Below are 56301 nucleotides of genomic sequence, written 5' to 3'. Positions count from 1 at the left end.
GATCGGCGCGTGCAACAACATCCGCATCCGAGGTCACCACGACCTCGCCCGCGTTCTGTTCCTGTGCCATGCGTTGAAACGCCTTCTCGGCCGAGTGCAGATTACCGCTCTCGTAGTCGATAATGGCAGTCAGCATCTACAAGGCACCTTTGGTCGACGGAATCGCATCTGCCTTGCGCGGGTCGGTTTCGACCGCATCGCGTAGCGCCCGCGCAACCGCTTTGAATGTGGCTTCGGCAATGTGATGGCTGTTAAAGCCGTGCAACTGGTCGATATGAAGGGTGATGCCCCCATGGGTGCTGAGCGCCTGAAAGAACTCACGCACCAACTCGGTGTCGAACGTGCCGATCTTCTGGGTTGGCAGGTCCACGTTCCAAACTAGGAACGGACGGCCAGACAGGTCCAGTGCACAACGCACTTGCGCATCATCCATGGGCAGGTGGCATTCACCATAGCGGCGAATCCCCTTTTTATCGCCCAAAGCCTGAGTCAGCGCCTGACCCAGCGCAATGCCGGTATCCTCGACCGTATGGTGGTCGTCGATGTGGTAGTCGCCCTTGGCCCGGATCGTCATGTCGATCAGCGAATGACGCGCCAACTGATCCAGCATGTGGTCAAAGAAACCAACACCGGTCTGGTTGTCATACTGGCCGGTCCCATCCAGATTGACCTGGACCGAAATCTCGGTCTCGGCGGTCTGACGACTGATCTTAGCGCTGCGCATGGGCGAATTCCTTTTGCTACAGGGGCGCTTATAGACGCGGACGGGCTGCCTATCCAGACCGCTTGAGGCCTTCGCTGCAAACTGTTGCAGGGGATTGCACCCGGGCGCGGCCCGTGCCAGCCTGCGCGCAACACGAACCAACAAGGCCCGGCCCATGTCCACCTGCGTTTTCATCCAGATCCGCTGTAAACCCGGCACCACTTATAAAGTGGCGGAAGAGATCGCGCTGCGCGAAATCCACTCCGAGCTCTATTCTACCAGCGGTGAATATGACCTGATGCTCAAGCTCTATATTCCCGAATCCGAAGATGTGGGCCATTTCATCAATGAAAACCTGCTGGTGATTCCCGGTATCGAACGCTCATTGACGACAATGACGTTCAAGGCGTTCTAGCCCAGCTCAAACGTCGTCACGCCGAAAATCCGGTTCAGGTCGATATCGGGTTCATGGTCCGAATACATTCGTGCGGTCTCAAAGACCTTCTCAAGTCCCAACGCATCGGCCAGCGCGAAGGCGGCGGCGTTGGGTTGGGGCATGTCGATAAACACCTCATGCGTTGCGTGATCCTCGGGGATAGTGTTGAGGACCGAGACCAGCAGCGCCTGTGCGATGTCAGGGCTGTCCGCAAACAAAGGCCCGATCTTATATCCGATCTGGCAGGGGCGCAGGGTCACGTAGCCCCTGATCGTCCCGTTTTCGATAAAGGCACGTGAGGCATGGCTAGGCGCGCGCAGCCATTCACGCACGAAAACGCTACGCGGGGCAGGGAATAGGGCCCGGTCATAGGCCAGCAAATCCTCGGATATCTCAGTCAAGACGGATATATGCGCAGTCGCTTGCGACCCAAGAGAGGCCAATATCCCGGTCTTTGTTCCGGTAAAACGGTGGTTGTTATAGGCGAAGGTAAAACCGGATTTGCGATAGTTGTCCTGTTGCTCGACCACACCATCCAGACCCATATTACGCCTTTTGCAATGGGCCAGCGCGTGCTGGGCGATCTCCAGCCCATGGCCCGATCCGCGAAATTCGGGACGGACGATGTAAAAGCCCAGAAAAGAAAACGCATCGTCATAGTTCACCGCGGATACTGACGCGATCATTTCACCATCAAGAAACCCGCCCAGAAAGCCATCCGGGTCAGTAGGGCGAAAACACGCGGCATCGTGCTGACCGGGGTTCCACCCTTCGCGCCCGGCCCAGTCAACGGCGTGTTGAAGTTCTGCTGCAGTCAAGGGGCGGATGACGAAGTCAGACATGACAAATGATCCTGCAATTCATATTGTCGCCAGAATGGCGCAACGCTTTGCAAAGGACCAGCATGTTCGAGAAAGGTTGGTATCTGGAGCGGGCGAGGCGATTCGAACGCCCGACCCTAACCTTGGCAAGGTTATGCTCTACCCCTGAGCTACGCCCGCATCAGATACTTGTATGGTCCAAAGACCTCTCAATGGAGCGGGCGAGGCGATTCGAACGCCCGACCCTAACCTTGGCAAGGTTATGCTCTACCCCTGAGCTACGCCCGCGCCGTTGAGTGAGGAGGGATGTATAAAGTCCCACGCGAGGCTGCAAGCGGAAAAACACAAAATTCTGCAAAAATCTTTCGACGGAAACCGGTGTTTGGTGCGTTGAAGAACCAGAGGAATTGAGAACGAAAATGGCGGAGGTGGACAGATGGTACAGATTGCAGACCTGAAAATGGCGGCGCTTGCGGTGATGATTGTGATAGGATTTTGGATCATCAAAGCCGAGCCGGATCGCGTAGGCAATGCACATCCAGTGGGTATGGCGTCGTCCGTGGTCGAGTTCAGCGTGCTGCCGGGGTAAGCCCGGCCGAGGGACCTATAGAGCCAGTACAAGATTTGCGATAGCGCTGACCAGAATGGCAGCGAAAGTCAAAACCATTCCGATCTGCCGCAGAACAACAACCTGAGGGTTGCGGCCAAAGCCATAGGCATGCATCAGCCGTCCAGCCAGGATCAACAAACCCAACAGATTCACTAACAGACCTGGTGCGCCCTGCAACTCGACCATTGCAATCAAGAGCAGCGCAAAAGGTGCATATTCCGCGCAATTTGAGTGTGTGCGCATCGCTTTGATAAGCGCTTTGTCATCTCCATCTCCGACCGAGACCTTCCCGCTGCGGCGCGCCGAGATGACCTTTGCACTGAGCCAGACGTAAAGAATTGCGATCAATGCGGCATAGATCGGGGTAATAGTCAGCATTCTTGGGGCCTCCGTCTGGGTCATGCAAAATGGCCGCGCAGTTACCCGCGCGGCCATTCAAAGCTTAGCTGATTTTACAGCTTATTCCAGTTCCACAAGCAGGTCCTTGGCGTCAATCTGGCCGCCAGGCTGAACATGAACCGCTTTGACCACCGCATCGCGTTCGGCGTGAATGCCGGTTTCCATCTTCATGGCTTCGATGGTTAGCAGCAGATCACCTTCTTTGACCTGTTGTCCGACACTGGCCGCAACCGTTGCCACAACACCCGGCATCGGGGCACCAATATGGTTCGGATTGCCCGCTTCGGCTTTGGGTCGCGCCTGCGTGGATGACGTGACCATGCGGTTCGGCACCCGGATCACCCGAGGCTGCCCGTTGAGTTCAAAGAAGACTTTCACCTCACCCTTTTCATCGGTCTCTCCGATGGCCTGACAGCGGATTTCCAGCGTCTTGCCCGGGTCGATCTCGGCGGTGATCTCGTCACCTGGTTCCATTCCATAAAAGAAGGTGCGGGTCGGCAGGGTGCGGACGGGGCCATAGGTGCGGTGACGGCCCATATAATCCAGGAAAACCTTGGGATACATCAGGTAACCATTGAGGTCCTCGTCATCAACCTCCTTGCCCTCCAATTGCTTGGACAGTTCGGCGCGGGTGGCTTCCAGATCGACCGGAGGCACGTCCTTTCCGGGGCGTTGCGTGTTCGGTGCTTCGTCCTTCAACACTTTCTGGATGATGGTGTTCGGGAATCCACCCGGAGGCTGACCCAGATTGCCACGCATCATGTCGATGACCGAGTCTGGAAAGGCCACATCTGTGTCCGGGCTCTCCACCTCGTCCCGTGTCAGGCCTTGGCTGACCATCATCAGCGCCATGTCGCCAACCACTTTCGATGACGGTGTCACCTTGACGATATCGCCGAACATCTGGTTCACATCGGCATACATCTGGGCAACTTCATGCCAACGCTCTTCCAATCCCAAGGACCGGGCCTGTGCTTTGAGGTTGGTGAATTGACCGCCAGGCATCTCATGCAGATAGACCTCGGACGCGGGCGCCTGAAGGCTGGATTCAAAAGCGGCATATTGGCCGCGCACGGCTTCGAAGTAGTCGCTGATTTCGCGGATCGCTTTGATGTCCAGACCGGTGTCGCGGTCAGTGTGGCGCAAGGCTTCGACCACGGTGCCCAAAGTCGCCTGGCTGGTGTTGCCCGAGAAGCTGTCCATCGCGCAATCCACAGCATCCACGCCCGCCTCAGAGGCAGCCAGAATGGTGGCGCTGGCGATACCGGCGGTGTCGTGCGTGTGGAAGTGGATCGGCAAACCAACCTCTTCCTTCAAAGCACGGATCAGGATCTTGGCTGAGGCGGGTTTCAGCAGGCCGGCCATGTCCTTCAAACCCAGGATATGAGCCCCAGCATCGCGCAGCTCTTTCGCCATGCCGACGTAGTATTTCAGGTCATATTTGGCCCGGTCGGGGTCGAGGATATCACCGGTGTAACACACCGTGCCTTCACAGATCTTGCCATTCTCAACCACCGCATCCATGGCGACGCGCATGTTTTCGACCCAGTTGAGCGAGTCGAACACACGGAACACATCGATATTCTGTGAGGCCTGCCGGACGAATTCCTGCACCACGTTGTCGGGGTAGTTGGTATAGCCAACACCATTCGCACCACGCAGCAGCATCTGGGTCATCAGGTTCGGCATTGCCTCGCGCAGATCACGCAGACGCTGCCATGGGCATTCCTGCAAAAAGCGGTAAGCCACATCGAAGGTCGCGCCGCCCCAGCATTCGACCGAGAACAGTTGCGGCAGGTTGGCCGCATAGGTCGGCGCCACCCTGATCATGTCGATCGACCGCATCCGCGTGGCCAGCAGCGACTGATGCCCGTCGCGCATGGTGGTGTCAGTGATCAGCAGCTGACGCTGGGCTTTCATCCAGTCGGCAACCGCCTGCGGTCCTTTTTGTTCCAACAGATTGCGGGTGCCCATCTGCGGTTCACCCCGCAGTGTCGGAGGTTTGGCCTCTTTCAGGTCAGCACGCGGCTCGGGGCGGTCCTTGGTTTCGGGATGCCCGTTCACTGTGATATCTGCGATATAGGTCAGCACTTTTGTGCCGCGGTCACGGCGGCGTTTGAAGGCAAACAGGTCCGGCGTCGTGTCGATGAACTTTGTGGTGTATTCGTTTGACAGGAAGGTCGGGTGTTTCAGCAGGTTGATGACAAAGTCGATATTGGTGCTGACACCGCGAATCCGGAATTCACGTAGTGCGCGATCCATCCGCGCAATCGCAGCCTCAGGAGTCGGTGCCTTCGCGGTCACTTTGGTCAGCAGCGAATCATAGTATCGCGTGATCACCCCACCAGCATAGGCCGTGCCACCATCCAGACGAATGCCCATGCCCGTGGCCGAGCGATAGGCAGCGATGCGGCCATAATCGGGGATGAAGTTGTTCTGCGGGTCTTCGGTGGTGATCCGGGTCTGCAATGCGTGGCCGGTCAGATGCACGTCGGCCTGGCTGGCTGCACCAGTGGCTTCGGCCAGAGTTTTGCCCTCGGCGATCAGGATCTGGGCCTGAACGATGTCGATACCTGTGACCTCTTCGGTAACAGTATGTTCAACCTGCACACGTGGGTTCACTTCGATGAAGTAGAACTTGCCAGTTTCCATATCCATTAGGAATTCGACAGTGCCCGCGCATTCATAGTTCACATGGGCGCAGATTTTGCGGCCAAGTTCACAAATCTCGGCGCGTTGGTCTTCGGACAGATACGGGGCAGGGGCGCGTTCAACCACTTTCTGGTTGCGGCGCTGGACCGAGCAATCGCGTTCATAAAGGTGATAGATATCACCATGCTTGTCACCCAGTATCTGCACTTCGACATGGCGGGCGCGGGTGATCATCTTTTCCAGATAGCCCTCGCCATTGCCAAAGGCGGCTTCGGCTTCACGGCGTCCCTCTAGAACCTTCTCTTCCAACTCGTCCTCGGATTCGATCGGGCGCATGCCGCGCCCGCCACCACCCCAGGAGGCCTTGAGCATCAGGGGATAGCCGATTTCTTTGGCTTCGGCCCGGATCGCATCCATGTCATCGCCCAGAACCTCGGTTGCGGGGATCACGGGCACGCCTGCTTCGATGGCGACCCGTCGCGCGCTGGCCTTGTCCCCCAAGGCGCGCATGGTTTCCGCTTTGGGCCCGATGAACGTGATCCCGTTGTTCACACAGGCATCCACAAAGCTGGGGTTTTCCGACAACAAGCCATATCCGGGGTGGATCGCATCTGCGCCGCATTCCTTGGCGACGCGAATGATCTCATCAATCGACAGATAAGCGGCAACCGGGCCCATCCCTTCGCCAATGCGATAGGCTTCATCCGCCTTAAAGCGATGCAGACCCAGCTTATCCTCTTCTGCATAGACTGCGACTGTACGTTTGCCCATCTCATTGGCGGCGCGCATCACGCGAATGGCAATCTCGCCGCGATTGGCGATGAGGATCTTTTTGAAGTCAGTCATAGCAGGTCCCGGTGTTGATGGTTTGGGCGTGTTCTTAGCCGGACACTACGCGCAGATACATCAGTCTTTCTGGGTAGAACCGGCATGTTAACGCTCGCAAACGCCTTTTATTTGTGCGCTTTTCTTAACGTCGCTGCGTTGCAGCATCAATTCCTTAATTTACTTTGGGTCAGTTGATCCAAGGAAAAGGTGCCCATCTGTCCCATATTGGACAGCATATCCTGCTTGAGAATATCGATCACATGCGCCGGACCTCGAGGACCCAAGGTTGCCATCCCGTACAAAAACGCACGCCCCAACATCACAAAATTCGCCCCGCAAGCCAGGGCGCGCAGGATGTCCAAGCCACCTTTGATGCCGCTGTCAAAGATCAGGGGCAGCTTGGTTGCCGCGCGCAGCTCTGGCAAAACCTCGATACTGGCGGGGGCTGCATCGAACTGGCGCCCGCCGTGGTTTGACACCCATAGCGCATCAACGCCCGCGCGCTCCAACGGCTCGGCGTCTTCTGCACGCATTACTCCTTTGATGATCAATGGCCCGTCCCAGTGATCGCGCAGCCAATTGACGTAGTCCATATCTGGCGAGGTGCGCAGCAGATACCCCACATGGGCGGTTGGCGGCAGGTTTTGTCCGCTGTCTATGTACTTGTCCAACGTGCGCATTCTGGGAGACCCCTGCCGCAACATCCCCAACGCCCAGGCGGGTCGCAACGCGATCTGGGCCAACAATCGTGGCGTCAGCCTTGGGGGTTGCGTGAGGCCAGAGCGTGTCTGACGCTCGCGCCGAGAGGCCACAGGAACATCGACAGTCAGCACCAGAGTCATAAAACCCGCGTTGCGTGCGCGAGATAGCAAATCAGCGCGTATTTCAGGGTCTTTGGGCGGATAGAGTTGGAACCATGCATTCTCGCCAATACTGGGTGCTAAATCTTCGGGGCTTTGTGCCGCGACCGTAGAGAGCGTGTAGGGCAGCCGGGCCTTGGCGGCGGTCCGGGCCAGCAGACCTTCGGCATCCGGCCAGACCAGTCCCGACATACCGATCGGGGCAATACCAAATGGCATCGGGTAGTTCTGGCCCAAAAACTGCGTGCGGGTGTCAAAATCTCTCTCACCTCGCAGGATTGCGGGATAAAGCTGTACACGGTCGAGGGCATCCCGGTTGCGCTGCAGGGCAGTTTCCATGCCCGTGCCACTTTCCACATAATCCCAGACAAAGCGCGGCAACCGCCGTCGCGCGCGGCGCTTCAGGTCCGAAATACCAGGGTAAGTGCTATGCAAATCCATGCGGATTGATCCGCCTTGTGCTGCGATTCGGCAAGCATCTGAGGTTGTTTTACGGGTCTGCGCCTACATCGGGGTGAGGTTCGTGCGTAATTTGTAGGTGTTCGGCTCCAAAAAAAATGAGTGAACAAGCCGTGAACAAACTCTTCCCCTCGACAAGCAACCCGCGTAGTTTAAGGGGATGAGCAGTTACGACGAAATGGACGCCTTCGAGGGCGCATCGCTTTCGGCGCGGGCGATGCCTGCAGCCTCGGCAGAGTATCTTAATGATCTCAACCCGGCGCAGCGCGAAGCGGTTGAACATCTGGACGGGCCGGTTTTGATGCTGGCTGGGGCTGGAACGGGCAAAACCAAGGCTCTGACGGCGCGGATCACCCATCTGCTCAGAACCCACCGGGTGCGCGAAAACGAAATTTTGGCGGTGACCTTCACCAACAAAGCTGCGCGCGAGATGAAAGAGCGTGTTGGGCGGATGCTGGGTCGTCCCGCCGAGGGGATGCCGTGGCTTGGCACCTTCCATGCGATTTGCGTCAAACTACTGCGGCGTCACGCCGAGCTTGTCGATCTAAAGTCGAACTTCACCATTCTGGACAGCGATGATCAGCTGCGTTTGCTCAAGCAGTTGGTGCAGGCGGCCAACATAGACGACAAACGTTGGCCTGCCCGGATGCTGGCTAGCATTATCGACGACTGGAAGAACCGTGCGTTGACGCCTGACAAGGTGCCCGCTGCGGATGCTGGCGCGTACAATAAAAAAGGTGTTGAGCTTTATGCCCAATACCAGACCCGATTGCGTGAGCTGAACGCAGTAGATTTCGGCGACTTGCTTTTGCACATGGTCACGATTTTTCAGACCCATGCGGACGTGCTGGAGCAATACCAACGCTGGTTCCGCTACATCCTCGTGGATGAGTATCAGGACACCAACGTCGCCCAATACCTCTGGCTGCGTCTGTTGGCTGGGGGGCACAAAAACATTTGCTGTGTGGGGGACGATGACCAGTCGATCTATGGCTGGCGCGGTGCCGAAGTGGGCAACATCCTGCGGTTCGAAAAGGACTTCCCCGGCGCGTTTGTGGTGCGGCTGGAACAGAACTACCGCTCGACCCCACATATTCTGGCGGCAGCCTCGAATGTCATACGGGGCAATGAAGGCCGGTTGGGCAAGGAGCTTTGGACCGATCGCGAAGACGGCGAAAAGGTTCGCCTGATTGGCCATTGGGATGGCGAGGAAGAGGCGCGTTGGATCGGCGAGGAAATTGACGCGATGCAGGGCGGCACGCGGGGTGTGCGGCCCATGAACCTGGATGAGATCGCCATTCTGGTCCGCGCCTCGCACCAGATGCGGGCGTTTGAGGATCGGTTCCTGACCATCGGTCTGCCTTACAAGGTGATCGGCGGTCCCCGGTTCTACGAGCGGATGGAGATCCGCGATGCCATGGCCTATTTCCGGCTGGTGGTCAGCCCCGAGGATGATCTGGCGTTTGAGCGGATCGTAAACACACCCAAACGCGGTTTGGGCGATAAGGCGCAGCAGACGATTCAGTTGGTGGCCCGTGAAAATGGGGTGTCTCTGGTCGAAGGCGCACGGTTTGCGGTCGATAACGGGTTGATCAAAGGCAAGGGCGGCACCGCGCTGCGCGAATTGATCGACGGTCTGGCGCGCTGGAATGCGCTGACGCGGGGGCCTCGGATCGAGGTCGATGACGACTCGGTCACTGATGATGGCGTTTCGCCCATTCGCTATGGTGCACCCGAGCATACGCATATCGAGCTGGCGCAGATCGTTTTGGACGAGTCTGGCTATACCGGCCACTGGCAGAACGACAAAACCCCAGAAGCGCCCGGGCGGTTGGAAAACCTTAAGGAACTGGTGAACCAACTGGACAATTTCGAGAACCTGCAAGGGTTTTTAGAGCATGTCAGTCTGGTCATGGACAATGAGCAGGATTCGGATGGCGCCAAGGTCTCGATCATGACCCTGCATGCAGCCAAGGGGTTGGAGTTCCCCGCCGTGTTCCTGCCGGGGTGGGAGGATGGTCTGTTCCCTTCACAACGGTCGATGGACGAATCGGGCCTCAAGGGGCTCGAAGAAGAACGGCGCCTGGCTTACGTAGGCATCACCCGTGCGGAAGAGGTCTGTACGATATCTTTTGCGGCCAATCGGCGGGTGTTTGGGCAGTGGCAGAACTCCATGCCCTCGCGATTCATTGATGAATTGCCCGAGGATCATGTGGAGGTGCTGACCCCTCCGGGGTTGTATGGCGGCGGGCAGGTGTCGGCGGGAATTGAAACCCGCGCAGCCGAGGCGAATGTCTACAACTCGCCGGGCTGGAAACGGATGCAGGCGCGGCAGGGGCATTATGGGATGTCGCAGCCCAAGGAAAGCCGGAATACGGTGATCGACGCAACAGCGGTGGCCAGTTTCACACTGGGAGAGCGGGTGTTTCACCAGAAATTCGGCTATGGCGGTGTGGTTGGCATTGAAGGCGACAAGGTTGAGGTCGAATTCGACAAGGCCGGGACCAAGAAAGTTGTCTCTCGGTTCCTATCCGCCAAGGACGACGTGCCGTTTTGATCTTTTGCGAGGCTCTGCCTCGCGCTCCGAAGTATTTTTGAACAGAAGAAGGTGGGGGCGTTCGCGCCCCTTTTTTGCTGTTTGCAAAAGAAAAGCGGCGGTTCCCAGGGAGGAGGAGAGGAAACCGCCGCTCTTTGCAACATCAGAGCAGGGAGGAGGAGAGCCCTGATGTATCAGCACCCGGGTTTGAGCCCGGTATGGGGAAGACGCGGCGACGTCAGGGAGGAGGTAGACGTCACCGCGCGCTTTCAACATCAGAGCAGGGAGGAGGAGAGCCCCGATGTATCAGTTTCCGGCTATTTGGGCCGGTATAAGGTGCGGCAGCATCAGGGAGGAGGTAGATGCTGCCGCTGATTACAGACCCTAAAGGGAGGAGGAAGGGCCTGATCTCGGTTGTTCTGGGCGCTTAGCGCGCTGTGTGTTCGTCGGCGGCTTGCTTGGCCAGACGTCGGATCATCGAGCGATGCAGGCCGAGATCGGCCAATTCCCGATCCGAGAGGTTGGACAGCTCATTGACTGTCTGACGGTACATACGGTAGCTGGCGAAGCGTGTTTTGGCGGCTTCGATCCATGCGTTCAGCCCGTTGCTGTGTGCGCCTTTCAGCGCGGAAGTGTTGGTTGCGACTGCCATGTGCTCACTCGCTTTCATCTCTCTGTGCTGGTCATTTCCAGCGTTTGCTTGAGACTGAAGATAAGCCAATGCTGCAATTGCACAATAGGTTGCGATAACAATGCTGCTATGCAGCAAATGCATAGATATCAAAAACTTGATGCCCTGCACCTCGATCGCCCCTAAAAACATGAGTTCTGGGCAGATCATTCGCAAAATCGTTACATGGAAAAAAAATCGATGCACGGACCGAGTGCGCGATGATTGAGCGACAAATCACAAAATTTAGGCGTTCACGGACCGGGTATCGAACGGTGTTGGGGTCCTTTAGAGCCGTCCTATGACCTTGCTGGGAATTCGTGGGATGCGGTGAACTCGGGCGATATCTCTGAGTTTTTTGAGAGGTGATTCGACTTCACGAGCAAGAAAATCGGTGAAAACACCCGGTTCTCTGAAAAAATCTGAGAATGTATGGGAAATCATGGGGTCAAATGGGTCGACGAGATTTGCATATATATAGTGCCTTGCTTGACGAGAGGCACTACAGGAGGTGCCTGAGGTTTTCTACAGAAAGATTTGAGGGCCATTGTTTGGCCACTGAGCTAGTATTGGGCCTAAATTTCCTGTTGATTTCCATGAATTCCCATGGCATCCCTATATGCATCCGATGAGGACGAGGCAGCAGGGGCACAAAACGACCCCAAACCAAATAACAAACAGGTTTCATACAGGCACTTCGCTTTCATCACTCTGAAGATCCGGCGCGCGAGCGAGCAGACATCCCCCCAGGTGGCGCGCGCAGCTGGACATCCCGCACAGCGGGTCAATGCGGCGGGTTGATCAGTGGCAGCAGATCAACTCGCCGTTTTTCATCCGGGGGACGTGAATTTTGAGGTGGGGCGCAAGCGAAAGGGACAGTCGTCTTGGCGCGCAGGTTTAGAGGTGAAAGCCACCATAAGGTGGACACGAAGGGCAGGGTGTCGATCCCGGCCTTGTTTCGCCGTGTGCTTGAATCCTCTGATCCCAATTGGCAGCCCGGTGACACTCCTGAGCTTGTGATTGTCTATGGCGACCACCGTCGCAAATACCTCGAATGCTATACGATGCAGGCAATTGATGAGGTCGATGACAAGATCGATGCCTTGCCGCGCGGCTCGATGGAGCGGCGGATGCTCCAGCGCATGTTCCACGGTCAGTCCTTCCCTACGACCGTAGATGAGACCGGGCGTCTGGTCCTGCCTGCCAAGCTGCGCAACAAGATCGACCTTGGAAATGAGGCATTCTTTATTGCTGCCGGTGACACCTTCCAGATCTGGAAGCCCGAAACCTATGAGGTCGAAGAACTGGCCAAGACCGAAGAGTGGATGGACGATCTGCCAGATGATTTCGACCCGATGGTCTATCTCGATGGCGTTGGGGACGCGTAACGGCATGTCCGGCGCGGTCTCCTCATCTTCGAACCCACATATTCCTGTCCTGCTACGCCCTTTGCTGGCGGCGGTGTCTCCGGTGTCGGGTGTATGGTTGGACGGAACCTTCGGCGCAGGCGGCTATACGCGGGGTCTGCTTGAGGTCGGCGCCGACAAAGTGATCGGCGTGGACCGCGATCCGCTTGCGTTTGAGATGGCAGCAGATTGGGCGCGTGACTATGGTGACCGGCTGGTGATGCAGCCGGGTGTGTTTTCGCGGTTGGATGAATATGCGCAGGATTTGGACGGAGTCGTTCTGGACCTTGGCGTGTCGTCGATGCAATTGGATCAGGCCGAGCGCGGGTTTTCGTTCATGAAAGACGGGCCGCTTGATATGCGCATGAGCCAAGAGGGCGAAAGCGCCGCTGATCTGGTAAACGGCGCGACCGAAGCTCAGCTGGCCGATATTCTGTTCCATTTTGGCGAAGAACGGGCCAGTCGGCGTATTGCCAAAGCGATCATCAAAGCGCGGACTGAGGCACCGATCACAACGACGTTGCGATTGGTCGAGATCATCGAATCTTGCCTGCCGCGTCCGAAACCCGGTCAATCTCACCCGGCGACGCGCAGTTTTCAGGGGCTGCGGATTGCTGTGAATGCTGAATATGAGGAGCTATTTCAAGGGCTTATGGCGGCTGAACGGGCCTTGAAACCTGGCGGACAACTGGCCGTTGTGACCTTTCATTCCATCGAGGATCGGATGGTTAAGCGGTTCTACCAATCGCGCGCGGGCAAGACCGGTCGGGCCAATCGCTATGCGCCCGAAATCGAACAGGAACTGCCGCAATTTACCCTGAAGACCCGCAAGGCCGTGGGGCCGGATGAGCAGGAGTTGCAGGAAAATCCACGCGCGCGTTCTGCCAAGCTGCGCGTTGCGGTTCGGACAGAGGCTCCGGCAGGGGAAATCGATGCGCGGGCCATTGGCATGCCGCAGCTGGGGGAGAAGGCAAGATGAAGAGTATTCTGTATGTGTTGACTGCCATGTCCGTATTCGGTTTGGCGCTTTGGGCGTATCAAGAGAACTACCGCACCCAGCAGGTGTTGAAAGAAACCCAGTCGTTGCAGCGTCAGATTGGCACAGCGCAGGTGCGTTTGGCTGTCCTTAACGCCGAGTGGGCCTATCTGAACCGTCCGGATCGCTTGCGCGAGCTTGCGGATCTCAATTTTGAGCGTCTGGGCCTGTTGCCACTGCGTGCCGAACAGTTCGGGCGTGCGGATCAGATCGCCTATGCCGAGGATCCTGATCTGCCAATTGTTGATCCGATTGAATTGCAGGCCATTACGGATCTGCAGGCTCTGGGCGAGGTTCAGCTGCCATGACACGTACCCCACTTCGTCCTCTGGCCCGTGTTCTTGAGGCGCGTGCGAAAGGGGAAAACCCCAAGGCCATCGAGCGCGAGAATATCCGGCAACGCCACGAGCAGATGAAAGATCGCGCGCGTGCCCGCGCTGAGGGGCGTTTGCTTGTGCTGGGCCTGTTCTTTTTCTGCGCGTTTTCGGTTGTTGGGGTCCGTATGGGCATGCTTGCGACCTCTGAGGCGCAAGAGCCGCTGGCAAGCGCGCCTGGGGCTTCGATTGCTATGCAACGTGCCAATATTGTGGATCGTGAAGGCCGTATTCTGGCGACCAATCTGGACACCTATTCCGTCTATGCCCAGCCGCCCTTGATGATCGACCCAATTGCGGCGGCAGACCAGTTGGTAGCGATCTTCCCCGATCTGGAAAAAGAACGCCTGGTCAAGGACTTCACTGGCAATCGCAAGTTCCTTTGGATCAAGAAACGTATCTCACCCGAGCAGAAACAGGCTGTTCACGATATCGGCGATCCGGGCATTCTGTTTGGCCCGCGCGAAATGCGCCTGTACCCCAATGGCAAACTGGCTGCGCATATTCTGGGGGGGTCCGGTTTTGGACGTGAGGGCGTAAGTGCCGCCGAAGTGATTGGCGTCGCTGGCGTCGAAAAGAAGTTTGATAACTATCTGCGCGACCCGGCCAATGGTAACAAACCGCTACAACTGTCACTGGACCTGACCATTCAAGCCGCAGTTGAGCAAGTTTTGTATGGCGGCATGAAGATTATGAATGCCAAAGGGGCCTCGGCGGTTCTGATGGATGCGCATACGGGCGAGGTGATCTCAGCCGCGTCTCTGCCTTCGTTCGATCCCAATGATCGCCCGCGCCCGCCGACCTCGGGTTTTGATCCCTCCGACAGCCCGTTGTTCAACCGCTATGTGCAGGGCGTGTACGAGCTGGGCTCGGTGTTCAAGATTTTCACCGCAGCACAGGCGGTGCAGCTTGGGTTGGTGAATTCTGAGACTATCATCGATACTTCAGGCCCAATGAAGATCGGTCGTTTTCCGATTGGTGAGTTCAACGGCAAGAACTACGGCAAGATCAGTGTTGCGGATGTGATCGTCCATAGCTCGAACCGGGGAACCGGGCGGTTGGCCTTGCAGATCGGTTCCAAACGACAGCAGGAGTTTCTGCAGACTCTGGGCATGTTTAAACCCACACCGTTCGAGATTGTCGAGGCCTCCGGGGGCGCGCCGCTGAAGCCCAAGAAATGGGGTGAGTTGAGCACGGTGACCATTTCCTATGGCCACGGCCTGTCGACCAGCCCGATGCACCTGGCGGCGGGCTATGCGGCGATTGCCAATGGTGGGCATTATGTCAGCCCGACGATCCTGAAGAAAAACAGCCCGCAATACGGCCCGCGTGTCCTGACGGACAGCGCTGCGTCGCAGGCGCAGAAGATGCTGCGCAAGGTGGTGACCGACGGCACCGCCAGCTTTGGCGATGTCAAAGGCTATGACGTCGCGGGCAAGACCGGAACGGCGGATAAACCCAAACCGCGTGGCGGGTATTACGATGACAAGGTCATCGCGACCTTTGCCACAATCTTTCCGGCCTATGATCCGAAATACGTGCTGATCGTCACGCTGGATGAACCGTCAATTGTGGCCTATGGCGAAAAGCGCCGGACAGCCGGGTGGACGGCGGTGCCGGTCGCTGCTGAATTGATCGGACGTGTGGCGCCACTGTTGGGGTTGCGTCCGCGTCTTGAGCCCGAGGCGGGCGCTGCTATAACCCTGACCTCGAATTAGGGTGCCAGAGAACAGGTGGGTCATGGGCGCAAGAACAAAAAAACTCAGCCAACTGGCCCTAACCGCACGCGGTGGCGCAAATCCGGATATCACCGGGCTGGCCGTTGACAGCCGCGAGGTCAAAGACGGTTTTCTGTTTGCAGCCCTCCCCGGCACTCGGGTTCATGGTGGCGAGTTCATCCAATACGCCTTGCGCATGGGGGCCTCCGCCATTCTGACCGACGCCGAAGGCGCGAAGATCGCCGAGGCCGAACTGGCCGCATCCGACGCTGCCTTGGTTGTAGTTGAAGACCCGCGCCAAGCATTGGCCGGGTCCGCTGCACTTTGGTTCGGTGCGCAACCGCAGACGATTGTTGCGGTCACCGGAACCAATGGCAAAACCTCGGTTGCCACATTCGTCCGCCAGATCTGGGCTGAGCTTGGCCATGCCGCCGTCAATCTTGGCACCACCGGAGTCGAGGGCGCTTGGACCGCACCGCTGGCTCACACAACGCCCGAACCGATCACCCTGCATCGATGCCTGTCCGAGGCGGCTGAGAACGGCGTGACCCATGCGGCGATGGAGGCTTCTTCGCACGGGCTGGAGCAACGGCGTCTGGACGGAGTACATCTGGCTGCTGCCGGGTTCTCGAACTTCACGCAGGATCATCTGGACTATCACGAAACCTTCGAGGCCTATTTTGCAGCGAAGATGGGCTTGTTCGACCGGGTTTTGCCTGAGGACGGCACCGCAGTGATCAACCTGAGCGACCCTAAGGGAGCGCAGGTGCGCAAGATTGCCGAGGCGCGGGGGCAGTCGGTGCTGACAGTCGGATTGGGCGAGGCCGATCTTTGCCTTATGAACCAACGCTTTGACTCAACTGGGCAGGATTTGCGGTTTTCCTGGCAGGGCAAGACCTTCCAGACGCGCCTGAACCTGATCGGTGGGTTTCAAGCTGAAAACATCCTGCTAGCCTGTGGGCTGGTCATCGCAGCAGGCGACGACCCTGAGAGAGTGTTCGAGACCCTATCGCATCTGACAACGGTCCGAGGCCGCATGCAACTGGCCGCCACCCGCGACAATGGCGCGGCGGTGTTTGTAGACTATGCTCACACGCCCGACGCTGTTGCGACAGCTTTGAAAGCGCTGCGCCCGCATGTGATGGGACGTCTGATCGCTATCGTCGGCGCGGGCGGAGATCGCGATGCCACCAAGCGCCCGTTGATGGGCAAGGCCGCAACCAATCACGCCGATATCGTCTTCGTCACCGATGACAACCCTCGCAGCGAAGATCCCGCCGCCATCCGCGCGGCCGTGATGGAGGGTGCGCCAGGCGCAACCGAAGTGGGTGATCGGGCCGAAGCGATCTTGCGCGGCATTGACGCTTTGCAACCCGGTGACGCGCTGTTGATTGCAGGCAAAGGCCATGAAACCGGCCAAATCGTCGGCGATCAGGTTTTGCCCTTCGATGATGTTGAACAGGCGAGCATCTCCGTGGCCGCCCTGGATGGGAGGGTCGCATGACGCTCTGGACAGCGGCAGAGGCCGCCGAAGCGACCGGTGGTCGCGCGACGACTGATTGGATGGTAAACGGTGTGTCGATTGACACGCGCACCTTGCAGCCGGGCGACCTGTTTGTTGCGTTGAAAGCTGCGCGAGACGGGCACGACTTTGTGGCTCAGGCGCTTGAGAAAGGCGCGGGTGCAGCCTTGGTCTCGCATGTACCGGAGGGCGTGCGCGAAGATGCGCCGCTGTTGATTGTTGAGGATGTTCAGGCCGGTTTGGAGGCACTGGGCCAAGCCGCGCGTGCGCGCACTGAGGCACGTATCGTCGGGGTGACAGGCAGTGTCGGCAAAACCTCGACCAAGGAAATGCTGGCGAACATTCTGGAAAGACAGGGTAGGACCCATGCCAGCGTTGCCAGCTACAACAACCATTGGGGCGTGCCTCTGACACTGGCGCGGATGCCGCAGGACACGGAATATGCTGTGATCGAGATTGGGATGAACCACCCCGGCGAGATTGCTCCACTCGCGTGTCAGGCCCGCCCGCATGTGGCTTTGTTGACAACGGTAGCCGCGGTGCATCTTGAGGCGTTTGAGTCGGTTGCAGGAATCGCCCATGAAAAGGCGGCAATTTTCGAGGGGCTGGAACCCGGCGGCGCAGCCATCGTCAATGCCGATATCGAGCATGCCGAAATTCTGCGCCACACGGCGCAAGACCACGGCGCAGGGATCGTCGAATTTGGCCGACAGGCCGCAGATTACAAACTGACGGATGTGACCGCCGGGCCGGATTCGATTCAGGCCCAAGCCTCGGTTGGTGACACGCAGTTCATCTTCGACGTCCAATCCGCTGGTACGCATTTTGCAATGAACGCGTTGGGGGCCTTGGCGGCCTGTGTCGAACTGGGTGTCGATCTGGAACAGGCCATCGATGGGCTGCAGCACTGGTCTCCGGTCAAAGGTCGCGGAGTGCGCGAGACTTTGCCATTGGCAAATGGTGGGCAAATCGAACTGCTGGACGACAGCTACAATGCCAACCCGACCTCGATGGAAGCCGCTTTGGATGTTCTGGCGGCATCCCAAGGTGCGCGCCGGATCGCCTTTTTGGGGGACATGAAAGAGCTTGGGCCGCAGGAACAGGCCATGCACGCGGCGATGGCGCAGGTCAATGCGATGGCCGGTGTGGATAAGGTGCATTGCATTGGCCCGCTGATGCAAGCGCTGCATCGGGCTCTGCCAGATGATAAGCGCGGGCTCTGGTTCGAAACCAGCGCAGAGATGGCTGAGCACCTGCCTGACCTGATCAAAACCGGCGATAGCGTGCTGGCCAAGGGCTCGCTAAGCATGGCCTTGGCGCGGATTGTTGACGGTCTGCGCAAAATGGGGCAAGGGGGCGCGCTTGACGGGTGAACTTGCCCATGGGCCTCGTGTAAGAAAGGTTTTGTAATGCTGTATTGGTTGACCGCCTTGTCGGATGGAGGGGATTTCTGGAACCTCTTCCGCTACATTACCTTCCGCGCAGGCGGGGCCTTTCTAACAGCGCTGATCTTTGGCTTCATCTTCGGAAAACCGCTTATTAATGTGCTGCGCAAGAAGCAGGGCAAAGGCCAGCCGATCCGCGACGACGGCCCTGAGGGGCATTTTTCCAAGGCTGGTACCCCAACCATGGGCGGGTTGCTGATCGTCGGGGCTCTGGTCACTTCGACCCTCGTCTGGGCGCGGTGGGACAACCCTTATGTCTGGATGGTTCTGTTCGTAACTTTGGCCTATGCGGCCATTGGTTTTGCGGATGACTACGCAAAGGTGTCAAAGCAAAACACGAAGGGCGTTTCCGGCAAGATGCGGATGGCTTTGGGTGTCATCATCGCTGTTCTGGCATCGCTATGGGCAGTTCTGCACCATCCTGAAGCGCTGCAAAATCAACTTGCTGTGCCCGTTTTCAAAGATACGCTCGTCAATCTGGGCATCTTCTACATCCCGTTCTCGATTGTCGTCATCGTGGGGGCGGCGAATGCGGTGAACCTGACCGATGGTTTGGACGGCTTGGCGATCATGCCCGCGATGATCGCGGCCTCGACGCTTGGAATCATCGCCTATGCCGTCGGGCGGGTCGACTTTACCGAGTACTTGGACGTGCATTATGTGCCCGGGACAGGAGAAATCTTCATCTTCACCTCGGCCCTCTTTGGCGCGGGGCTTGGCTTCTTGTGGTACAACGCCCCGCCCGCCGCGGTGTTCATGGGCGATACCGGATCACTGGCACTGGGCGGCGCGCTGGGGGCTATTGCTGTGGCGACCAAGCACGAGCTGGTGCTGGCCGTCGTCGGCGGGTTGTTCGTGGTCGAAGCGCTGAGCGTGATCATCCAGGTCCTCTATTTCAAACGCACCGGCAAGCGCGTTTTCCTGATGGCCCCGATCCATCACCACTATGAGAAAAAGGGCTGGGCCGAGCCGACCATTGTGATCCGCTTCTGGATCATCTCGCTGATCCTGGCGATGATCGGGTTGGCGACGCTGAAGGTTCGGTGAAGAAGCGTCGGGTTGTACTGTCCGGATGTTCGGGCGGTGGCAAGTCCACCCTACTAGAGGAAATGGCGCGACGCGGCTATGCCACGGTCGCGGAACCGGGTCGTCGGGTGATCGCAGCCGAGCAAGAGCACAGCGGAGATGGTTTGCCCTGGATCAATCCCGATTCGTTTTGCCGTAAAGTGATCCAAACATCTTTCGATGATGTGACCAAGGCTCCAGATGGTTTGGTCTTATTCGACCGTTCCGCGCTGGACGCCTTGATTTGGTTTGATCGAACCGGCGCCAATCTGGAGAGTTCACTCCGGGATAAGATACTAAGCCTAGGATACGATCACTGCGTTTATCTGTTCCCACCGTGGCCCGAAATCTATGTAAAAGACGGACAGCGAAGGCATGACTTGTCCGACGCACTTGAAGAGTATGAGGCTTTGTGCGACCGCTTACCAACGCTCGGGTTCCAAACTGCGCTTGTTCCGAAAAAGCCAGTTGCAGACCGAGCAGATTGGTTTGAGGCGCAGCTAAACAAAGGGCAGATGACATGATCCCGGTCAAAGGGTTTTCAGGACAAAAAGTTGCGGTTCTGGGGCTGGGCCGATCTGGGCTGACCACCGCACGGGCGCTGCGTGCGGGTGGGGCACAGCCGGTGTGTTGGGATGACAACCCGGACGCACGGGACGCTGCTCAGGCCGAGGGGTTTGACTGTACTGATCTGCGCCGAAATGGGGCGTTCGAGGGCGTTGTGTCACTGATTGTCTCGCCGGGGATCCCACATCTTTACCCCTCACCAAACTCTATCGTTGCGGCCGCCTTTGATGCGGGCGTTCCGGTGGACAATGATATCGGCCTGTTCTTCCGCTCCTTCGCAGGTCCGGAATGGAACAACTTTGATACCCCACCGCGCGTGATTGCCGTCACCGGGTCGAACGGGAAGTCAACCACTGCGGCGTTGATCCATCATATCCTGACCGAGGCCGGACGATCAGCCGAACTGGCTGGGAATATCGGGCGGGGCGTGCTGGATATTGATCCCGGCACGGATGGTTCGGTCGTGGTTCTGGAACTCAGTAGCTATCAAACCGAACTGGCCCGGTCGCTGACACCGGATGTGGCCGTGTTTACCAATCTTTCGCCAGATCATCTGGACCGCCATGGCGGCATGGGTGGTTACTTCGCCGCCAAGAGACGGTTGTTTTCCGAAGGTGGGCCCGATCGGGCTGTCATTGGCGTGGATGAGGCCGAAGGCGTGTATCTGGCCGGGCAGATGGCAGAGGGGCCAGCGGATGACCGGGTTATCCGTGTCTCGGTTGATCGTAAGCTGACGGGTCCGGGTTGGCAGGTCTTTGCGCGCAAGGGGTTCTTGTCGGAATACCGCAAGGGGCGACAGGCGGGCTCAATTGACCTGCGCGCCATAAAGGGCTTGCCGGGGACACATAACCACCAGAACGCTTGTGCGGCATATGCCGCCTGCCGTTCGTTGGGCCTGGCCCCTCGGGTGATCGAGGACGCGCTGCACAGCTATCCGGGCCTGCCGCATCGCAGCCAAATTATCGCCGAAGCGCAGGGTGTAACTTATGTGAACGATTCCAAAGCCACAAATGTCGACAGTGCGGTCAAGGCGCTGGGGGCGTTCAAGCGTATACGCTGGATCTGTGGCGGGCTGGAGAAAGAGGGTGGGCTGGCTGCTCTGAACGAGGCAACCACCGACGTGCTAAAGGCTTATGTCATTGGGCGCGAGGCTGCGAAATTTGCAATGCAATTGAACGTCGAAGCACAGGTTTGCACAACCATGGCTGTTGCGGTTGAACAGGCGATGGCAGATGCCGAAGCCGGTGATACTATTTTACTTGCGCCTGCTGCTGCAAGTTTTGACCAGTATGATAGTTTTGAACGACGTGGCGAGGATTTTGCTGACAATGTTCTGCAAAGACTGGCTGAATAGAGCGATTACAGTTTGCCGCTTGTTCACAAGGGCAAATGGGCTATCGTCTTGACGCCCTAGCGGATTTGGTCTTGCCTTGGCAGGACTTTAGAAAACGAGGTTACGGATATGTCCAACCGAAAGAAATTTATGGTGTTGCCAGCGGTGCTGTTGGTCGGAGCCTGTGCCAGCTCTGGCGCGAACTACACGCCTATCATCGATGGCAATATCGGTCCCAATTACAACGCAGACCTGGCGCAGTGCCAGGCTCTGGCCCGAACACAGCCAACGGTTGATGGCAGAACAGCGGGTGCGGCGGCGATTGGTGCTGCAGGTGCCGCTGGTACAAAAGCGATCATCGATGACAGTGCCAGCGATCTGGGCCGTACCGCCGTTGCCGGTGCTCTGATCGGTGCGGGTGCAAGCGCGCTACAGAACACCCAAAATCAAGAGGTTATCGTGCGCAACTGCATGCGCGGGCGTGGCTATAACGTCGTCGGCTAAGGGTTGATCGTCAAAACGAGTGGCTTGCGATGGCGGTTCCAGCGGCGTGGCCGGAGGACCATGCCCATTGGAAGTTGTACCCACCCAACCATCCGGTGACATCCACCGCTTCACCAATTGCATAGAGGCCGGGGACATCCCTGACCTCCATCGTTTTTGAGGACAGGTCATCTGTGTCGATCCCGCCCAGCGTGACCTCGGCCGTGCGATAGCCTTCGGTGCCCGATGGGGTCAGTTGCCAGTTGGACAGGGCAGAGATCAGATTGCTGAGCGCCGCATCAGACTGGTCGGCCAGATTGCCATGCATTGGCATCTGCTGGCTGAGGTAATCGACCAGTCGCGCGGGCAAGTGGCGCGCCAGTTCCGTGGTCAAATCCTTGCGCCCAGCGCTTTGGCGTTGATCACGCAGCAGGTCGAACAGCGGCAGATCGGGGATCAGGTTCACGCGGATCGCCTCACCCTCGCGCCAATAGGATGAGAGTTGCAGTACCGACGGCCCGCTAAGGCCGCGATGGGTGAACAGAAGCGCTTCTTCAAAACTGGTGCGCTCGTTTGACAATCGTGTTGGCAGCGACACGCCTGAGAGGTCTTTGAACTTCCCATCGGAGAACGTGAACGGGACCAGCGCGGCGCGGGTTTCGGTGATCCGCAACCCGAATTGCAGCGCAATATCATAGGCCAGACCGGTCGCGCCCATTTTGGGGATTGACTTGCCGCCTGTGGCCAGAACCAGATTGGAGCAAGTCAGGCTTCGGCGCTGTCCTTCGCGCTCGACCTCCAACGCGAATCCACTTTCAGTTTTGCTCAAGTTCTTCAGCTCGGTCTGCACCCACAGTTCTGCTCCGGTACGTGTCATCTCATCCAGCAGCATCTGGATGATCTGCTTCGAGGATCCGTCGCAGAACAGTTGTCCCAGTGTTTTCTCGTGCCACGCGATTTTGTGGCGCCCGACCAGATCAATGAAATCCCATTGCGTGTACCGCGCCAGGGCGGATTTGCAGAAATGTGGGTTCTTGGACAGGAAGTTTCCCGGCCCTGCATACATATTGGTGAAATTGCAGCGCCCGCCGCCTGAGATACGGATTTTCTCGCCCGGGGCTTTTGCATGGTCGACCACCAGAACGCGTCCGCCGCAATGGGCGGCGCACATCGTGCCGGCTGCTCCGGCCCCAAGGATGATCGTGTCGTAGGTCATGTGTGGGGGGATGGCTTGGATTGAGCCAGAACGCAAGAGCGCGCCATCGTCTCGTTCAGGGTGCAATCCCGCGCGGGAAATCCGGATTGCCAGTTGCCGGACGCACTGTCATCCTGCGGCAATAACTTACCTGCTTAGAAGGAACAGTTCATGCAATTCCCGGATTTTATGGTGGCCTTTCCAAAACTCGACGTTCCTTTCCCCGAAGATGTGGTACAGACGGCCGTAATTCGCTCGGATGCAGGGCTGGTGGCGTTCTTTACCTTTCTTAAGGAAATGGAGCTTCCGCTTCATTCTCATGGCGCGCAATGGGGTACAGTCGTTGAAGGTGAGATTGAACTAACAATCGGAGATCAGACAAAAACCTACCGTCCTGGTGAAAACTACTCGATCCCAGCCGGGGTCGAACACGGAGGCCGGATCAAGGCAGGTACGCGCGTGATTGATGTCTTTGAGGAACCGGACCGGTACCCGATCAAAGCGTAACGCACTTTCATATCTCTGGGGCTGATCGAATTCCGCCTATGCCCCTCATTTCCCTAGCCCAATCCCCAAAATCCCTGTACACTTCTACCCAGACCCCGAAAACGGGGCGTTAACGAGGCAGTAAGTGGCGGTATCTCATGACTGAGATGGTGTATGGCGCGGTCCAGGACCAGCGCGGCGAACCGATTCTACCAAAGTGGTGGCGCACGATTGATCGCTGGACGATGTCCTGCGTGCTGATCCTGTTTGTCATCGGGCTATTATTGGGGTTGGCGTCCTCGCCGCCACTGGCAGGGCGCAACGGCTTCGATCCGTTTCACTACGTCGAACGGCAGGTGCTGTTCGGTGGGCTGGCACTGATTGCGATGTTGCTGACCTCGATGATGTCGCCGACTTTGGTACGCCGTCTGGCGGTGCTGGGCTTTTTGGGGGCCTTTGTTGCGCTCGCTTTTCTGCCGATTTTTGGCACGGATTTCGGAAAAGGGGCGGTGCGTTGGTATTCGCTGGGCTTTGCCTCACTGCAGCCATCCGAGTTTCTGAAGCCCGGATTTGTGGTTGTTGCGGCGTGGCTGCTGGCGGCCTCGCAGGAAATCAACGGCCCTCCGGGGCGTTTGTGGTCTTTTGCGCTGTGCATGGCGATTGTCGGGATGCTCGTGATGCAGCCAGATTTCGGGCAGGCTTGTCTGATCCTGTTTGGCTGGGGCGTGATGTATTTCGTGGCCGGGGCACCCATGCTGCTGCTGGTTGGCATGGCGGGCGTGGTCATTCTGGCGGGGATGTTTGCCTATTCCAACTCGGATCATTTCGCGCGCCGTATTGACGGATTTCTGAATCAAGAGGTCGATCCGACCACTCAACTTGGCTATGCGACCAACGCCATACGTGAGGGCGGTTTGTTTGGCGTCGGCGTGGGCGAGGGGCAGGTCAAATGGTCACTGCCCGATGCGCATACAGATTTCATTATCGCCGTCGCAGCCGAGGAATACGGCCTTATCCTGGTGCTGATCATCATTGCGCTCTATTCGATTATCGTCGTGCGCTCGCTGCTGCGGCTGATGCGTGAACGGGATATGTTCATCCGCTTGGCGGGAACTGGTCTGGCCTGCATGTTTGGCGTTCAGGCAATGATCAATATGGGTGTTGCGGTGCGACTGCTGCCTGCCAAGGGTATGACGCTGCCTTTTGTCAGTTACGGCGGCTCGTCGTTGATTGCAGGCGGTATCGCGATCGGCATGTTGCTGGCCTTCACCCGAACCCGCCCGCAAGGCGAACTGGGCGATATTCTGCGCGGACGAAGCTGATGGGCAAACCCTACCTTCTGATTGCGGCGGGCGGCACCGGGGGCCATATGTTCCCGGCGCAAGCCCTGGCTGAGGCGATGTTGCACAAAGGTTGGCGGGTGCGCCTGTCTACCGATGCCCGTGGGGCCCGCTATACCGGTGGCTTCCCGCACAGTACCGAGATTGTCGAAGCCTCGTCAGCCACTTTCGCGCGAGGCGGTTTGGCGGCTAAGGCACTGGTCGGCCCTAAGATTGCTGGTGGTGTCGCCAGCATGGCGTTTCAGATGATGCTGGACAAACCGGATGTGGTCGTGGGCTTCGGCGGATATCCCTCGATCCCAGCGCTGGGTGCGGCGGTGATGCTGAAACTGCCGCGAATGATCCATGAGCAAAACGGGGTGCTGGGCCGGGTGAACCAGCTGTTTGCGACGCGCGTTTCACAAGTGGCCTGCGGTGTCTGGCCAACGGATCTGCCGGACGGCGCGCAGGGCGTTCACACCGGCAACCCGGTCCGAGCCTCGGTTTTGGAGCGGGCCGGTGCGCCCTATATCCCGCCCGGTGAGTATCCCATGTCGGTTCTGGTGATGGGCGGCAGCCAGGGCGCCCGTATTCTCAGCGATGTGGTGCCCGAGGCGATTGCCGCTCTGCCCGAGTTCCTACGCGGGTTCATCCGCGTCTCGCATCAGGCCCGGGACGAGGATGGCGCGCGCGTCACGGCCTTCTACGCCGATCACGGTATTCGCGCCGATGTTCAACCGTTCTTTGACGATGTGCCACGGCGCATGTCGGATGCGCAGCTTGTCATCAGCCGTTCGGGCGCGTCGAGCGTGGCCGACATCTCGGTGATCGGTCGGCCCTCGATCCTGATCCCTTTCGCCGCCGCTGCAGGGGATCACCAAACCGCCAACGCCCGAGGGCTCGTGCAGGCAGGGGGGGCGATCATGATCCCTGAAAATGCTCTTGACGTTGCCGCGTTGACCGAGCAAATGACCACGGTTCTGACAAACCCCGAAGCCGCACAGAAAATGGCCCATGCCGCCTTGTCGGTCGGGGCACCGGACGCCACCGAGCGTCTGATCGCCCTTGTCGAGCAATTGGCGCAGAAGGAGACCACATGACCCCAGCAACCAAACTACCGCAGGACGTAGGACCTATCCATTTTGTTGGGATCGGTGGGATCGGGATGTCGGGCATCGCCGAGGTGCTTTTGAACCTAGGGTATCAGGTGCAGGGGTCAGACCTGAAGGCTTCAAAGATCACCGATCGGTTGGCCTCGCTGGGGGCGGAGATATTCGTGGGTCAAAAGGCCGAGAACCTGCAAAACGCTGCTGTCGTGGTTACATCCACGGCGATCAAGCCTGGCAACCCGGAACTGGATCAGGCGCGCGCGCAAGGTCTTCCTGTTGTCCGTCGTGCGGATATGCTGGCCGAGCTGATGCGCCTGCGGTCGAACATCGCCATTGCCGGGACCCATGGCAAAACCACCACGACAACGATGATGGCCGAATTGATGGTGGCGGGTGATTTCGACCCCACCGTCATCAATGGTGGCATCATCCACGCCTATGGCTCGAACGCGCGGATGGGGCAGGGCGAATGGATGGTGGTCGAGGCCGACGAATCCGACGGCTCGTTCAACCGTCTGCCCGCAACCATCGCCATCGTCACCAATATCGACCCCGAGCATATGGAGCATTGGGGCGATTTTGACACCCTGCGCGACGGGTTCTACGAATTCGTTTCGAACCTGCCGTTCTACGGTCTGGCCGTTTGCTGCACGGATCATGCCGAGGTACAGGCACTGGTGGGCCGCATCACCGACCGTCGCGTGCGCACCTATGGGTTCAACGCGCAAGCTGATGTGCGGGCCGAGAACCTGACCTATAAAGGCGGTGTCGCGCATTTCGACATTCATCTGCAATACGAAGACAAGGTGATTGAGGGCTGCACGCTGCCGATGCCTGGCGATCACAACGTCTCAAACGCGTTGTCTGCCGTGGCTGTCGCCCGCCATCTGGGCATGAAAACCGCAGAAATCCGCGAGACGCTGGCCAATTTCGGCGGCGTCAACCGCCGCTTCACCAAGGTCGGAGAGATTGATGGGGTCACCATCATCGACGACTACGGTCATCACCCGGTGGAAATCGCTGCGGTGCTGAGAGCTGCGCGTCAGGCGACGGACGGACGCGTGATTGCCGTGCATCAACCGCACCGCTATTCCCGTCTGTCCAATCTGTTCGATGATTTCTGCACCTGTTTCAACGACGCGGATGTGGTGGCGATCGCCGACATCTTCGCGGCCGGCGAAGACCCGATCGAAGGGGCGTCGCGCGATGATCTGGTGCAGGGGCTGATCCGCCATGGGCATCGGCATGCTCGTGCGTTGCTGGACGAGGACGATCTTGAACGCCTCGTACGCGAACAGACGCGCCCCGGAGATATGGTCGTTTGTCTTGGCGCCGGAACGATCAGCGCCTGGGCGAATGGGTTGCCTGAGAGATTGCAAAGAAAACAAGCAGTTTGACGGCACGCCTCATTTGCAGCACAACCTGAAAGTGTGATACAATAACCTCAGCTACCGCGAGTCCTCGGAGGGGGCGCATGGACTATTCGATGATCTTTGCCGCGATTTGGGTGATCTGCGCCACCATTGTGGCGTTGTTGCCCATGCGGCTGCAATTCCCTCCGGGTTTCACCTTGTTGATTTGCGCGCCAGTTCTGATTGTCTGGCTGGGCTATGATCACGGCTGGTTCTGGTCGGCTCTCGCCTTTGGCGGCTTTGTCTCAATGTTCCGCAACCCGATCCGTTACTACTGGCGCAAATGGGTGCGCGGGGAGGTGATGGAATGAGCTGGTCGCTTGCACTGGCCGCCCTCTGGGGCCTTGCCGCCAACCTGTTGGCCATGATCCCCAGCAAGGACAACCACTGGACTCGCGCCTATTTCCTGATCGCAGTGGGCATTCCGATTTTGGGCTATGTTACCTATGAAAACGGCCCATGGATCGGGTTGTTGGTTTTGGCTGCGGGCATGTCAATGCTGCGCTGGCCCGTGATCTATCTGGGTCGCTGGATCCGTCGACGCATTTGATCATCTGATATGATGTTGCATTCAGATGTGCTGATCTACGGTTTCATCCTTTGCGGCGCATTTGGATGGTTTCTAACATCTTCCTACGCCGCTTTTCATGGAAAGCTCTGGTTTGGGTATACAGCGATCACGTTATGGTTTGTCCTTTTGGGTCTGGCGCTATATGCGTGGTCCGTTGAAACCTATGACATCACGCGTGCGGGCCTCGGCTACATAATTTCTCTTCATGTGATGTTTGGATTGATTGCAGTTCTCGCGTGGAGAATAGGAACGTGGTTGCGGAAACGAAGTCAGATCTGAATTCAGTCACTCTACGTGGCAAACTGTCCGAAAATCGCGACCTAAACGACCTGACATGGCTCCGCGTTGGTGGCCCGGCAGACTTTCTGTTTCAGCCTGCCGATCTTGAGGATTTGCAGGAATTTCTGCGCGAGCTACCCGAAGATGTGCCAGTCTTCCCTATGGGCGTCGGCTCCAACCTGATTGTGCGCGACGGTGGCTTGCGTGCCGTGGTGATCCGGCTGGGGCGTGGCTTCAACGGAATATCGGTCGAGGGAACGACCGTTACGGCAGGTGCTGCCGCATTAGACGCGCATGTGGCGCGCAAGGCGGCGGATGCGGGGGTTGATCTGACGTTCCTGCGCACGATCCCCGGATCGATCGGTGGGGCGGTTCGGATGAATGCAGGCTGCTACGGCAGCTATACGGCAGACGTCCTACGCAAAGCCACAATCGTCACGCGGCAGGGTGAGTTGATAGACCTCACCGCCGCCGAACTGAACTTCCGCTATCGCCAATCCGACCTGCCTGAAGGGGCTGTTCTGGTGTCGGCCACGTTCGAAGGCCCCAAGGGCGACCCGGCAGAGCTGCACGCCCGAATGGAGGCGCAGCTGAAGAAACGCGACGAAACGCAACCCACCAAAGACCGCAGCGCCGGGTCGACCTTTCGCAATCCGGCGGGGTTTTCCTCGACCGGCAAGGCGGATGACGTACATGACCTCAAGGCATGGAAGGTGATCGACGATGCCGGGATGCGTGGCGCAACCAAAGGTGGCGCGCAGATGAGCCCGAAGCATTCGAATTTCCTGATCAACACTGGTGACGCCACCGCGGCTGATCTGGAAGGTCTGGGCGAAGAAGTGCGAAAAAAGGTTTACGAAACAAGCGGCATCACGCTAGAGTGGGAAATCATGCGGGTCGGTGACCCGCTGACAAAATAAAGCCCCAACCGTCAGACCAAAACAGGCAAATTCAGGCGACGGATCAAAGGCATAAACGCAGTACGGACCATTACATAAGGTCCGGGGACATTGAGGCGCACATTGGGTATGTCGAGCAGGACAAACCCCAAAGTGGCGGTATTGATGGGCGGCCCCTCGGCGGAACGCGAGGTGTCTCTCAGCTCTGGGCGCGAATGCGCGGCCGCCCTTGTGGGAGAAGGCATTGACGTGGTCGAGCTGGACGCAGGTCCGGACCTCTATGCGCGCCTGATGGAAATCAAGCCGGATGTGGTTTTCAACGCCCTGCATGGACGCTGGGGCGAAGATGGCTGTGTGCAGGGGCTGCTTGAGTGGATGCAAATCCCATACACGCATTCCGGTGTTTTGGCCTCGGCCCTCGCAATGGACAAGCAACGCAGCAAAGAGGCGTTTCGCATTAACGGCCTGCCCATTGCAGACAGCATCATCGTGCCCAAGCGGGACGTGATGGCCGATCACGTGATGGCGCCACCTTATGTGGTCAAACCCAACAACGAGGGCTCAAGCGTCGGTATTTACCTGGTGCATGAAGATGCAAATGGCCCTCCACAGCTATCCGAAGACATGCCGGATGAGGTGATGGTCGAGCAATATGTGGCCGGTCGAGAGCTGACGGTGACCGTCATGGGTGACCTGGCCCTGACTGTGACCGAGATCATGACCGATGGCTGGTACGACTATGACGCCAAGTATAAGCCCGGCGGCTCGTGGCACGTTCTACCAGCTGAGGTTCCGGCTGAGATTTTTGACCTTTGTATGGACTACGCCCTGCGCGCTCACAATGTTCTTGGCTGCAAAGGCGTCAGTCGGACCGATTTCCGTTGGGATGACACCAAAGGCGCTGATGGTTTGGCGTTGTTGGAAACCAATACTCAGCCGGGGATGACTCCCACCTCGCTGGTCCCCGAGCAGGGTGAGCATTGTGGCATGACATTCGGCCAGCTGTGTGCCTGGATGGTGGAGGATGCCTCATGCGACCGCTAAACGCCACCCGCGCGCCGGTGATCCACCGGACCAAACCCGTCGCGGGGCCGGATGCGGATTTCGAATCTGCGGATACAGAAACGCATGAGGTGGACCCCGTCTTGCGTCTGCGCGGGGCGCGGCTGTTTGGGCGTACGTCACGCGGCTCTGACCCAGCGCCCTCGCGGCTGAGCTATCGGTTTCAGCGCTGGATGCTGACTCCTGGCATTCGCCTGGGTGTCAAGCTGGGCTTGCCGATTTGTGCGGTCGTTGCGGGTGTGGGGCTTTACTTTGCCTCTGCCGAACGGCGTGAGGCGGTCAGCACCTACGTTGCCGACATCCGCACTTCGATTCAGGAACGTCCGGAATTTATGGTTAATCTGATGGCAATCGATGGCGCGGGATCAAGCCTTGCTGAGGATATCCGCGAGGTCGTGCCGCTAGATTTCCCGATCAGTTCCTGGGATCTGGATGTCGAGCAGATGCGCGACACGATCATCGGGTTAGACCCCGTGAAAACGGCCACCGTGCGCATCCGGCCCGGTGGCATACTGCAGGTCGATGTGATCGAACGACAGCCCGTCATTGTCTGGCGCACCCGGAGCGGCATTGAACTGCTGGATGAAACCGGGGTTCATGTCGATCAGATCGCCTCGCGCAAAGATCACGCTGACTTGCCGCTGATCGCAGGCGAGGGCGCGGATCTGCACGTTGCCGAAGCGTTGGAGATTTTCCGGACCGCGCGCAGCCTTGGCACGCGGGTGCGCGGGCTTGTGCGCATGGGCGAACGGCGCTGGGATCTGGTTCTGGATCGCGGGCAGCGCATCATGTTGCCGACCGAGCGTCCGGTGCGCGCGCTGGAACGGGTATTGGCCGTCAATGAAGTGCAAGATCTTTTGGAACGCGATGTCGCTATCGTCGACATGCGCCTCGGGCAGCGTCCCACGGTCAGAATGACCAAAGCCGCCAGCGAAGACTGGTGGAACACAAAAACAGACGTGAGTAGCGGGCAGTAACGACCATGATGACCGATCTTTATCAGTCCCAACGCGCCATGCGGCAGATGCGCAGACAAGCAATGCAGCGGGGTGTCATTGCCATTCTGGATGTGGGCAGTTCCAAGATTGCCTGTTTGGTTCTGCGCTTTGACGGAACCGGTCGCCTGAACGAGGATAACACGATCGGATCCATGGCCGGTCAGACCGGGTTCCGCGTCATCGGTGCCGCCACAACGCGTTCGCGCGGTGTGCAGTTCGGGGAGGTTACCGCGATGCAAGAAACCGAGCGGGCCATCCGGACCGCCCTGCAAGCCGCGCAAAAGATGGCCGACATTCGTGTGGACCATGTGATCGCCTGTTTCTCGGGCGCAAACCCGCGCTCTTACGGTCTGGATGCGCAGGTCGATCTGGAAGGTCAGCTTGTGACCGAGGCTGAGGTTGGCCGCGTGTTGAACGCTTGCGATGTGCCTGACTATGGGGCAGGGCGCGAGGTGCTGCATGCGCAGCCTGTGAACTTTGCGTTGGACAATCGTTCGGGCCTGATCGATCCGCGTGGGCAACTGGGTCAAAGCCTGGCCGTTGATATGCACATGCTGACTGTCGATGCGGTTGCGATCCAGAATATCGTGCGCTGTATCAAGCGCTGCGATCTGGAATTGGCGGGTATCGCGAACTCGGCCTATGTGTCGGGCATTTCGGCGCTGGTCGAGGACGAGCAGGAGCTGGGTGCCGCCTGTATCGATATGGGCGGTGGTACGACCAGCGTGTCGATCTTCATGAAGAAACACATGATCTATGCCGATTGCGTGCGCATGGGTGGGGATCACGTGACTGCTGATATCTCAATGGGGCTGGGCGTACCGGCGGCCGTCGCAGAGCGGATCAAAACCTTCAATGGTGGTGTCCACGCAACCGGTGCCGATGACCGCGACCTGATAGATATCGGCGGAGATACTGGCGATTGGGAGCATGATCGCCGCACCGTTAGCCGGGCAGAGTTGATCGGCATCATGCGCCCCCGTGTCGAAGAAATCCTGGAAGAGGTCCGCGTGCGTCTGGATGCAGCAGGCTTTGAGCATATGCCGAGCCAGCAGATCGTTCTGACTGGTGGCGGCAGTCAGATCATGGGGCTGGATGGGCTGGCCACACGCATCCTGGGTCAGCGCGTGCGCCTGGGCCGCCCGCTACGCGTTCATGGTCTTCCGCAATCGGCAACAGGGCCGGGCTTCTCGTCTGCCGTGGGGCTCAGCTTGTTTGCGGCCCATCCGCAGGACGAATGGTGGGATTTCGAAATTCCGGTCGACACCTATGCCGCGCGCCCGTTCAAACGCGCCGTCCGGTGGTTCCGTGACAATTGGTAGAGTTCTCGGCCTTACCACTCTGACGCTGTGGTCGGGCGATGCCGTGGCGCAAACCCGGATCACGCCCGAAGCCTTTCTGGATGCTGTTGTCGGTAAAACCGTCATGTTCTACGAGATTCGCAGCGGCGATCTGGTCGGGACCGAGGAGTTTCTGAATCACCGAACCTCGGTCTGGCGGGAAGAAGGCCGCGGCTGCGTCTATGGTCAGATCACCACGCCGAACGGTCAGATTTGTTTTCTGTATGACAATGACGCGGACGGGGTGCCGGTCTGTTGGTGGCCGTTTTTGTATCAGGACCGGCTGATGGTGCGACTGGCCTCGTTGTCGGATGGGGAAATACAGGAAACGCGAAACATCTCTGACAATGGTTTGAACTGTCCGAATGCGCCCACCAGCTAAAGAAACCGGTTGCAGCGCAGGCATTTATCCATAAAGATATCCACAAGGCCCGTCAGAGGCCCGGCGGCAGGACCATGAGCAGTTTTCCGCCCTGTGAGATCCGGGAATTCGACCCGCGCGTGAGCTGAGAAGTGTCGCGTCAATTTCGGCTGTCTTGTGGTGCCGTTAACCAGATCCGCTAGATTTCGCTGGCGATGCGAAATACTGCCGGATGACGCCTTATTTCCTCCATATTTTGCGGGAATTCGCGATTTTTAGCGTGACCTTTGCGCATCACAACGATAGAATCGAACAAGGATAGGTAAGAAAAACACCGCTTTGGCGGAACAAAAATACAGGCGGACAGAGCATGACATTGAACCTTTCGATGCCCGGGCACGACGAACTGAAGCCACGGATTACAGTATTTGGTGTTGGCGGTGCGGGTGGCAACGCAGTCAACAACATGATTGAAAAGCAGTTGGACGGCGTTGATTTCGTAGTTGCCAACACTGATGCGCAAGCGCTGCAACAAAGCCATTCTTCAGCGCGGGTGCAACTGGGTGTGAAAGTCACCGAAGGTCTGGGGGCTGGAGCCCGCCCAACCGTCGGCGCAGCCGCCGCAGAAGAAAGCATCGAGCAGATCGTCGATCATCTGGCAGGCGCGCATATGTGCTTTATCACCGCCGGTATGGGTGGCGGCACCGGTACGGGTGCTGCGCCGATCATAGCGCAAGCCGCTCGGGAACTGGGCGTGCTGACCGTTGGTGTTGTTACCAAGCCCTTCCAGTTCGAAGGGGCCAAGCGGATGCGTCAGGCCGAAGACGGCGTTGAATCGCTGCAACAGGTCGTTGACACGCTGATCATCATTCCAAACCAGAACCTGTTCCGGCTGGCCAACGAAAAAACCACCTTCACCGAAGCCTTCTCGATGGCGGACGACGTTCTGTATCAGGGCGTCAAAGGTGTGACTGACCTGATGGTACGCCCGGGCCTGATCAACCTCGACTTCGCGGACGTACGCGCCGTGATGGACGAGATGGGCAAGGCGATGATGGGCACAGGCGAAGCAACCGGTGAAGACCGCGCCATTCAGGCGGCCGAAAAAGCCATTGCGAACCCGCTGCTGGACGAAATCAGCCTCAAAGGCGCGAAGGGCGTGTTGATCAACATTACCGGTTCGCACGACCTAACGTTGTTCGAACTGGACGAGGCCGCCAACCGTATTCGCGAGGAAGTGGACCCAGAGGCCAACATCATCGTCGGCTCGACCCTGGATACGGCCATGGAAGGCGGTATGCGCGTTTCGGTTGTTGCGACCGGTATCGACGCCACCGAAAAAACCTCGGATGTTCCGGTGGCGCGCCGTTCGATGTCCGAGCCGCTGACCCGTACTGTATCTGCAGAAGAACCTGCACCGGAGGCAGCGCCTGTTGCTGCTGAGATTGCTGAACCTGCAGCTGAGATGGTCGAGAACCGTGAGCCGACATTGTTCGAAACCACCGAAGACCCGGCAACGCGGTTCCAGCCGCAGGATCAGCAGGAGGATGACGGCCTGCCTCCGCCAGCCTATCAGCCTCGGGTCGCCGAGTTTGAACCGCAGCCGGAGCATTTCGAACAGACCCCCGAAAGCTATGTTGCGCCGCAGCCGGAACCCGCAGGAACACCTTCGCCAGAAGCGCTGCAGCGGTTGCAGGCCGCTGTCCAGAACGTGCCTTCTTCGGCGCAGCGTCTGACGGCAACCCGGCCACAGGAACCGGCGCCTCAGGCGCAGGCAGAAACCGAGGAACGCTCGCGCTTTGGCTTCAACCGATTGATCGATCGGATGACCGGACATGCGGCAGACACACCGTCTCAGCCAGCCCGTCAGCAGCCCGCGATGCGCCAGGTTGACGCCACGGCACCTGCGCATGAAGAGGCCGACCCCGATCAGGATCGGATCGAAATTCCTGCTTTCCTGCGCCGTCAGGCCAACTGATCGCGGTAACAAAATGAATGCAAAGGGTCGCCTTCCGGCGATCCTTTTTTCTTTGTTAACAGGTGGATATAGGGGGATAAGCAGGGTTTTGCCGATCTGTCACATCCATGTTTCATTCAGTTACAAAGAGTGAGTTGAGCATAGACCCGTGCTTCCTTAACTGAGTGGCCAACACAGCTTTAACAGGCTGGACACCACTCGCTGAGGCCCAATTTGCAACATACGCTCAAATCTCCGGTTACCTTTAACGGCGTCGGACTGCATGGCGGCCAGCCTGTCGTTATGGTTCTGAAACCCGCTGCGGCAGGTCATGGAATCTGGTTTAAGCGGACGGATATTGAGTTGGGCAATGCGCTGATCCCTGCGATCTATGACGTGGTCGAGCGGACACCGCTCTGCACCCGTCTGGTGAACGACGCAGGCGTATCGGTTTCGACCGTGGAACATATCATGGCCGCACTTGCAGGCTGTGGTGTTCACAACGCGCTGATCGAGATTGACGGCCCCGAGGTTCCGATCATGGATGGCTCGTCGATTGATTTCGTGCGCGGCATCATGGCCAAGGGCGTGCGCCGTCAGGCCAGCCCGGTTCTGGCTTACGAAGTGCTCAAGCCCGTTACTGCGTCCCGCGAAGGTGCAAGTGCAACGATTGCGCCTGCCGATGGTCTGATCATCGATTTTCACATCGACTTTGAAGATGACGCAATCGGAAACCAGACCAAGACACTGGACATGCGCAATGGCTCGTTTGTGCGTGAGCTGAGCGATTGCCGCACTTTCTGTCGCCGTATTGATGTCGAGACGATGCGCGAAAACGGCCTTGCCTTGGGCGGCACGCTGGAAAATGCAGTGGTGGTGCAGGGTGAAGAGGTGCTGACACCAGGCGGTTTCCGCCACGCGGATGAGGCCGTGCGCCACAAGATGCTGGACGCTTTGGGTGATCTGTATCTTGCCGGTGGTCCGATTCTGGGCCATTTCACCGGCGACAAGTCCGGTCATTCCATGACCAACACCCTGTTGCGGAAGCTGTTTGAAACGCCGGGTGCTGTGCGCCCGATCCTGTGTACCCCAGAACAGGCGGCACGCCTACCGGGGCAAGGTCTGGTTCAGGAAGAGATTCCGGCGGTGGCCTGAGCCGTTCACCTTTGACGACATTTGCGACAGAGGGTGCATAAGGCGTTTTGCACCGGAAATATCTATGCTAGACCATGGCTCAATTCGGGGCGAACCCCGGTGAGTAAGATGACAAGGATGGGCGGTATGGTTGGCAGCAAAGCGGCAGTCAGGTTCGCAGGTGCGATTCTTCTGGCAGCAGTTTTGACGGCATGCGGCAACAGGGGCGCAGACCGCGATCAAAACCTCGAAGGCTTCACGCCCGAGCAGATCTATACCCGTGGTGAATACGAACTGTCGCAGAATCGATCGGATGATGCGGCTTGGTATTTCTCGGAGGTTGAGCGTCTCTATCCCTATTCTGACTGGGCAAAACGCGCGCTGATCATGCAGGCATTTTCGTTCCACTCCGACAAGAATTATGAAGAAAGCCGTGCCGCTGCGCAGCGTTACATCGATTTCTATCCCACGGATGAAGATGCCGCCTATGCGCAGTATCTGCTGGCACTCAGCTACTATGATCAGATCGACGAAGTGGGCCGCGATCAGGGTCTGACCTTTCAGGCGCTGCAAGCTCTGCGAACCGTGATTGAAGTCTATCCCGATAGCGAATATGCCACCTCGGCGGTGCTGAAGTTCGATCTGGCTTTCGATCATCTGGCGGGCAAGGAAATGGAGATCGGGCGCTACTATCTGCGTCAGGATCACTATGTCGCGGCCATCAACCGATTCCGCGTTGTTGTTGAGGATTTCCAGACTACGTCCCATACAGCCGAAGCGCTGTATCGTCTTGTCGAGGCCTATTTGTCTCTGGGTCTGTTTGATGAGGCGCAGACCGCTGGTGCGATCCTGGGCTATAACTACCAATCCTCGGAATGGTATGACGATGCCTACAAGTTGCTGACCTCGCGCGGGTTGGACCTGAAGAGCCGCGGCAACAACTGGCTCAGCCAGATCTATCGTCAGACGATCAAGGGTCAATGGTTGTAAGCTGGTGACGGGCAGGGGATGCTAACACCCGATGCTGCGTGCCTTAGATATCCGTGACATGCTGATCATCGACCGGCTGGAATTGACCTTCCAGCCGGGACTGAACGCGCTGACCGGTGAGACCGGGGCGGGTAAGTCGATCCTTCTGGATTCGCTGGGATTTGTTCTGGGCTGGCGCGGGCGGGCCGAACTGGTCCGGCAAGGGGCTGCGCAAGGCGAGGTCGTGGCCGAATTCGAACTGACCGAAGGCCATCCCGCACATGAGGTTTTGGCCGAGGCAGGTTTGCCGGGTGGAGAGGAGTTGATCCTGCGCCGTGTCAACACTGCCGAAGGCCGTAAGACCGCCTGGGTCAATGACCGCCGCTGTTCCGGTGAAGTTCTGCGCGCCTTGTCCGAGACTCTGGTCGAGCTTCACGGCCAGCATGATGATCGCGGATTGTTGAACCCACGGGGGCATCGCCTGCTGTTGGACGACTACGCTCAGGTCTCGGAGCAACTAGCCGCAGTGCGCCGCGCATGGTCCGAAATGTCGCGCAGCCGCAAAGCGCTGGCCGAGACCGAGGCGGCGCTGACCGTGATGCGCGCTGAGGAAGAATTCCTGCGCCATTCCGTTGCCGAGCTGGACAAGCTGGCCCCTCAGCCGGGTGAAGATGCTGAATTGGACGCCCGCCGCCGCATGATGCAGGGGGCTGAACGGATCCGCGATGATGTCGCCCGGGCTTTTGACCTGCTGGGTGGCGAAGGGGCCGAAGGGGCGATGTCGGATGCGATGCGCTGGCTGGAAGGTGTCTCGGACAATGCAGGCGGGCAGTTGGAAGGGCCAATCGGTGCATTAGGCCGCGCGCTGATCGAGCTGGGCGAAGCACAGGACGGCGTGAACGCCTGCCTTCAAGCGCTGGATTTCAACCCGGCCGAGCTGGAAGCGGCCGAGGAGCGCCTGTTTGCGATCCGCGCACTTGCCAGAAAGCATGATGTCGCCCCGGATGACCTAGGGGCCTTTGCGAATACCCTGCGGGATCGGCTGGGTCGTTTGGATGCAGGCGATGCCGATCTGGCCGAACGACGCGCATCAGTCGAGGCCGCGCAGGCCGCTTACAACGCCGAGGCTGCGACCCTCAGTACGGCCCGTCAAAAGGCGGCCGGTCAATTGGATGCAGCGGTCATGGCCGAGCTTGCGCCGCTCAAAATGGAACGCGCCGTGTTCCAGTCCGAAATCACTATAGCGGAGCCGGGTCCCGAAGGTATCGACGCGGTTGCATTTACCGTGGCCACGAACCCCGGCGCACCATCGGGTCCGTTGAACAAGATCGCTTCTGGCGGCGAGCTTAGCCGCTTTCTACTGGCGCTCAAGGTCTGTCTGTCTGGCGATGACAGTGCGCGCACCATGATTTTTGATGAGATTGACCGGGGCGTTGGAGGCGCCACCGCCGATGCGGTTGGCCGCCGGTTGGCGGCGTTGGCGCAGGGAGGGCAGGTTCTTGTCGTGACACACTCGCCTCAAGTGGCCGCACGGGCAGCACACCACTGGCGGGTGCAGAAACAGGTCAGCGACGGGCACACGCTGTCGACCGTTGTCCCGCTGGCCGAAGGTGACCGTGTGGACGAAATTGCGCGGATGGTTTCGGGCGATACGATCACCGACGAGGCGCGGGCCGCAGCACGTGCGCTGTTGAAGGCGTGATGTATCAGCGCCGCCTTCTTTGTCCTGCCATGCTTTTATATGACCGCCCCTTGGCTTACTAAGGGTTAAGTGACGAGCCCCGAAGGCAGATGACTCAATCAACCTATACCGTACTGCGCAACCAGCTGAATCAGGCCATCGCCGCGATCAAGGATGCCTTTTGGGTGATGCGCCGACGCGGGCCCAGTCAAATACAGTTCTGGTTCATCGCTTTGGTGATCGGGATTGCCGCCGGGTTCATGGCCCTGGGGTTTCGCAAGGCAATCCAGTTTTTGCAGGCCTATCTGTACGATACAGATAATATCTTGCTGCTGCACAGCCATGCCGAGAAACTGCCGTGGTACATGGTTCTGATTATCCCGATCCTGGGCGGTTTGCTTGTTGGCGTGATCCTAAACCGGTTCACTGATGATGGCCGTGTACGGTCGGTCGCGGATGTGATCGAAGGTGCTGCGATCACCGATGGCCGGGTCGAGACGAAGGCGGGTATCGCCTCATTCTTCGCCTCACTTATCACGCTCAGCTCGGGCGGTTCGACCGGTCGAGAAGGGCCGGTTGTGCATATGGCAGGGGTTATTTCAACATGGGTCAGCAACCGTATTCATGCGGATGGGATCACAGGCAGGGACCTGTTGGGGTGCGCTGTCGCGGCTGCTGTCTCGGCCAGTTTCAACGCGCCCATTGCTGGGGCTTTGTTCGCGCTTGAGGTCGTGCTGCGCCATTTCGCAGTTCACGCTTTTGCACCCATCGTCATTGCCTCGGTCGCAGGAACGGTGATCAACCGGCTGGCCTATGGGGATGTGACTCAATTCGCGCTGGATACGCCTGGGTCGCTGAAATTCTATGTGGAACTGCCCGCGTTTCTGATCCTCGGCCTGATCTGCGGTCTCGTTGCTTTGGTATTGATGCGCTCAATCTTTTTCGCCGAAGACATCGGCACCCACGTCCAGAACCGCCTGTCCTTGCCGGGATGGCTGCGTCCGGCTGTGTCCGGTGCGATGCTGGGTCTTTTGGCCATCTGGTTTCCGCATATAGTCGGGGTCGGCTATGAAACCACGATCCGTGCCTTGACCGGCGATCTGTTGCTGACCACCGCCATCTTGTTTGCAGTGATAAAAACCGTGGCGGTTGCAATCACCATGGGGGGCCGTATGGGGGGTGGGGTGTTTTCGCCCTCTCTGATGATTGGGGCTTTGACCGGGCTCGCCTTTGGCCTGATTGCAACGGGTTTACTACCGGATGTATCAGGAACTCATACGCTTTATGCCTTTGCAGGCATGGGTGCGGTTGCAGCTGCGGTGTTGGGCGCGCCGATTTCAACCACACTCATTGTGTTCGAACTGACCGGAGACTGGCAGATCGGTTTGGCGGTGATGGTTTCGGTTTCGATGTCGACGGCGCTGGCATCTCGTTTGGTGGACCGGTCTTTCTTCCTGACCCAGCTGGAGCGTCGAAATGTGCATCTGGCCGCTGGCCCGCAAGCTTATCTGCTTGCCATGCTGCGTGCCGGGGCGGTGATGCGGCCAATAGGCGACCCGCGCTCGATAACGGCGGATGAGGCGCAGGAACTGATCGCGCGAGGCCTCTGCGTCAAAGCGAGCGCCACACTGGAAGCCGCCATGCCCTATTTCGACCGAGAAGACATTCCATGCATTCCGGTGATTGTGCTTGAAGAGGATGGGTCAGAAACCCCGATCGGCGCGCTCTATCATGTCGATGCGTTGAAGGCTTATAACAGGGCGTTGGCGGCCACTGCGGCCGAAGAGCATTCCTAGCCACCATAGACGCTGGCAGCGTCACCCAGATAGTTATCCCAAGCAAACCAATAAGAGATATGCCCGGCGACGCGCGGCAGTTGCGCGCCATCTGGTCCGGTTAACATCTCTTCGGACAGGGTCCACTTCCGACCAGACTCATCTACCAGCCCAACGTCAGAGGCTTTGAATCTGTGCCCCGCCCGCTCATAAGCCCGCACGGTCCGGCGATCCGGGTTTCCGATCAGAACCAGAGGGCGGTTCGCAATTGCATCATTGATCACACGGGTACGGCTGAACGCGTCCAAAGGCCATGCCCGCGCAGCACCGAACTGACGAATCGTAAAGATGTAGTCCTTTTGTCGGTGCTGGGATTGATCGACCTGCGCGGGGAACATCAGTTCGGGCGAGGCGAAATACTCGCGGTAGACCACGCCAGACCCATAGTTTCGGCGATGCCCGGTATCCAGCGACAGTACGCGGGTACCAGGATGCGAGGTCTTCCAATTGTCCCAGGTCGTGATCACCACCGGACGCTGCTTCAACTCGATCCCGCTGTCGACCAACGGGCCAACCACGGGTTTGCCGGTGTATTGGTTCCACAGCGAATGTGTCTCGCGGTCAAACATTAGTTTGTTCGACCGGTAGAGGAAGCCAGAGGAGCCAAAGACAAACGGTTTGCGCCGCCCCGAAACCTGCGTTTCAAACAAAATGCCTGACCCGCAAAGGGTACAATAGGCAAGTGCGACCGGAACTCCTCCGATCACTTCGTTGAACATTTCATGCCACCCCATGATCCGCAGCGGATAGGCGCGTACATCCCCGTTGATCGCGACGCCAAAGACCAGATCGTCACCCTTGAGGTAGCTGGCATCAGCCGCCGAGATGAGGGTTGGATTGTCCAACGAAGGGATACCGTCTTTATAAACCCCACCCCAGGCGATCTCTTCCAGCCTGATTTTCATCCGATCCCGTGCCAGGTATTCGGGCCGAAGGAACAGATCAAAGTTTTGGTCGAGGCCCAGCAGAACCTCACGCTTGAAGGGGATCAGCGATGGGTGGGGGATCAGCTGCGGGTTCCGCTCTTGCCAGAGCATCCAATCAAACCAATCGGTGCCCAGCTTTTGCCCACTGAGGGTTTCCATCACCTCCGAGATTTCATCCCGTCGCCGATCCCCGTATCGCATGGCGGTCAGCAGGGCAGGCACCACATCCGGCTTTCCGCGCTGCGTCAGATAGGTCATCTGCGCCTCAAACTCGGTTCGACCGGAATAAAGCGTGCTGCGCAGCGCCTCGAGCACCGGGCCCTGCTGCGCCCATAGCACTCGTGGTGCCAGCGCGCTGAGACCCAGCCCCCCAACAAAGCTGCGGCGTGAAACTGACATGGCATCCTCCAAGGTCGTACATGTATAGTATGCCTTCAGTTGCACTCACTTTCATTCAACAGCGTCGTGATTGGGGCGTGAGCCTTTCCTTTCGCGCGTCGCAGCCGATTCCAAACACATCGCATTTGAATAAATCGGCATATTCGAGGAGCGACCCCTGCATCCCAACCGAAGGTCAAGATCCTAAGTGTGTCACTCAGTTAGCAATCCGTATTTGCGGATCTCGGATTTTGACATCTTGTGTATGTCGTCAGCCGGGGCCGCGTCGATTGTGAACCAGTAGAAAGCGTCATGCCCTAGCATGCGTTCGACATAAAGTCGGTTTTGCTTGTGTTCAGGCGCGCCGCGCGGGTAGTCGGATGCTTCTTTTGAACCATCTGTCCATGCGTGTACACCAATCTCTGCCCCGTCATCCATGGTTCTTCTGACACCTGCCAGAAAAAGATCAACCCCGCCCGAGTGGATGAGACTGGATGATGTGAGATGCGTGTTGAGGCCCAGTTCGCGCACTCGGTAGGCCAGTGCGATCATGGTATCGTCATCCAGTGAGCCCGGCACATCAAGTTCAACCAGGGTCTCGATGTCGGGGTATTGGGCATAGATTTCCTCGAATTGTTTTAGGGTTTTCGAGTTGATCGCTCCATGCATAAACAGCTTTGTGCCTTCGACGCGGAACTCGGTCATTGGGACCTGGTTCCACGCCATAACAGCCATCTGGGTACAGCCAGATAGCACGACCGCCACCAATGCTGCCATTACAGCAGCATACTTTCCAAAGCGCCAGCGGCGGGTGCGTCTCAGCCTAGCCGACAACATTGTGCCCTCGACCGCGCATGCAGTTAAAAACAATACTCTTTCTCGCTTCATCTAGCTCGCTAGAGTCTTCTGCCGTTCCCAGAAGCCCTCCGACAGCTGCGCCGACACCCAGCCCGGCAAGCGCATCTCCGCTATCGGCTTCGGCAGCACCTACAAGCCCGCCTACTATGGCACCTGCGATAGCAGAGTCATTGGATTTCTCTTTTTGCAAAGACACCTGCTCGCACGCTGCCAGATCTGATTGGAAGTTTGGGTTTCGGTGCCCGTCAACGATCAGTGGGTCATTCGCGTCTGCGCACGCGGTTAGGGTTAGTCCAAGCGCCATCAACCCATATGCTTTTGTCATTTTCATAAACTTTTGTCCTTCTGTTCAGTCTGAATTGCTCGGAAGCTGAGGTAGAGTTTCAATCTCAATAAATCAACAACTTTTTTATGTTTTATTTAAATTACGTAAAGTAAGGATTTATTGATTTGATGATTTGCGCTAAAGAACGCTTGCTACTGCAGGAGGACCGATGACTTTTTTCGCAAAAGCCGCCATGGCGCTTAGTCTGAGCTACTATTTCCTATTGTTCGGATTTGTCTGGATTGGTGAGATGTTGGGGGTTCACGGCCTGGTTTGGGATATGTTCGACTTTCCCGAACAAGACACTTCGCCGCCATTCTGGACGCTGGTTGTTGGTCTGATTTTAACCCTGATGGCGCTCGTGTCCCTTGCTGGCGCCTTTCGCGGTGCATGGCTAGTGCTCAAGGGAGGGCCAGAACAGGATTTTCGGGATCTTGGACGAAACCTGCGGCATATGGCCTGGGGGCTGATCGGATTTTGGATCGGCTACAACGTAATAGCTCTCGTCATGCCGCATCTGATCGTAATTGGATTGGAATCAACCGAAGGCTTTGATTTTAGTTGGGCGCCGCTCGACTTGGATATTGTTTTTGCGATTACGGGTGTGGTGTTGCTTGCAATATCCCAAACGTTAGAACGCGCCTGGCAGGCCGAAGACGAAAACAAGCACTTTCTCTAGGGGGCACCATGGCTATTCAGGTAAATCTCGACCTGATGCTTGTTAAGCGCAAGGTCTCCTCGCGTGAGTTGGCTGCGGCAATCGGATTGTCCGAAACCAACTTGTCGTTGATCAAGTCCGGCAAAATCAAGGGTGTCAGGTTCTCAACGCTGGAGGCTATCTGCAGATATTTGGACTGCCAGCCGGGCGATATTTTGAGCTTCGAACCGGATTAACCCGGTACCAAATCTGTGCGTAGGTCAGTCTGACAGTGCACTAAACTGTCAGATCTGTTCAACCTTCACCGACTCCACCGGATAAAACGCGATGTAGTCCTTGATCTGCGCTACGCCGGGTATCGGGCTCTCATAGCTCCACGCTGCATTTTCGGTGACCGATGACTTGTTGACGATCGAGAAATGGGTCGCATCCCCTTTGTGCGGGCAATGCGTGACCTTCTCGGTCTGGTCCAGAAAAGCCATCGCGATGTCAGACCGAGGGAAATAGATCACGGGTTCCAGATCGCCTTCCAGCAGTATCAGAGCATTGTTTGTTTCGCCCAGAATGGCACCGCCCGAGCGGACGCTCCACTTGCCATCAGCTTTCTCGATTGTGATCTCTGTCATTTCTTGCCTTTCCCTCAGCGTCGCGTGGGGCTCTCCTCTGCCCGTTCTATGTAACAGCCCAGTGTCAGACTGGCGCTGTTGCGGCATCCAACCACAGTTGAGCGTCAGCGCCCAGCCTCGGTCGGATTTTTTCCGCAACGTCGTGGTGATAAGCATTTAGCCAGCTGCGTTCGGCGGCGGTCAGCATATCCACAACGATCAACCGGCGATCAATAGGTACATAGGTCAGAGTGCGCCAATGCAGCATCGCACGTTCATCATCGCCACCAGGCAGGGCTGGGGCATCTTCGACGACGACCAGATTTTCGATGCGTATGCCAAAGGCCCCTTCGCGGTAGTATCCTGGTTCGTTGGACAAGATCATCCCGGGTCTCAGCGGCACATGGCTGACGCGTGACAGGCGCTGTGGGCCTTCGTGCACGCTGAGATATGCGCCCACACCATGGCCGACGCCGTGATTGAAATCCTGCCCGGCCAGCCACAGTGGCGCGCGCGCGATGCATTCGATGTCACGTCCAGCCAGACCGACGGGCCAGCGCAACATCGAGAGGTTGATCATGCCTTTCAGAACACGGGTGAAACAGGCTTTTTCGTCGTCACCCACCTCACCAATCGCGATGGTTCGGGTGATGTCAGTGGTGCCGTCCAGATACTGCCCGCCGCTGTCCAGAACCAGCAGGTGGCCATTCTGCAGCTGACTGTCGGTCTCTTCAGTCACCCGATAATGCATGATGGCCCCATTTGGGCCGGTACCTGAAATCGTGTCGAATGAGATATCCTGCAAGGCGTTGTCCTTGCGCCGGTTTTCTTCCAACCGGGTCACGACCCGCGTTTCGGTCACGCTGCCGGGCTGTTGCGCATCCAGCCAACACAGGGTCTCGACAACTGCAACCGAATCGCGCAGATGCGCCTCGGCGCTGCCTGCAATCTCAGCGGGGTTTTTGCAGGCCTTAGGTAGGGCGCAGGGATCGCCACCATCGACCATCTTGTCGCCCAGCATATCTGCTACGATTTGCGGCACCGTGCCTGCGTCGACCTGAACACGCCCGTCCAACTTCTGAACCGCATCCAGAAAATCAACAGGGTCATGGATCGAAACCTCATCATCCAGATGATCGCGCACCTCGACAAGTTTCTGCGCGGCCATGAACAAATCCACCTGACCTGCGGCGTGCAAGATTGCGAAACCATGAGCAACCGGATTATAGGCGATATCAGAGCCGCGAATGTTCAGCAGCCACATGATCGAATCCGGCAATGTGATCAGCGCTGCCGTACACCCTGCGTCCTGTAGCCCACTCGCCAATTGCGTGATCTTGTCACGCGCGGCTTCTCCGGCAAACTCTAACGGGTGTGCTTTGACCGGGTTCATCGGCGGGGCAGGCTGGTTCTCCCACACTTGGTCGACCAGATTGTCGGAGCGCACCAGTTCGATTCCGCTGCCTTCAAGCTCCTTTTCCGCGGTAGAGATTTGCCCCGCCGCGTGCAGCCAGGGATCAAATCCGATCTTTCCACCTTGCGGCAATTGCTCTTTCAGCCAGGTGCTTAGGCTGACATCCGGCCATGGGACGGGAGTGTAATCATCAGCGACCTGCGCCTTAACCTGCGTGCGGTAACGCCCATCGATGAACAAACCAGCCACTTCCCGCAGGGCGGCGCAGAACCCGGCAGAGCCTGTAAAACCCGTCAACCAGGCCAGACGTTCATCCCGAGGCGCTACGTATTCACCTTGATGCGCATCCGCGCGGGGAATCAGAAACCCATCGAGCCCCGCGCGCGCAATCTCGGCGCGCAGTGCAGCCAGCCGGGGTGGCCCCTGTTCTCGGCGCGCGGTGACTTGGAAAGACTGGAACATAAGGGCCTCTTGCTTCGGACGATTTGTGCTGAAACCTGCGGCTTGTCGGGGGAAATGTCCAGCTTGCGATAGCTCTGCTATGCGCCCGAGTTCAGAAAGTCATCAATTGCATTGATATAGGCGGCATAGGCTTTGTTGCCGGGCAACGGGATTTGGTTTGCGGTCTCCAGTATAACGAGAGACGCGTCAGGTATACCGGACGCGAGCTTGTGCGCTTCGGACAAGGGATGAACAGTCGCGTGTCGTCCATGTAGGATCAGAGTTGGGCACCTTACCTGCGGCAGAAGGTCCATTGCTGTCATGCTATTGCCAACATCGCGATAGTGCAGTTTCTGATCGCGCGAATAAAGCGTTTGCATCTCCGTCACCATGTCGCGGACATCATCCAATGGTCCATCTGGAAAATAGCTGAGCGTTGAGCCAATAGCATATCCACCGCCGGGCATATGCCAGCCTTCGGCGATCAGTGTTCTGATCGAATCTGGTTGTTCACTATCTGCACGATGATCGCGGCCTTCTGCCCAACCTCCGGCGATAACCAGTTTGTTGACCCGATCAGAATGACGCGCTGCAAAGTGAAGAGCAGGAAAGGCGCCGCCAAACTCTCCGATGATCGAGAAACGGTCGAAATCCACTGCATCTGCCACGGTCAGAATCTCTTCCAGTCGGTGGTCGTAGACCGCCTGATGGTCGTTGTTCGAACTTACGCCGTGGTCCTTGTTGTATCGCAAAAGGTGGAAACGATTTGCCAAATCCGTCAGGCGTTTTCGCTCAGAGGTTAAGCGCCATTCTGCTTCCAGATCATGGATAACCGATCCGATGCGAAGCACCGGAAGGCCCTCACCGTTGAGGGTATATGGAACAACCAGTCCATTCTTGCCGTGCGCGTAGCGTAGTCTTTGCGTATGCTGCGGTGCGGGGCCGTGTTCAGGATCGCCTTCGCATGTGACATCCGCGGCCAATTGCAGCCCGCGGCGCACGATTGTGCGGATGATCCGCTGCGCCTTGCCATCATCTCCAACAGCTCGCCTTGCGGCGGCCACGCGGGCGCTGATGGTGGATTCCGATACGAAGCGCCCGTTCCAGACCCGCTCGATGATCTCATCACGTGCCACCAGTTTGCCGGGGTGTTCAGCCAGAAGTTTCAGCAGATCGAAGACCTGCGGCTCAACAGGCACCGCCTCGCCCTGGCGGGTCAGAACGTGACGATCCACGTCCAGAACACAATCTGCAAATTCATAGCGCATGGGATCACTACATCTGGTTTTGGGCGGTCTCACAAGCGCCAATGGCAATCCCAAAGGTTTCTTAGGGATTTCTCAATGCGGCCTTCAAGCGCTCAGCTTAGCTGGGTGGCAAAATCACAATCAACATCAGGAGATTTCAACATGCTACCACCCTTTGACACAGCGCTTCTGCAGCACCAGCCAACACGCTACCAAATGCGCAACGACGCTGCCCGTACCAAGAGGTCTCGCCGACCGTTCCTTCAGGGCATTTTCGCCTTCTTATCAGGCCTCTGGACCCTTCGGGCGCAGCAAGCCTAGCTTGCCTTCTTCATTCCCATGACGCGGGCACGGGCGCGAGGATCGCTGTCAAACAGCGCGGCCAACTGTTCAGTCATCGCACCGGCCAGTTGCTCGACATCGGTAATGGTCACCGCGCGGTCGTAGTAGCGGGTTACGTCATGGCCGATACCGATGGCCAGCAGTTCGACCATCTTGCGCTTTTCCACCATCGCAATCACATCGCGCAGGTGTTTTTCCAAATAATTCGCCGGGTTCACGCTGAGCGTTGAATCATCGACCGGCGCACCATCCGAGATTACCATCAGGATCTTGCGTTGCTCGCGCCGGGCCAGCATGCGGCGATGAGCCCATTCCAGTGCCTCACCGTCGATGTTTTCCTTCAGCAGCCCTTCTTTCATCATCAGGCCCAGATTGGCCCGTGCACGCCGCCAGGGCGCATCGGCCCCCTTATAGATGATGTGACGCAAATCGTTCAGACGACCGGGTTGCTGTGGGCGGCCATCGTTCAGCCATGCCTCGCGCGCCTGTCCGCCTTTCCATGCCCGTGTGGTAAAGCCCAGAATTTCGACCTTCACATTGCAGCGCTCCAGCGTCCGGGCCAGAACATCCGCACAAACAGCCGCGATCGAGATCGGGCGTCCGCGCATTGAACCAGAGTTGTCCAGCAGAAGGGTCACCACCGTATCGCGGAACTCGGTATCCTTTTCGACCTTGAAGCTCAGCGGAGTGGTTGGATTTGCGACCACGCGGGCCAACCGACCGGCATCCAGAATTCCTTCTTCGCGGTCGAACTCCCAAGACCGGTTCTGTTGCGCCTGCAGGCGGCGCTGCAGCTTATTGGCCAGACGGCTAACCGCGCCTTTCAGCTGATCCAGCTGCTGATCGAGATAGGCGCGCAGCCGTTCCAACTCGGCCGGTTCGGCCAGGTCCTCGGCGGCAATCTCTTCGTCATGAGTGTTCAGGTAGACCTTGTAGTCCGGGTCAGCCTCGGAGGCGGGTGGAGGGGCAGGCGGCTCCAGCGGGGCCTCTCCATCTGGCATCTCGGCTTCATCCGACAGCTCTTCGTCGGCCATCTCATCCATCGAGACCTGCGCCTGAGACTGATCCTGCTGTTCTTCCTGCGTTTGCTCAGGGGTGGCGTCGGCGTCTTGTTCGTCCTGATCATCCTGCCCGGTGCTGTCAGGATCGGGCTGCTCTTCAGCGTCTTCTTCGGCCTGATCTTCTTGTTCGTCGTCCAGCTCATCCGGGTCGTCGCCCAACTGGTCACCATAACCGAGATCCTTGATCACCTGCCGGGTGAATTTGGCGAACTCGGCCTGATCCGAAAGGATGTCATCGAGGTTTTCCAGCGTGCCACCTGCCTGTTCCTCGATAAACCCGCGCCACAGGTTCATGACATTCTCAGCCGCAGGCGGCAGATCGCGCCCCGTGGCCAGATGCCGGATCAGGTAGCCCGCGGCCACGGACAAAGGCGCCTCGGCCGGTTGTTTGCACTGATCATATCCGCGCCGCAGCGCTTCATGGCCGATTTTCACATCGATATTCGACGCCGTACCAGGCATGTCCCGCGCGCCCATCGCCTCGCACCGCGCGGTCTCCATCGCCTCGTAGAGGTCGCGCGCCATATCGCCCGGAGGGGCATAGCGCGCATGGGTCGCGTCGTCATGATAGCGGCGTTGCAAGGCCAGGGCATCCGCTGTACCCCGCGCCAGTAGAACCTCTTCGCGGGTCATCCGGCGGCTGACCTGAGGCAGACGCATCGATTCACCCGATAGGCCAGACGGGTCGACCGTGTAGCTTACCGACAACTCAGGATCGTCGGCCATGACCTTGGTGGCCTCGGCCAGGGCCTTCTTGAACGGATCAGCAGGATTGTCGTTTGGTTTACTCATCTGTCCGCCCCTGCTTCTTCAAGCGTCATTTCATCACTTGCCAGACACGCCAGCACGTCCACGTGGACATCCAGCGCATCAACAACTCTATAGCCGGGATCTCGCCCGTCAAAGGCAAGGTTCAGATCTGTCCCGGCCAAAACGATGGCGTCGGCATTCAAATCATCCACCATACGGCGACCTGCGTCCAGAAACAGCGCGCGATCCCGATCCGAGCAAATCCCGGCAACCGCCATATTCTGATAGGTTTGTCCCAGCACTTCGATCTCATCTTCCAACGCAACCGCCCGGGTTTGCCCAAGCTGACCATAAAGTTTGGTCTGCATCACAACACGCGTTCCCAGCAGCCCAACAGTGCCAAACCCCTGCGAGGCGAAATGCGCATCCAGAGGCTTTACAGCCGAAATAAGGGGCAACGAAGACAACGGCACGGTTTCATCATAGCAGAAATGCCCACCCAGCGACGTGATTGCTGCACAATCCGCACCTGCCGCTTTAAGGCGATCAATGAGCCCTGCGTAGACCCGCGCCTGTGCATCCCGTTTGTCCGCCAGATTGTTGCGGATCAATTCCTGCACATCCGCATGTATGATGGTCAGTTCCATCGGCTTTCCACGCGCCGCCATCGCCGCACTCAGCCGCTGATAGTAAACCACCGTTGCAGCAACACCGATCCCGCCAATCAATCCGATATGCATGGCGGTCCCCCGTCACCCCACGCTGGCGCTCGCTGCGCTTTCTGGCAGTTCCTCGTCGAAGCAACGCTGATAGAACTCGGCCACGGTCTGCCGCTCCAACTCATCACACTTGTTCAGGAAGGACAGACGGAAGGCGTAGCCGACATCGCGGAATATCTCGGCATTCTGGGCCCAGTTGATCACGGTCCGAGGGCTCATCACGGTCGACAGGTCACCGTTCATGAAGGCGGTCCGGGTCAGGTCGGCAACGGTAACCATCTGGCTGACGGTCTTGCGGCCCTCGGCGGTGTTGTACAGCGGCGCTTTGGACAGCACGATCATCGTCTCGGCATCGTGGCTGAGGTAGTTTAGCGTCGAGACAAGAGACCAGCGGTCCATCTGCGCCTGGTTGATCTGCTGCGTGCCGTGGTAGAGGCCGGTGGTGTCGCCCAGACCCACGGTGTTTGCCGTGGCAAACAGGCGGAAATTAGGGTTCGGTGTGATGATTTCGTTTTGGTCCAGTAAGGTCAGCTTGCCGTCATGCTCCAGCACGCGTTGGATCACAAACATCACGTCGGCCCGGCCCGCGTCGTATTCGTCGAACACGATGGCAACCGGGTTGCGTAGGGCCCATGGCAGGATGCCCTCGTGGAATTCGGTGACCTGCTTGCCGTCGCGCAGTTTGATCGCATCCTTACCGATCAGATCGATCCGGCTGATGTGGCTGTCCAAGTTCACACGCACGGCGGGCCAGTTCAGGCGGGCGGCAACCTGTTCGATATGGGTCGATTTACCCGTGCCGTGATAGCCCTGGATCATCACGCGGCGGTTATGGGCAAAGCCCGCCAGGATCGCCAGCGTGGTTTCCGGGTCGAACTTGTAGGTTGGGTCGATGACCGGTACACGGTCACTTGCTTCCGCAAAACCCTTGACCGCCATGTCGCTGTCAACTCCGAACACTTCACGGACCGAAATCTCTTCGGTTGGTTTTGCGTTGATGTCGATCGATCCGTCAGCCATGCGCCTTGTCCTTATCCTTTGGCCCGTTCACCGGGTTTGAACCCGTGTGTGGTGCAACATATTGCAGACAAGGGCAAGGGAAAGCCGCGTGATGAAATGGCTGACAGGATCTTTCTTTCAAACTGGCCTTATGGCGGGCAGAACCACGCTTAATCCAGAATGGCGTCACGCATCCGGATTAGGCTGCGTTCATCAACGAAACGCGGGGTCTGATGCATGTAGTCGCGGAATGCGCGGCCATAACCCTGCAGCAGCCAGCGTTCTTCGTTCAGAACGAACAGAAAGTAGATCACGAACAGAATAGCGGCCAGACCAAGGGTCAGCCAAGACCCGCTGGCGATACCCAAGCCAATGGTTGCCAGAACCGAGGTGACGTATTGCGGATTGCGCGAATAGGCATACATGCCGCCGGTCACCAGCCCATCACTTTCGCAATAGGTGTTATCGAGCCCCAGGAACCGATAGCCCCAAAGCGTGATGCCAAAGGACATCACCATGATCGGCAGTCCCAGCACATAGCGGCTCCAATGGCCCCAGCCATTCACCCAGACCTCGGACAGGGCAAACACAACCGTTGCTCCGCAGAACAGCCGAAACAGGCCAAAAGCCGTATGATGTCGCCATCCGCTGGCGCTGGGCCATAGGCCAAACTGCGGAAGGCGCAGATTCAGAGAAAGATATCCGCTCAGCAACAGGGCCGAGCCCAGAGCAACACAAAGAGCAATCGTATGAACGTGATAGATGAGGGGTTCCATATCGAATTCCGTTGTCACAGGTCATGTTCGAATATGGGCAATATGCGCAGCCCATGGGGACAGGCCGTAGCAAGGCTTTGTAACAGGTTGAGGACGCAAAAGCCGGTTAACGGTTCAGTGCGGCGCCTCGGTTATTTTGAGAGTCCTGAAAAGCGCGCGAAAATTCGTTTCTGACAGAAATAACTCGAAACCCGATGCATCTGTCGGTAGGATTACGACCAACAAAAGATCGATTATGTAGAGCGTGTTCTAGTTTAGAAATGATTGATATTGATGATGAAAAATTGAGCAATATTAATGCTCTAGCCAAGCTCGTTGAAAGACGCCAATCCGTTGATCGAGATTTCGGACGCGCTATTGGAACTCTAAAGGATGATCTGGTCTACATAGACAAAGCCCTAAAAGCCGAGCCTGCCAAGTGGCGGCAAAACAGGGCGTTCCATATCGTTCATGTACCAAGCTTCCTCGCCATCATGTCGATATTCGATGACATGGATCAGATGGTGTCTGTATCGGATGATGAAAAACACCAGATTCTGATTTCGGTTCATCGAGCTGCGCAGCTGGCCAAAGAAGCTAGACGACGCATGGAACAATCCAAATTGATGGATGCCAAGACCGAGCTTGGGGTGCTTGCCCAATATGCAGCAGTCCCGGACGAACCCTATCAAAAGCCGTCGCGCCTTACGCGCGCGCTCGATGGCCTTGCTTCGGCTTCGGACTCCGCGTGGCAGGGTGCGAAATCGCATGCAACTGCAATGCCTAGTTTGGTTAGCGGCCTTCAGAGCGGTGTTTCAGGTACATTATCTCGCTCCGCGTCTGCTCCGGCATTGTTCGAGAATTTGCAGAAAACCGTGTCTGGTGCACTGTCTGACACCGTTTTGACTCCGATATCCATGCGGCTGAATGCAGGGGGGCGAGCTCTGAAACATGGCGTCGGGGCCGGGGTCGGGTTGGGTGTTGTGGTTGGGGTCCTGTGCCCACCATTGTTGCCGCTTACGGCAGGGGGCGCAGTGCTTGCTGCGATGCGTGCTTGGCGCAAAGACATGGACAAAGCAGCCACGCTACATCAGGCTGAACGCGAACAGCGCATTGCAGAGCTGCAATCCGAGCGAAAGGCCGCCTTGCGCCATTTGACCCACGGGGCGCCTGCGTTGCAGATGGAAACCGAAGACCTCAGCATGACACTGGATGTTGAAACCGGTCGCGCGGATGCGGTGATTTTGAAAGGCGATCACACGGGCTGCCTGTGGTCAAACTTGTCCCCGGCTGACAAAGCAGAGCTTGGGATGGATCTGGCCGAAGGCGCAGCCAGCCTGCTTAATATCTTAGAGCTTGCGATAAAGGACTAACCTTCAGCCCCAAGCTACTTAAAGTTCCGGCTGTCCTTGATTTGATCCCAGGCCCAGACCACCTCTTGCAGCTGTTCCTCTTGTGACCGGTCGCCGCCATTCATGTCAGGGTGCAGGACCTTGATCAGCTTTTTATAGGCTTTGCGTACTTCGGCTTTGGACCAGCTGTCATTGGCCTCAAGAATCTCAATGGCGCGACGCTCGGTCGGCGGAAGGCGGCGCCCACCGCCACCCGACGTGCGACCTTTGTTTTGGGTGCTGTTTGCGCCTAGAACCTGATGCGGGTCCTCGATGCCCAGACGGGCCCAAGCGCGGGCTTCAGGGTCGCCCATGGGCTTTGTTTCACGTTCCCACACCTTGTCTTTCGAGCGTTGCGCATTCAGCTCGGCCTCGGTCGTGCCATCAAAGAAGTTCCATTTCTGGTTATATTCACGCACATGTTGTTGGCAGAACCAGTAGAAATCATCCAACACATCCGGGGCCTTGGGTGCGCGGTACTTTCCGGGCTCCTGACATCCGGGATGGTCACAGATTCGCACCGAGGTTTCAGACGCACCCGACATGCCCCGACGCCCGCGCGGGTTCTTTTTCTTGGCGCTGGAAACGGACATATCGAATCCAAAGGGGTCTGATTTCGCCATACTTTATCCTCACGAACGCATCTTTTCGACTCGGAGGCAGCAGTTTAGTCTAAGCTGCCGAAAGTAGAAGAGGGGGGCGGCAAGTTTTTTGCCGCTGAGCACAAAATTGAGCATAACCGAGGACATCCGAACCCGCCTTCAAGCCGCCTTTGACCCGCGAGAGTTAGAGGTGATCGACGACAGCGAAAGCCATCGCGGCCATGCAGGCTTTCAGGAAGGCGGGGAGAGCCATTTCAACGTCCGCATCCGCGCCGCCGCGTTCGAGGGTCAATCGCGCGTCGCGCGTCACCGGGCGGTGCACAAGGCGTTGGGCGATGTCTTGCCACGCATCCACGCACTGGCGTTGGATATCGACGTCTGAATGCGTTTAGAACCGCAACCGAAAGGCGAGACCGACAAGTGGGGCTGTGTCATAGCTTTGACGGCTGATCTCAGTGCCGGTTTCGTCCTCTAGTGTCAGTCGACCATCGAATTCTGCCCCTGCAAAGACGGTTACCGACAGGCCGGGATTTGGCGCGTAGTTTAGAGATGCGACGACCGGGATGCTCTGATCTTCGCCAATCCCGTTGGGCGCTAGCCCGCTGTCGTCCAACCGAAAGCGGATTTTCTCGGACCGGGCGGAAAGCGAGAGGCTGAAATCGCCATTCATCGCATAGCTGAGAGTCAACCCGGGCCCGCGCGTGGCACCAATTCCTGATCCAGTGTTCAGATTCCAGCGATCATTGATGTCCCAGTCGACCAACAGTGCCGGAAAGACTTCCACGCCGCTGTCTTCCAGTTGTGTGAAGGCCCCTAGAGCAGGGCCGATGGTCAGGCTTTCGCTCAGGCGCCACGCAATACCTGCAAAAACGCCATAGGTACGGCCATCAGACAACTCCGCACTGCTTTGATAGTCCCATCTGACCTGGGGAGATATGAACACATTGGTTCGTTGCCCGGCCTGAAAACGAAGCGGAGCTGAAATTCGGATGTCGCGAATATCGTTCCAAGGCTGGTTACCGGCCGCGCTGAAATCATAGTCTATCTGACCGTAGCTGAGCGAAAAACCGAGCGAGGTTTCGCTGTCGAAATTATACAATCCTGTGGCCCGCAGGAACGAGCGCGTCGCACTAAAGTCCCCACCCTGATCCAGATCTGCGCTGCTCTGATATACTGCAAGCCCGTCGATCTGGCTGACCCAACCCAGCGGTTGTTGTGCAGCGGCGGGCAGTGCAACCTGACAGGCGATGGCGGTGATTAAGTGAAGACAAGAGGTGCATGGTTTCATCGCGGCTGGGTTCCCAATCGATGCAAAAAAGGTATCTCAGAACGATACGACTAGAACCCTTAAACGGATGACCACCTCAATCCCGTCGGTTAAATCCGTGCCATCATAACCACACCCACAGAGCCTTTCGATCCTAACGGGCGCTACTTGGTGTCTTCACTGCCTTTTTCACTGGGTTTCAACGTCAGCGGAGGCTCATCTGCTTCGGCTGAAATCGGTTCCGGGGCTTGAACCGCATCCGGCCCAGGTACCGGATGCGCCAACGGTACGCCTTCAGGCGTCTCGTTGGGAGTTGGGGCTGCAGCCACGGGTGCCGTCTCGACGTCTGGCGCGTCTTGCGCCACCGCCCGCCGAAACACCAGCACATTGCGCCAGTTAGTTGTCGACCCCGTCAGGCCCGAGCGTTCCTCGCTGGGCAGTAGTTCCGCGCGCTGATACTCCCAACCGTCCTGTCCCATCTGGTTCAACACATGCTCGACCGAGGCGGCAAAGCGGCCCTCGGTCGTTTTCACGCCCTTGGCTTTGACACCTTTTTGCGGGGCGGGGATGACCTTGTATTCGTAGCGCTGCATCAACTGTTCCTAAACCATATTCGCGCCAACTTAACATGCTGGTCCCCGGGCGAAAGCATCGTTGCGGGATCGGCGAGATTTAGCTCCGCATGTTGCCGCTGGCCTGTGCCGCTTTGGTCACAACTGACAGGCAAAGCTCCGTTGCCAGCGCCATGTCCTGGACCGAGATCCACTCCAGCGGTCCATGTATACACTGCATACCGGTGAACAGGTTGGGGCAGGGTGTGCCAAACTCGGTCAGGCGAGAGCCATCGGTGCCGCCGCGGATCGGAACCGAGAGGGGCTCGATCCCCAGCTCCTGACAGGCTTCGCGCGCCAGATCGACCGGGGTCATGTCATTCTCGAGCCAATAGCGCATGTTGCGGTATTGATGGCTGATGTCGCAGGTGATGGTCGCGCGTGGCTCGGAGGCCTGAACAGCGTCGCAGACCTTGCGCACC

General features: G+C 58.0%; 55 protein-coding genes and 2 tRNA genes (2 of these 57 running past the window's edge). 33 read left to right on the top strand and 24 right to left on the bottom strand.

The window, feature by feature from the left end; all coding sequences use genetic code 11:
• A protein-coding gene (gene hisH, locus ACR0JE_RS05220) for an imidazole glycerol phosphate synthase subunit HisH (protein WP_480863397.1) crosses the window boundary here: on the bottom strand, positions 1-136 show its 5' end (the start). 503 nt of this gene lie to the left of the window's left edge; only the first 136 of its 639 coding nucleotides appear in the window; it begins with the start codon at positions 134-136; its stop codon lies beyond the left edge, outside the window.
• Positions 137-724 (bottom strand): imidazoleglycerol-phosphate dehydratase HisB, encoded by a 588-nt coding sequence (gene hisB, locus ACR0JE_RS05215; protein WP_480547631.1) that lies wholly within the window; start codon positions 722-724, stop codon positions 137-139.
• Between the two features lie 154 nt (positions 725-878).
• On the opposite strand from hisB, the gene ACR0JE_RS05210 reads away from it, so the two are divergent.
• Positions 879-1118, top strand: a complete 240-nt coding sequence (locus tag ACR0JE_RS05210) for an Lrp/AsnC family transcriptional regulator (protein WP_170532103.1) — start codon at positions 879-881, stop codon at positions 1116-1118.
• On the opposite strand, the gene ACR0JE_RS05205 is transcribed toward ACR0JE_RS05210, so the two are convergent.
• From ACR0JE_RS05205 to ACR0JE_RS05195, 3 genes are all read right to left on the bottom strand, one after another.
• Positions 1115-1981 (bottom strand): GNAT family N-acetyltransferase, encoded by an 867-nt coding sequence (locus ACR0JE_RS05205; protein ID WP_480863396.1) that lies wholly within the window; start codon positions 1979-1981, stop codon positions 1115-1117. The two genes, ACR0JE_RS05210 and ACR0JE_RS05205, sit on opposite strands and share 4 nt — an antisense overlap.
• An 84-nt stretch (positions 1982-2065) precedes the next feature.
• Positions 2066-2140, bottom strand: a tRNA-Gly gene (locus ACR0JE_RS05200).
• A 33-nt stretch (positions 2141-2173) separates the two neighbouring features.
• Positions 2174-2248: transfer RNA gene (locus tag ACR0JE_RS05195), tRNA-Gly, on the bottom strand.
• A gap of 148 nt (positions 2249-2396) precedes the next feature.
• On the opposite strand from ACR0JE_RS05195, the gene ACR0JE_RS05190 reads away from it, so the two are divergent.
• Complete coding sequence (locus ACR0JE_RS05190) at positions 2397-2549, top strand: hypothetical protein (protein WP_480863395.1); 153 nt, start codon at positions 2397-2399, stop codon at positions 2547-2549.
• Between the two features lie 15 nt (positions 2550-2564).
• Here ACR0JE_RS05190 and ACR0JE_RS05185 read toward each other — a convergent pair whose 3' ends face one another.
• From ACR0JE_RS05185 to ACR0JE_RS05175, 3 genes are all read right to left on the bottom strand, one after another.
• Positions 2565-2948: an MAPEG family protein gene (locus ACR0JE_RS05185; RefSeq protein WP_480547637.1), complete on the bottom strand. Its 384-nt coding sequence runs from the start codon at positions 2946-2948 to the stop codon at positions 2565-2567.
• Positions 2949-3029: 81 nt separating this feature from the next.
• Entirely contained in the window at positions 3030-6467 is a 3438-nt protein-coding gene (locus ACR0JE_RS05180) for a pyruvate carboxylase (RefSeq protein WP_480863394.1), read from the bottom strand.
• A 146-nt stretch (positions 6468-6613) separates the two neighbouring features.
• Positions 6614-7750, bottom strand: coding sequence for an alpha-hydroxy acid oxidase (locus ACR0JE_RS05175; protein WP_480863393.1), 1137 nt, complete (start codon positions 7748-7750; stop codon positions 6614-6616).
• Between the two features lie 178 nt (positions 7751-7928).
• On the opposite strand from ACR0JE_RS05175, the gene ACR0JE_RS05170 reads away from it, so the two are divergent.
• Positions 7929-10325 (top strand): ATP-dependent helicase, encoded by a 2397-nt coding sequence (locus ACR0JE_RS05170; protein WP_480863392.1) that lies wholly within the window; start codon positions 7929-7931, stop codon positions 10323-10325.
• Positions 10326-10731: 406 nt separating this feature from the next.
• Here the strand turns inward: ACR0JE_RS05170 and ACR0JE_RS05165 are convergent, their stop codons facing one another.
• Positions 10732-11145 (bottom strand): DUF1127 domain-containing protein, encoded by a 414-nt coding sequence (locus tag ACR0JE_RS05165; protein ID WP_480863391.1) that lies wholly within the window; start codon positions 11143-11145, stop codon positions 10732-10734.
• A gap of 713 nt (positions 11146-11858) precedes the next feature.
• Here ACR0JE_RS05165 and mraZ point away from each other — a divergent pair.
• The 10 genes from mraZ (at position 11859) to ACR0JE_RS05115 (ending at position 21944) form a co-directional block, all read left to right on the top strand.
• The gene (gene mraZ / locus ACR0JE_RS05160; protein WP_480863390.1) at positions 11859-12362 is read left to right on the top strand and encodes a division/cell wall cluster transcriptional repressor MraZ; all 504 of its coding nucleotides are present in this window, start codon (positions 11859-11861) and stop codon (positions 12360-12362) included.
• Positions 12363-12366: 4 nt separating this feature from the next.
• Complete coding sequence (gene rsmH / locus ACR0JE_RS05155; protein WP_480863508.1) at positions 12367-13359, top strand: 16S rRNA (cytosine(1402)-N(4))-methyltransferase RsmH; 993 nt, start codon at positions 12367-12369, stop codon at positions 13357-13359.
• On the top strand, positions 13356-13724 hold the full coding sequence (gene ftsL / locus ACR0JE_RS05150; protein WP_480547647.1) for a cell division protein FtsL: 369 nt from the start codon (positions 13356-13358) through the stop codon (positions 13722-13724). The genes rsmH and ftsL overlap by 4 nt, the downstream gene beginning before the upstream one ends.
• Positions 13721-15508, top strand: coding sequence for a peptidoglycan D,D-transpeptidase FtsI family protein (locus ACR0JE_RS05145; protein ID WP_480863389.1), 1788 nt, complete (start codon positions 13721-13723; stop codon positions 15506-15508). The genes ftsL and ACR0JE_RS05145 overlap by 4 nt, the downstream gene beginning before the upstream one ends.
• Positions 15509-15530: 22 nt before the next feature.
• On the top strand, positions 15531-17012 hold the full coding sequence (locus tag ACR0JE_RS05140) for a UDP-N-acetylmuramoyl-L-alanyl-D-glutamate--2,6-diaminopimelate ligase (RefSeq protein WP_480863388.1): 1482 nt from the start codon (positions 15531-15533) through the stop codon (positions 17010-17012).
• Positions 17009-18403, top strand: a complete 1395-nt coding sequence (locus ACR0JE_RS05135) for a UDP-N-acetylmuramoyl-tripeptide--D-alanyl-D-alanine ligase (RefSeq protein ID WP_480863387.1) — start codon at positions 17009-17011, stop codon at positions 18401-18403. The genes ACR0JE_RS05140 and ACR0JE_RS05135 overlap by 4 nt, the downstream gene beginning before the upstream one ends.
• A gap of 36 nt (positions 18404-18439) precedes the next feature.
• Positions 18440-19522 carry a phospho-N-acetylmuramoyl-pentapeptide-transferase gene (gene mraY / locus ACR0JE_RS05130; protein ID WP_170532124.1) on the top strand — a complete coding sequence of 361 codons (1083 nt, stop codon included), beginning with the start codon at positions 18440-18442 and terminating at the stop codon, positions 19520-19522.
• Positions 19519-20064: an AAA family ATPase gene (locus ACR0JE_RS05125; RefSeq protein ID WP_480863386.1), complete on the top strand. Its 546-nt coding sequence runs from the start codon at positions 19519-19521 to the stop codon at positions 20062-20064. The genes mraY and ACR0JE_RS05125 overlap by 4 nt, the downstream gene beginning before the upstream one ends.
• Entirely contained in the window at positions 20061-21461 is a 1401-nt protein-coding gene (murD, locus tag ACR0JE_RS05120; protein WP_480863385.1) for a UDP-N-acetylmuramoyl-L-alanine--D-glutamate ligase, read from the top strand. Before ACR0JE_RS05125 ends, murD begins: the two co-directional genes overlap by 4 nt.
• 108 nt (positions 21462-21569) lie before the next feature.
• Positions 21570-21944 carry a glycine zipper family protein gene (locus ACR0JE_RS05115; RefSeq protein ID WP_170532131.1) on the top strand — a complete coding sequence of 125 codons (375 nt, stop codon included), beginning with the start codon at positions 21570-21572 and terminating at the stop codon, positions 21942-21944.
• A gap of 10 nt (positions 21945-21954) precedes the next feature.
• Here the strand turns inward: ACR0JE_RS05115 and ACR0JE_RS05110 are convergent, their stop codons facing one another.
• Positions 21955-23139, bottom strand: coding sequence for a BaiN/RdsA family NAD(P)/FAD-dependent oxidoreductase (locus ACR0JE_RS05110; RefSeq protein ID WP_480863384.1), 1185 nt, complete (start codon positions 23137-23139; stop codon positions 21955-21957).
• Positions 23140-23289: 150 nt separating this feature from the next.
• On the opposite strand from ACR0JE_RS05110, the gene ACR0JE_RS05105 reads away from it, so the two are divergent.
• The 16 genes from ACR0JE_RS05105 to ACR0JE_RS05030 all read left to right on the top strand — a co-directional run bounded on the left by ACR0JE_RS05105 (position 23290) and on the right by ACR0JE_RS05030 (position 40491).
• Positions 23290-23625, top strand: a complete 336-nt coding sequence (locus ACR0JE_RS05105; RefSeq protein WP_480863383.1) for a cupin domain-containing protein — start codon at positions 23290-23292, stop codon at positions 23623-23625.
• A 137-nt stretch (positions 23626-23762) separates the two neighbouring features.
• Positions 23763-24926, top strand: a complete 1164-nt coding sequence (ftsW, locus tag ACR0JE_RS05100; protein WP_480827691.1) for a putative lipid II flippase FtsW — start codon at positions 23763-23765, stop codon at positions 24924-24926.
• Positions 24926-26023 (top strand): UDP-N-acetylglucosamine--N-acetylmuramyl-(pentapeptide) pyrophosphoryl-undecaprenol N-acetylglucosamine transferase, encoded by a 1098-nt coding sequence (locus tag ACR0JE_RS05095; protein ID WP_480863382.1) that lies wholly within the window; start codon positions 24926-24928, stop codon positions 26021-26023. The genes ftsW and ACR0JE_RS05095 overlap by 1 nt, the downstream gene beginning before the upstream one ends.
• Positions 26020-27429: a UDP-N-acetylmuramate--L-alanine ligase gene (murC, locus tag ACR0JE_RS05090; protein ID WP_480863381.1), complete on the top strand. Its 1410-nt coding sequence runs from the start codon at positions 26020-26022 to the stop codon at positions 27427-27429. The genes ACR0JE_RS05095 and murC overlap by 4 nt, the downstream gene beginning before the upstream one ends.
• Before the next feature lie 77 nt (positions 27430-27506).
• Entirely contained in the window at positions 27507-27755 is a 249-nt protein-coding gene (locus ACR0JE_RS05085; RefSeq protein WP_480540684.1) for a DUF2484 family protein, read from the top strand.
• A complete protein-coding gene (locus tag ACR0JE_RS05080) occupies positions 27752-27994 on the top strand; it encodes a DUF2484 family protein (RefSeq protein ID WP_480540686.1) in 243 nt (80 codons plus the stop codon). The genes ACR0JE_RS05085 and ACR0JE_RS05080 overlap by 4 nt, the downstream gene beginning before the upstream one ends.
• 296 nt (positions 27995-28290) lie before the next feature.
• On the top strand, positions 28291-29214 hold the full coding sequence (gene murB / locus ACR0JE_RS05075) for a UDP-N-acetylmuramate dehydrogenase (RefSeq protein ID WP_480863507.1): 924 nt from the start codon (positions 28291-28293) through the stop codon (positions 29212-29214).
• Positions 29215-29322: 108 nt separating this feature from the next.
• Positions 29323-30237 (top strand): D-alanine--D-alanine ligase, encoded by a 915-nt coding sequence (locus tag ACR0JE_RS05070; protein ID WP_480863380.1) that lies wholly within the window; start codon positions 29323-29325, stop codon positions 30235-30237.
• Positions 30225-31232, top strand: coding sequence for a cell division protein FtsQ/DivIB (locus ACR0JE_RS05065; protein ID WP_480863379.1), 1008 nt, complete (start codon positions 30225-30227; stop codon positions 31230-31232). Before ACR0JE_RS05070 ends, ACR0JE_RS05065 begins: the two co-directional genes overlap by 13 nt.
• Positions 31233-31240: 8 nt before the next feature.
• Positions 31241-32575 carry a cell division protein FtsA gene (gene ftsA / locus ACR0JE_RS05060; RefSeq protein ID WP_480863506.1) on the top strand — a complete coding sequence of 445 codons (1335 nt, stop codon included), beginning with the start codon at positions 31241-31243 and terminating at the stop codon, positions 32573-32575.
• Complete coding sequence (locus ACR0JE_RS05055; protein ID WP_480863378.1) at positions 32562-32975, top strand: hypothetical protein; 414 nt, start codon at positions 32562-32564, stop codon at positions 32973-32975. The genes ftsA and ACR0JE_RS05055 overlap by 14 nt, the downstream gene beginning before the upstream one ends.
• A gap of 349 nt (positions 32976-33324) precedes the next feature.
• Positions 33325-34932 carry a cell division protein FtsZ gene (ftsZ, locus tag ACR0JE_RS05050; protein ID WP_480863377.1) on the top strand — a complete coding sequence of 536 codons (1608 nt, stop codon included), beginning with the start codon at positions 33325-33327 and terminating at the stop codon, positions 34930-34932.
• A gap of 213 nt (positions 34933-35145) precedes the next feature.
• The gene (gene lpxC / locus ACR0JE_RS05045) at positions 35146-36066 is read left to right on the top strand and encodes a UDP-3-O-acyl-N-acetylglucosamine deacetylase (RefSeq protein ID WP_353008221.1); all 921 of its coding nucleotides are present in this window, start codon (positions 35146-35148) and stop codon (positions 36064-36066) included.
• Positions 36067-36192: 126 nt separating this feature from the next.
• The gene (locus ACR0JE_RS05040; protein ID WP_170532154.1) at positions 36193-37035 is read left to right on the top strand and encodes an outer membrane protein assembly factor BamD; all 843 of its coding nucleotides are present in this window, start codon (positions 36193-36195) and stop codon (positions 37033-37035) included.
• Positions 37036-37066: 31 nt separating this feature from the next.
• Positions 37067-38716: a DNA repair protein RecN gene (gene recN / locus ACR0JE_RS05035; RefSeq protein ID WP_480863376.1), complete on the top strand. Its 1650-nt coding sequence runs from the start codon at positions 37067-37069 to the stop codon at positions 38714-38716.
• A gap of 89 nt (positions 38717-38805) precedes the next feature.
• Positions 38806-40491 carry a chloride channel protein gene (locus ACR0JE_RS05030; protein WP_480540699.1) on the top strand — a complete coding sequence of 562 codons (1686 nt, stop codon included), beginning with the start codon at positions 38806-38808 and terminating at the stop codon, positions 40489-40491.
• Here the strand turns inward: ACR0JE_RS05030 and ACR0JE_RS05025 are convergent.
• The 3 genes from ACR0JE_RS05025 to ACR0JE_RS05015 all read right to left on the bottom strand — a co-directional run bounded on the left by ACR0JE_RS05025 (position 40488) and on the right by ACR0JE_RS05015 (position 43023).
• Complete coding sequence (locus ACR0JE_RS05025) at positions 40488-41855, bottom strand: DUF3179 domain-containing protein (protein WP_480863375.1); 1368 nt, start codon at positions 41853-41855, stop codon at positions 40488-40490. The genes ACR0JE_RS05030 and ACR0JE_RS05025 overlap by 4 nt on opposite strands.
• Before the next feature lie 192 nt (positions 41856-42047).
• Positions 42048-42611: an alpha/beta hydrolase gene (locus tag ACR0JE_RS05020; protein ID WP_480863374.1), complete on the bottom strand. Its 564-nt coding sequence runs from the start codon at positions 42609-42611 to the stop codon at positions 42048-42050.
• A gap of 46 nt (positions 42612-42657) precedes the next feature.
• Complete coding sequence (locus ACR0JE_RS05015) at positions 42658-43023, bottom strand: glycine zipper family protein (protein WP_480540704.1); 366 nt, start codon at positions 43021-43023, stop codon at positions 42658-42660.
• Positions 43024-43186: 163 nt separating this feature from the next.
• On the opposite strand from ACR0JE_RS05015, the gene ACR0JE_RS05010 reads away from it, so the two are divergent.
• Both ACR0JE_RS05010 and ACR0JE_RS05005 read left to right on the top strand, forming a co-directional pair.
• Positions 43187-43696, top strand: a complete 510-nt coding sequence (locus tag ACR0JE_RS05010; protein ID WP_480540706.1) for a hypothetical protein — start codon at positions 43187-43189, stop codon at positions 43694-43696.
• An 8-nt stretch (positions 43697-43704) separates the two neighbouring features.
• The gene (locus ACR0JE_RS05005; RefSeq protein WP_480540708.1) at positions 43705-43911 is read left to right on the top strand and encodes a helix-turn-helix domain-containing protein; all 207 of its coding nucleotides are present in this window, start codon (positions 43705-43707) and stop codon (positions 43909-43911) included.
• Between the two features lie 48 nt (positions 43912-43959).
• Here ACR0JE_RS05005 and ACR0JE_RS05000 read toward each other — a convergent pair whose 3' ends face one another.
• From ACR0JE_RS05000 to ACR0JE_RS04970, 7 genes are all read right to left on the bottom strand, one after another.
• A complete protein-coding gene (locus ACR0JE_RS05000; protein WP_480863373.1) occupies positions 43960-44301 on the bottom strand; it encodes a DUF427 domain-containing protein in 342 nt (113 codons plus the stop codon).
• 64 nt (positions 44302-44365) lie between these two features.
• A complete protein-coding gene (locus ACR0JE_RS04995; RefSeq protein WP_480863372.1) occupies positions 44366-46156 on the bottom strand; it encodes an aminopeptidase P family protein in 1791 nt (596 codons plus the stop codon).
• 77 nt (positions 46157-46233) lie between these two features.
• Entirely contained in the window at positions 46234-47403 is a 1170-nt protein-coding gene (locus ACR0JE_RS04990; protein WP_480540714.1) for an alpha/beta hydrolase, read from the bottom strand.
• 296 nt (positions 47404-47699) lie between these two features.
• The gene (cobT, locus tag ACR0JE_RS04985) at positions 47700-49577 is read right to left on the bottom strand and encodes a cobaltochelatase subunit CobT (protein ID WP_480863371.1); all 1878 of its coding nucleotides are present in this window, start codon (positions 49575-49577) and stop codon (positions 47700-47702) included.
• Positions 49574-50275 (bottom strand): aspartate/glutamate racemase family protein, encoded by a 702-nt coding sequence (locus ACR0JE_RS04980; RefSeq protein ID WP_480863370.1) that lies wholly within the window; start codon positions 50273-50275, stop codon positions 49574-49576. Before ACR0JE_RS04980 ends, cobT begins: the two co-directional genes overlap by 4 nt.
• Before the next feature lie 12 nt (positions 50276-50287).
• Positions 50288-51274 carry a cobaltochelatase subunit CobS gene (cobS, locus tag ACR0JE_RS04975; RefSeq protein WP_480547707.1) on the bottom strand — a complete coding sequence of 329 codons (987 nt, stop codon included), beginning with the start codon at positions 51272-51274 and terminating at the stop codon, positions 50288-50290.
• 149 nt (positions 51275-51423) lie between these two features.
• The gene (locus tag ACR0JE_RS04970) at positions 51424-52029 is read right to left on the bottom strand and encodes a methyltransferase family protein (protein WP_480540720.1); all 606 of its coding nucleotides are present in this window, start codon (positions 52027-52029) and stop codon (positions 51424-51426) included.
• 284 nt (positions 52030-52313) lie between these two features.
• On the opposite strand from ACR0JE_RS04970, the gene ACR0JE_RS04965 reads away from it, so the two are divergent.
• Entirely contained in the window at positions 52314-53381 is a 1068-nt protein-coding gene (locus ACR0JE_RS04965; RefSeq protein ID WP_480863369.1) for a hypothetical protein, read from the top strand.
• A gap of 14 nt (positions 53382-53395) precedes the next feature.
• Here ACR0JE_RS04965 and ACR0JE_RS04960 read toward each other — a convergent pair whose 3' ends face one another.
• Positions 53396-54022, bottom strand: coding sequence for a J domain-containing protein (locus ACR0JE_RS04960; RefSeq protein ID WP_170532183.1), 627 nt, complete (start codon positions 54020-54022; stop codon positions 53396-53398).
• A 106-nt stretch (positions 54023-54128) separates the two neighbouring features.
• Between ACR0JE_RS04960 and ACR0JE_RS04955 the strand changes: the two genes are divergently transcribed.
• On the top strand, positions 54129-54383 hold the full coding sequence (locus tag ACR0JE_RS04955) for a BolA family protein (RefSeq protein ID WP_480540724.1): 255 nt from the start codon (positions 54129-54131) through the stop codon (positions 54381-54383).
• 6 nt (positions 54384-54389) lie between these two features.
• Here the strand turns inward: ACR0JE_RS04955 and ACR0JE_RS04950 are convergent, their stop codons facing one another.
• The 3 genes from ACR0JE_RS04950 to pepT all read right to left on the bottom strand — a co-directional run.
• A complete protein-coding gene (locus ACR0JE_RS04950) occupies positions 54390-55289 on the bottom strand; it encodes a hypothetical protein (protein ID WP_480863368.1) in 900 nt (299 codons plus the stop codon).
• Between the two features lie 143 nt (positions 55290-55432).
• The gene (locus ACR0JE_RS04945) at positions 55433-55861 is read right to left on the bottom strand and encodes a DUF4177 domain-containing protein (RefSeq protein WP_480863367.1); all 429 of its coding nucleotides are present in this window, start codon (positions 55859-55861) and stop codon (positions 55433-55435) included.
• Positions 55862-55940: 79 nt separating this feature from the next.
• Positions 55941-56301: the final stretch of a peptidase T gene (gene pepT, locus ACR0JE_RS04940; protein ID WP_480863366.1), read on the bottom strand. The gene runs 896 nt beyond the window's last position; the window shows 361 of its 1257 coding nt (coding positions 897-1257); the start codon falls outside the window, past its right edge; it ends in the stop codon at positions 55941-55943.

The organism is Ruegeria sp. H3, assembly GCF_056533095.1.
Note: the sequence above shows the minus strand (reverse complement) of the source record. Positions and strands in the feature narration are given on the sequence as shown.

Excerpts from the sequence above, each read along its gene's own strand:
- hisB (WP_480547631.1), bottom strand. The coding sequence starts at position 724 with ATGCGCAGCGCTAAGATCAGTCGTCAGACCGCCGAGACCGAGATTTCG.
- ACR0JE_RS05210 (WP_170532103.1), top strand. The coding sequence starts at position 879 with ATGTCCACCTGCGTTTTCATCCAGATCCGCTGTAAACCCGGCACCACT.
- ACR0JE_RS05205 (WP_480863396.1), bottom strand. The coding sequence starts at position 1,981 with ATGTCTGACTTCGTCATCCGCCCCTTGACTGCAGCAGAACTTCAACAC.
- ACR0JE_RS05190 (WP_480863395.1), top strand. The coding sequence starts at position 2,397 with ATGGTACAGATTGCAGACCTGAAAATGGCGGCGCTTGCGGTGATGATT.
- ACR0JE_RS05185 (WP_480547637.1), bottom strand. The coding sequence starts at position 2,948 with ATGCTGACTATTACCCCGATCTATGCCGCATTGATCGCAATTCTTTAC.
- ACR0JE_RS05180 (WP_480863394.1), bottom strand. The coding sequence starts at position 6,467 with ATGACTGACTTCAAAAAGATCCTCATCGCCAATCGCGGCGAGATTGCC.
- ACR0JE_RS05175 (WP_480863393.1), bottom strand. The coding sequence starts at position 7,750 with ATGGATTTGCATAGCACTTACCCTGGTATTTCGGACCTGAAGCGCCGC.
- ACR0JE_RS05170 (WP_480863392.1), top strand. The coding sequence starts at position 7,929 with ATGAGCAGTTACGACGAAATGGACGCCTTCGAGGGCGCATCGCTTTCG.
- ACR0JE_RS05165 (WP_480863391.1), bottom strand. The coding sequence starts at position 11,145 with ATGATCTGCCCAGAACTCATGTTTTTAGGGGCGATCGAGGTGCAGGGC.
- rsmH (WP_480863508.1), top strand. The coding sequence starts at position 12,367 with ATGTCCGGCGCGGTCTCCTCATCTTCGAACCCACATATTCCTGTCCTG.
- ftsL (WP_480547647.1), top strand. The coding sequence starts at position 13,356 with ATGAAGAGTATTCTGTATGTGTTGACTGCCATGTCCGTATTCGGTTTG.
- ACR0JE_RS05145 (WP_480863389.1), top strand. The coding sequence starts at position 13,721 with ATGACACGTACCCCACTTCGTCCTCTGGCCCGTGTTCTTGAGGCGCGT.
- ACR0JE_RS05140 (WP_480863388.1), top strand. The coding sequence starts at position 15,531 with ATGGGCGCAAGAACAAAAAAACTCAGCCAACTGGCCCTAACCGCACGC.
- ACR0JE_RS05135 (WP_480863387.1), top strand. The coding sequence starts at position 17,009 with ATGACGCTCTGGACAGCGGCAGAGGCCGCCGAAGCGACCGGTGGTCGC.
- mraY (WP_170532124.1), top strand. The coding sequence starts at position 18,440 with ATGCTGTATTGGTTGACCGCCTTGTCGGATGGAGGGGATTTCTGGAAC.
- murD (WP_480863385.1), top strand. The coding sequence starts at position 20,061 with ATGATCCCGGTCAAAGGGTTTTCAGGACAAAAAGTTGCGGTTCTGGGG.
- ACR0JE_RS05115 (WP_170532131.1), top strand. The coding sequence starts at position 21,570 with ATGTCCAACCGAAAGAAATTTATGGTGTTGCCAGCGGTGCTGTTGGTC.
- ACR0JE_RS05110 (WP_480863384.1), bottom strand. The coding sequence starts at position 23,139 with ATGACCTACGACACGATCATCCTTGGGGCCGGAGCAGCCGGCACGATG.
- ACR0JE_RS05105 (WP_480863383.1), top strand. The coding sequence starts at position 23,290 with ATGCAATTCCCGGATTTTATGGTGGCCTTTCCAAAACTCGACGTTCCT.
- ftsW (WP_480827691.1), top strand. The coding sequence starts at position 23,763 with ATGACTGAGATGGTGTATGGCGCGGTCCAGGACCAGCGCGGCGAACCG.
- ACR0JE_RS05095 (WP_480863382.1), top strand. The coding sequence starts at position 24,926 with ATGGGCAAACCCTACCTTCTGATTGCGGCGGGCGGCACCGGGGGCCAT.
- murC (WP_480863381.1), top strand. The coding sequence starts at position 26,020 with ATGACCCCAGCAACCAAACTACCGCAGGACGTAGGACCTATCCATTTT.
- ACR0JE_RS05085 (WP_480540684.1), top strand. The coding sequence starts at position 27,507 with ATGGACTATTCGATGATCTTTGCCGCGATTTGGGTGATCTGCGCCACC.
- ACR0JE_RS05080 (WP_480540686.1), top strand. The coding sequence starts at position 27,752 with ATGAGCTGGTCGCTTGCACTGGCCGCCCTCTGGGGCCTTGCCGCCAAC.
- ACR0JE_RS05070 (WP_480863380.1), top strand. The coding sequence starts at position 29,323 with ATGTCGAGCAGGACAAACCCCAAAGTGGCGGTATTGATGGGCGGCCCC.
- ACR0JE_RS05065 (WP_480863379.1), top strand. The coding sequence starts at position 30,225 with ATGCGACCGCTAAACGCCACCCGCGCGCCGGTGATCCACCGGACCAAA.
- ftsA (WP_480863506.1), top strand. The coding sequence starts at position 31,241 with ATGACCGATCTTTATCAGTCCCAACGCGCCATGCGGCAGATGCGCAGA.
- ftsZ (WP_480863377.1), top strand. The coding sequence starts at position 33,325 with ATGACATTGAACCTTTCGATGCCCGGGCACGACGAACTGAAGCCACGG.
- ACR0JE_RS05040 (WP_170532154.1), top strand. The coding sequence starts at position 36,193 with ATGGTTGGCAGCAAAGCGGCAGTCAGGTTCGCAGGTGCGATTCTTCTG.
- recN (WP_480863376.1), top strand. The coding sequence starts at position 37,067 with ATGCTGCGTGCCTTAGATATCCGTGACATGCTGATCATCGACCGGCTG.
- ACR0JE_RS05030 (WP_480540699.1), top strand. The coding sequence starts at position 38,806 with ATGACTCAATCAACCTATACCGTACTGCGCAACCAGCTGAATCAGGCC.
- ACR0JE_RS05025 (WP_480863375.1), bottom strand. The coding sequence starts at position 41,855 with ATGTCAGTTTCACGCCGCAGCTTTGTTGGGGGGCTGGGTCTCAGCGCG.
- ACR0JE_RS05020 (WP_480863374.1), bottom strand. The coding sequence starts at position 42,611 with ATGGCAGCATTGGTGGCGGTCGTGCTATCTGGCTGTACCCAGATGGCT.
- ACR0JE_RS05015 (WP_480540704.1), bottom strand. The coding sequence starts at position 43,023 with ATGAAAATGACAAAAGCATATGGGTTGATGGCGCTTGGACTAACCCTA.
- ACR0JE_RS05010 (WP_480540706.1), top strand. The coding sequence starts at position 43,187 with ATGACTTTTTTCGCAAAAGCCGCCATGGCGCTTAGTCTGAGCTACTAT.
- ACR0JE_RS05005 (WP_480540708.1), top strand. The coding sequence starts at position 43,705 with ATGGCTATTCAGGTAAATCTCGACCTGATGCTTGTTAAGCGCAAGGTC.
- ACR0JE_RS05000 (WP_480863373.1), bottom strand. The coding sequence starts at position 44,301 with ATGACAGAGATCACAATCGAGAAAGCTGATGGCAAGTGGAGCGTCCGC.
- ACR0JE_RS04995 (WP_480863372.1), bottom strand. The coding sequence starts at position 46,156 with ATGTTCCAGTCTTTCCAAGTCACCGCGCGCCGAGAACAGGGGCCACCC.
- ACR0JE_RS04990 (WP_480540714.1), bottom strand. The coding sequence starts at position 47,403 with ATGCGCTATGAATTTGCAGATTGTGTTCTGGACGTGGATCGTCACGTT.
- cobT (WP_480863371.1), bottom strand. The coding sequence starts at position 49,577 with ATGAGTAAACCAAACGACAATCCTGCTGATCCGTTCAAGAAGGCCCTG.
- ACR0JE_RS04980 (WP_480863370.1), bottom strand. The coding sequence starts at position 50,275 with ATGCATATCGGATTGATTGGCGGGATCGGTGTTGCTGCAACGGTGGTT.
- cobS (WP_480547707.1), bottom strand. The coding sequence starts at position 51,274 with ATGGCTGACGGATCGATCGACATCAACGCAAAACCAACCGAAGAGATT.
- ACR0JE_RS04970 (WP_480540720.1), bottom strand. The coding sequence starts at position 52,029 with ATGGAACCCCTCATCTATCACGTTCATACGATTGCTCTTTGTGTTGCT.
- ACR0JE_RS04960 (WP_170532183.1), bottom strand. The coding sequence starts at position 54,022 with ATGGCGAAATCAGACCCCTTTGGATTCGATATGTCCGTTTCCAGCGCC.
- ACR0JE_RS04950 (WP_480863368.1), bottom strand. The coding sequence starts at position 55,289 with ATGAAACCATGCACCTCTTGTCTTCACTTAATCACCGCCATCGCCTGT.
- ACR0JE_RS04945 (WP_480863367.1), bottom strand. The coding sequence starts at position 55,861 with ATGCAGCGCTACGAATACAAGGTCATCCCCGCCCCGCAAAAAGGTGTC.